Raw genomic sequence first — 57671 nt, 5'->3', positions numbered from 1 at the left:
GCTCTTCACCGCGGGGGGGATCGCCACCCCCGCCGACGCGGCGCTCATGATGCAGCTCGGCGCCGACGGGGTGTTCGTCGGCTCGGGCATCTTCAAGTCGGGCGACCCCGCCCGCCGAGCCCGCGCGATCGTCGAGGCGACGACGTACTTCACCGACCCCGACGTCGTCGCGAAGGTCAGCCGCGACCTCGGCGAGGCGATGGTCGGGCTCACCGACCCCGGCGTCGCGCTCGCCGAGCGAGGCTGGTAGGCGCCCACCGGCGGCTTCCCGGAAGCCAGCTCGGGCGAGCGGGTTGCCCACGGTGTGGACAACCGGCTCGCCGAGGGTGGCTGGTAGGCGGCTGCGGCGCGCCGCCTACCAGCATCCGGGGGGAGGCGCTCCCGCAGCTGCCCCGTCACCAGCGTCCGTGTGGGAAAGCGCCAGGCGCTCACCTGACCGCGATGGCCTCCCGGCTGCGGTCGGCGGCGAGGCCGACGCCGAGGGCCAGCGCGCCGGTGGCGAAGTGCAGCGCGTGGTCGGCGACGTTGAGCGCGAGCAGGTTCGCCTGGGAGCTCTCCGGCACGATGACGCCGAGGAAGGCCACCGCCACGTAGACCACGCCGATCGCGGTGTTCACGAGCCGGGCGGACCCGAGCCCGCCGACCGCGCCGAGGATGAAGCCGGCGCCGACGGCGAGGTGGACGATGTTGTGCAGCGGGTTCACCTCGAAGATGCCGAGCAGGAGCCCTCCTTCCGGCGACACGAACCCCACGCCACCGGTGACGGCGAAGCCGAGCAGTCCCACGGCGACGTAGACCGCTCCGAACGCGTAGCCGAAGATCTGGTTGATGCTCATGACCTGTGCCTCCTTCGTGGCGAGGTCGGACGATTGATTCACGGGGGGTTCGGCGCACGCGGGCGGGCGGATTGCGCCGATACGCTTGGCGTATGGCGGACAGACCCGCTCGCGTCCCGGGGGAGCCGCTCGCGCGCGGCCCGGTGGAGGGCGCGGACGCGGCGGAGGGACCGCGTGTCGGCGTCCTCGCCCTGCAGGGCGACGTCCTCGAGCACCTGCGGATGCTCGACCGGGTCGGGGCTCGCGGCGTGCTCGTGAAGCGGCCCGCCGACCTCGACGCCCTCGACGCCATCCTGGTACCCGGCGGGGAGTCGACCACCATCGGCAAGCTCGCCGGCATGTACGGGCTGCTCGAGCCGCTGCGCGAGCGGATCCGCGCCGGCCTGGCGGCGTTCGGGACGTGCGCGGGCGCCATCCTGCTCGGGCGGGGGGCGTTGCTCGCCGACGGGCGGGCCAGCGACCAGCCGCTGCTCGGCGTCCTCGACACCGTCGCCCGGCGCAACGCCTTCGGCCGGCAGGTGACGAGCTTCGAGGCCGACCTCGAGGTGGCCGGCGTCGACGGCGGGCCCCTGCGGGCGGTGTTCATCAGGGCGCCGTGGTTCGAGGAGGTCGGCCCGGGCGTCGAGGTCCTCGCGTCGGTGGCGACCCCCGCCGGGGAAAGGGCCGTCGTCGTCCGCCAGGGTCGGGTGCTCGCGTCGGCGTTCCACCCCGAGCTGTCCGGAGATCCCCGCCTCCACCGGCTGTTCGTCACGTCGCTGCCGCGGTCAAGCCCGGCGTCCGCGACCCCCCGATGCTAAGGTCCGCGTCATGTCCGGTCACAGCAAATGGTCGACGATCAAGCGCAAGAAGGGCGCCCAGGACGCGAAGCGGGGCAAGCTCTTCGGGCGGCTGATCCGCGGCATCGAGGCCGCGGCGAAGACGGGGGGCTCCGACCCGGACGCCAACCCCACCCTGGCCGACGCGGTCCAGAAGGCCAAGGACAGCTCGATGCCGAAGGAGAACATCGAGCGGGCCCTGAAGCGCGCCGCGGGCGAGGACGACAGCGTCAGCTACGAGACGGTCTACTACGAGGGCTACGCGCCCGGCGGGGTCGCCCTCTACGTCGAGTGCCTGACCGACAACCGCAACCGGGCGGCGAGCGAGGTCCGGGCGGCGTTCAACCGCAACGGCGGCAGCATGGCCGAGCCCGGGGCGGTCAACTACCTGTTCACGCGAACCGGCGTCATCCTCGTCCCGGCGGGGGAGGTCAGCGAGGACGACATCCTGCTCGCCGGTCTCGACGCGGGCATCACCGACGTCCGACACGACGGCGACACCTTCACCGTGACGACGGACCCGGGGGACCTCGCCGCGGTCCGCGCCGCGCTCGAGGAGGCGGGGGTGCGGGTCATCTCCTCGGAGTCGACGATGCTGCCGAGCGTGTCGGTGCCCGTGCGTGACGAGGCGCAGGCCAGGGCGGTCCTGCGCCTGCTCGAGGCGCTCGACGACTGCGACGACGTGCAGAACGTCTACGCGAACTTCGACATCCCCGACCAGCTGCTCGAGGCCGTCGCGTAGCCAGCCGCGGGGGCGATCACCGCGGCGGGAGCCGCACTTCCGGGGCATTTGGGTATTACGCACAGTAGTCTAGTCATAACTCGCAGTACAATTAGGCCCGCTGTGCTATGGAGTCGGGACGAGGCGGACGCCGACACTTCAGGCAGCAGCGGGACCCCCCTCCCGCGTGTCCGTAGAAGGGATTGTCCAATGCTCCTCGTTCACGTCCTCCGCCAGCTCGCCGCGCGCCTGTCCGTCGAGGACGACGGTGCCACCGCCGTCGAGTACGGCCTCATGGTCGCGCTCATCGCCGCGGTCATCGTCGGCGTCGTCGGCGTCCTCGGCGGGCAGATCAGCACGACGTTCTGCACGGTCGTCACCGAGCTCGGTGGTACCTGCCCGTAGGCAAGGTGCCGACGGGGGAAGGCCGATGCGGGGGAGCATGCACACCGACGAGCGCGGCGGGATCGCCGTGCTCGCCGGTGTGCTGCTTCCCGCGCTGCTCGCGTTCAGCGCCCTGGGCTTCGCCGGCCTCACCATGGCCGGCGGCGAGCGCGAGCTGCAGCGCGCCGCGGACGCCGGGGCGCTCGCGGCGGCCGCCCAGCTTCCGCTCGCCGATCTCGGCGGCATCACGAGCCCGGTGCTCAGCGACCTGTCGCCCTCGGGCGCGACCGTGCAGATGGGCGGCTGCGCCGTGGTGGAAATGAACCTCCAGGAGGCGGCGCTCACCTCGGGCTTCGCCGACACCGTCACGTGCTCCGCGTCGCCGGTTGCCTACACCGGCAACCTCGCCACCGCCCTCCAACAGGGGCTCGGAGTGCTGCCCCTGACCGGCTTGCACCCGCTGAACCGGGTAGTCGACGTGCCCGCCCTGCTGCCGTCCATCGCCAAGCCGCACGTGACGGTCACCGCCGGCAGCGACCTCGACCCGCCGCTGCGCGGCCTGCTCAGCCCCTCGGCCCCCGGCCGGCTCGAGGCCACCGCCATCGCCCGCCGCCGGTTCAAGAACGCGGTCCTGGCGCCGGTCATCGACGTCGACGACACGGTCATCTGCCAGGGGAACATCATCGGCCTGCTCGGCGTCACCGTGGGGACGTTCACCGAGCCGCTGCGCAACATCCTCGGGGACCTGTCCCTGCTGAACAACGTCACGGGCTGCCGGTTCGACGCCAACCCCGCGCTCGCCGTCCCCCGTGACCCCGCGCTCACCACGCTCGACACCGTCGCCGCGGCACTGCCGACGCAGCTGCGACCCGTCGCCGACGCCCTCCGCGAGCTGCGGATCGACCTCGCCGACCTCTACGACCCGCCGCCCGACGGCAGCGCGGCTCCCACGCAGTGGGAGATCATCGAGTCCGCCGCGGCGAACAACGAGGACGTCCTCGTCGTCATGGCCGGGCTGTCGTCGTCGAGCAGCCTCCTGTCGAGCCTCCTCGGCGCGACGCGCATCCCCGTCGTCGACGGGGTCGTCGTCCCGGCGACGACGCTGCTCGACGGGACGGTGACCGTCAGCGACGCGCTCCCGTCGGTCCTGGCGGCGCGGGGCCTCTTCCGCGCCACGCTGGTGCGGTGATGAGCCGCGAGCGGGGAGGGGCCGCGGTCGAGTTCGCCCTCGCGCTGCCCATCGTCCTCGGCATCGTGGGCATGGTCGTCACCGGCGCCCTCGCGTTCACGATGAACGCGCTGCTCCTGCGCGGCGCGGAGCACGCCACCCGGGTCGCCGCCGTCCCCACCGACCTCGCGACGCGCACCTACGCCACCGACGCACAGGTCGCCCAGGCCGCCGCCGACGGCGCGATCCTTTTCATCCCCACCGCGGTGCAGCGCGTCTGCTCGCCCTCGCCCTGCCGTGGCGGGGGGCGCGTCGGCGTGACGGTGTCCTACGTCTGGACCAACCCGGCCGCCGGCCTGCTCAGCGCGATGACGGGCGGCGGCTTCGGCGGCTCCTACACGTTCACCACGACGACCCGGCGGGTGGTCGAGTGAGACGCCTTCGCGCCGATTCCGGCGTTGCCATTCACGCCGATTCCGGCGTTGCCATAGTCGAGATGGCGGTCGTCCTCGGGCTCCTGCTCGTGCTCGCCGTGGGTGCGCTGCCGGTGTTCAGCCTGTTCGTCGGGCACACGACGCTCGGCCGCGCCACCGGTGAGGCCGTCCGCTTCGCCACGAAGGTGGAGACCAACCCCTGCGTCGCGGGGACGCCAGGGTGCGTGTTCGACCAGCCGGGCAGCGGTTGCCCGCTGGACGCCCGCCGGCGCCCGTCGGTCGCCGAGGTCGAGGCGTACCTCCGCGCCGCCGCCGGCAACCCGAGCCTCGAGGTGCGCGTCCACGACCCCGCCGACACGAACGTGCAGCGCCAGCCCTGCGCCACCGGGCCCGGCACCGTCGTGGCGGTCACGGCGGCCTACGACCACAACCTCGGCGTTCTCGCATCCCTGGCCAACACCGCCTCCAGGCTCGTCGGAAACGGGCCGATGTTCACCGGGACGACCGTCCGCGTCGTCGCCACCGCCGTGGGTGTCGAGGAATGACCGCGGCAATCCCGCACCGAGAGAGGGAATCCACGTGATGAGGAACAAGACGACGCTCGCCGGCGCCGTGCTCGGCGTGATCGGCGCGGGCCTGCTCGCCCTGTTCGTCGCGCAGGCGGCGGGGCCGGCGAAGGCCGAGGCCACGGTGACCGCCCTGGTGGTGAACGACGGCCTCGCCCCCGGCATGGGTGCGCCCGAGGTCGGTGCTCGCGTCCGCGAGGCCGAGGTCCCCGCCTCCCTCGCCCCCGCGGGGCGGATCGTGGACCTCGACGAGCTGGCCGGGCGCAAGGTGGTGCGGTCGGTCGGTGCGGGGGAGATCCTGACCGCGTCGCAGTTCGCCGCCGCGGGACCGGCCGCCGGAGGCCTCGTCGTCCCGTCCGGCTACGAGGCCATCACCCTGGAGGCGGAACCCGCCCCCGGGGTGCAGGGCTACGTCACCCCGGGCTCGCGGGTCAACGTGTACGCGACGGTCGCCGGCGACGGCGCCGCGGGGGACCCGGCGGCCGGGCAGCCCTACACCCAGCTCGTGCTCGGGCACGTCGACGTGCTCGCGGTGACCCCCGGCACCCTGACCGGCGAGTCCCAGGACCCCGCAGCGAAGGGGTCCGACGGTCGCATCGTCCTCCTCCTGCAGGTGCTGCCCGAGGACACGCCCGTGCTCGTCCACGCGCAGAAGCAGGGGTCGCTGTGGTTCACGCTCGTGAACCCCAACGACCCCCCGCCGGGTGCGCGCCGGGTGCAGGTCGGCGACCTCGACGCCGCGCAGCGCACCCACGCGATCGGCGCGGCCCGCGCCCGCCAGGACGCCGAGCGCGCCGCGCACGGCGGCGCCGGCCAGGCGCAGGTGACCCCGTGAGCGACATGCGCCGTCGCGTGCTCGTGGTGGACCGCCGCCCGGAGCTCGCCGACACCCTCCGCACCGCCCTGAGCGGCGGGGAGCGACCCGAGATCGTCCACCTCCGGCGCACGACGCAGGCGCTCGACGTCCTCGTCGACGAGGGCCCCTGGGACGTCCTCGTCGCCGGCCCGTCGGAGGAGAGCGGCGCGGGCCTGCGCCGGCTCGCCCAGATCCGGGAGGTCGACCCGACGCTCGGGCTGCTCGTCACGGTCAACGGCAAGGAGCCCTCCGACCTCGGCGCGCTCGTCAAGGCCCGGCCCGACGAGCTCGTGCGCGTGCCCGCCGCCCCGGCGGCCCTGCGCACGGCGCTGCTCGCCACGGCAGCCGCGGCCGAGGGGCGCCGATCGGGAGCCATCGAGGCAGCGCTGCGGACGGCGGAGCAGGCGACGCGCCTCGGGCGGATCTACACGGTGAGCGGCCCCACCGGCGGCTGCGGCAAGACCACCGTGGCGGTGAACCTCGCGGCGATGCTCGGCAAGCCCGGCACCCACAGGGTCGTGCTCGTCGACCTCGACGTGCAGTTCGGCGAGGTGACCGCGGCCCTGCAGCTGCGGCCGGCGCACAACCTCTACGACATGGTCTTCGACGCCAACGACCAGCGGGCCAGCGGCGCAGAGGTCGCCGAGGCGCTCGCGACCGGCCTGACCGAGACGCCCTACGGCTTCTCGGTCCTGCCGGCGCCGCGGGATCCCGTGCACGGCGACGCGATCACCGCCGACGACGTCACGCAGCTGCTCGCGGTGCTGCGCCAGCACGCCGACTACGTCGTCGTGGACACCCCCACGGGACTGCGCGAGGGCGTCCTCGCCGCGCTCGACCTCAGCGAGGACATCATCGTCGTTAGCCAGGTCGACGTGCCGGGCGTGGCGAACCTGCGGACCTTCCTCAGCATGCTCCAGCGTCTCGGGGTCGCGCCCGAGCACCAGCACGTCCTGCTGAACAAGGAGATGGTGGACTCCGGCGTCACCGCCCACGACGCCATGGAGATCCTCGGCCCGGTCGCCGGCAGCATGCCGTTCGACGCGGGGGTGCTGCGGGCGCTGAACGAGGGCAAGCCCCTGTGCGTCGTCGCGCCGCACCACCCCGTGGCCGCCAAGCTCTGGCGGGCGCTGGCCGCGGTGCTGCCGCCCGACGCCGTCCCGCCGTCCGAGCCGACCGACGAGGCGCCCCGCAAGCGGCGCTGGTGGCAGAGGGGGTCCGCGTGAAGCTGTCGGAACGCCTGAAGAACGAGGGCGAGGGCCCCGCGCCGGCGGGGACCCGCAACGGCAAGGCGGCCCCCAAGGCGGCCCCCAAGGCGGCCCCCAAGGCGACCCGCGCGCCCAAGACGCCCAGGCCGACGTCGAACGGTCGCGCGACCGAGTGGTCGGCGACGAAGCGGCGGGTCCACGACCTCGTCGTCGCCGACCTCGGCCCGCTGCTCGGCAAACGGGGAGCGTCGATCGACCTCGGTCAGGAGGTCCGCGACCGCCTCGACGACGCGCTCGCTCAGGCGGGCCTCGAGGTGACGCCCACCCAGCGGCGCCGCTTCATCGTCGAGGTCACCGCCGACATCCTCGGGTACGGCCCGCTGGAGCGCTTCCTCGCCGACCCGGAGGTCACCGAGGTCATGGTCAACGCCTACGACGACATCTTCGTCGAGCGCGAGGGCCGCATCGAGCACACCGACGCCTCCTTCGACGACGAACGCCAGCTGCGACAGGTCATCAACCGCATCGTCGCCGCCGTCGGCCGCCGCGTCGACGAGTCGAGCCCGCTGTGCGACGCGCGGCTGCCCGACGGCTCGCGGGTCAACGTCGTGCTGCCGCCGCTCGCGCTGCGCGGGCCGGCCATGACGATCCGCAAGTTCCCGGAGTACCCGATGCAGATGAGCGACCTCATCGAACGGGGGTCGCTCACCCCGCAGGTCGCCGCCTTCGTCGAGGCGTGCGTCACCGGAAAGCTCAACATCCTCGTGTCCGGCGGCACCGGCACCGGCAAGACCACCCTGCTCAACGCCGTCAGCCAGTTCATCCCGCCCGGCGAGCGGGTCGTCACCATCGAGGACTCCGCCGAGCTCCAGCTCCACCAGCCGCACGTCCTGCCGCTGGAGGCCCGGCCGGCGAACAGCGAGGGCCACGGCGAGATCACCATCCGCGACCTCGTCCGCAACGCGCTGCGGATGCGCCCCGACCGCATCGTCGTCGGCGAGGTCCGTGGCGGCGAGGCCCTCGACATGCTCCAGGCGATGAACACCGGCCACGAGGGGTCGCTCACGACCCTGCACGCCAACGCGCCGCGCGACGCGCTGTCGCGCCTGGAGACCATGGTGCTCATGGCGGGCATGGACCTGCCCCTGCGGGCCATCCGCGACCAGATCGCCTCCGCGCTCGACCTCGTCGTGCACCTCGACCGGCTCGCCGACGGCCGGCGCGTCGTCACGACCATCACCGAGGTCCAGGGCATGGAGGGCGACGTGATCGTCCTCCAGGACCTCTTCGCCTACCGCTTCACCTCCGGGGGTTCGGGGACCGCCTCCTCGGCCGGACGGACCGTGCCGACGGGCCTGCGCCCGAAGATGCTCGCCAAGCTCGAGAACGCCGGCTCGCCGCTCGCCCCGTCGCTGTTCGCCGCGCCGCCGCCCGGGGCGCCCCGCCCGGCGAAGGGCCGGCGGCCGTGAGCGCCGTGATCGGCATCCTCGGCGGGGCGCTGCTCGTCGCCGGCGGCGTCGGCCTGGCCGTGTTCGGGCTGCGCCAGCAGCAGCGCACGGGCGTCGACCGGCTGCGCGCCGCGATGGACGAGGTCACCGACCCCACGACCCGGGAGATCTCCGTCCTCGCGCAGGCGTGGACCGCGATGACCGCCGCGACGGAGCGGGCCGGCCGTGGGGGCTCCCTGCACGCCCGGGCCACACGGGCCCTCGAGGGTGCGGGATGGCCGCTGCGCCCCGCCGAGTTCGCCACCGGGGTGGCGGTCGCGTCCCTGCTGGCCGCGCTCGTCGCCACCGCGCTGGCCGGAAGCCTCGCCACGGGACTGCTTGTGGCCGTGGTCGCCGTGGTCGCACCCTGCCTCGTCCTCAAGCGCCAGGCTCGGGTGGTCGCGCAGAAGGCTGACCGCCAGCTGCCCGACGTGCTCGGGCAGATGGCCGCGAGCCTGCGCAGCGGGCACTCGCTCACCCAGGCGATCGAGGCGGCGGGGGAGCAGGCCGACGCGCCGCTCGGACCGCAGTTCGCCCGCGTCATCGCCGAGACGCGCGTCGGGCGCGACCTCGACGATGCGCTGTCCGCGACGGCTGAGCGCATCGGGTCCACCGACCTGCGGTGGTCGGTGCGGGCCATGGCGATCCAGGCACGCACGGGCGGCAAGCTCTCCGACGTCCTCGAGGTCCTCGCCGAGTTCATGCGCGACCGTGAGGAGGTCCGCCGCGAGGTGAGGGCGCTGACCGCCGACGGGCGCATCTCCGCGTGGGTCCTCGGCCTCCTGCCCTTCTTCGTCACCGGCGCCCTGCTCGTGATCAGCCCCGACTACCTCCAGCCGCTGTTCAGCGAGCGGCTCGGCCTGCTCATGCTGTTCGCGGCGGGGGTGCTCATGGGCATCGGCATGCTCGTCATCCGCAAGATCATCCGGGTGGAGGTCTAGCCCATGAGCCCGATCCTCGGCTACGTCGGGGCCCTGGCCGTCGGCGCCGGGCTCGCACTCGTCGTGGGCGGCCTCCGGCGGTCGACACCGGGGCGGGTGGCGCTCAGCACGGTGACCGGGGGCGACGACCCGATCCGCAGCTCGCGCGACCTGCGGGAGGAGTGGCTGCGCCAGGGGCTGCTCGAGCGCGTCGTGCGGCCGACCGTCGAGCGCTTCGCCCGCGCCGGGCGGCGCATCACGCCGTGGGCGCGCTCGGCGGCCCTGCGGGAGCGCCTCGACAACGCCGGTTACGCCGCGCCCGTCGAGTCCTTCCTCGCCGTGAAGATGGCGAGCGTCGGGGCCGGCCTGGTCCTGGCTGTTGCCTACGCGGCGCTGGGTGGCGCCCGCCCCCTCGTCGCTCTCGTGGTGGCAGCCGTCGCGGGCTACGCCCTCCCGGAGCTGGTCGTCCACTCCCAGGGGCAGAAGCGCCAGGAGGCTATCTCGCGGACGCTGCCCGAGGCGCTCGACCTCCTCGCCCTGACCGTGCAGGCCGGCCTCGGGTTCGAGCAGGGCGTGGCGGAGGTGACCGAGGAGGTCACCGGACCGCTCGCCACCGAGCTCGACCGCATGCTCAAGGAGCAGCAGCTCGGCCGCTCCCGTCGCGAGGCGCTCGTGGCGCTGCACGAGCGCAACCGGTCGGAGGAGCTCCGCGCCCTCGTCTCGGCGCTGCTCCACGCCGACCGTCTCGGCACGCCCATAGCCGACACGCTGCGGGTGCAGGCTCGCGAGCTGCGCCGCCGCCGCCGCGCGCTCGCCCGCGAGCGGGCCGGCAAGGCCCCGGTGAAGCTGCTCTTCCCGCTGCTGTTCGGCATCTTCCCGGCGATGTTCGTGGTGATCATCGGCCCGGGCGCCCTGCGGATCATCGAAGCGCTGATCCGTTGACCCCTCGCGGCGTGGCGGCTGCGCGGCGCGTGCGGGCCGTGCTGCTAGGCTCGACCGAACAGCCGTTCGGTGGAAGGGTCGAGGGGTGCGCGTCCTCGGGGTGGACCCCGGGTTGAGCCGCTGCGGGGCCGGCGTCGTCGACGGGCCGGCGAGCCGCCCGACGGCGGTCCGCGTCGGGGTGATCCGCACGCCCGCCGACGCCCCGGTGGCCCGGCGCCTGGCGACGCTGCACGCCGAGATCGGCGCGCTCATCGCGGCCTCGGCCCCCGACGCGGTCGCCGTCGAGCGGGTCTTCTTCAACGCCAACGTCCGCACCGCCATGGGCGTCGGGCAGGCCGCCGGTGTCGTGCTGCTCGCCGCCGAGCAGGCCGGGGTGGCGGTCTGCGAGTACACGCCCACCCAGGTCAAGGCCGCGGTCGCCGGCGACGGCGGCGCCGACAAGGGCCAGGTCGGCTACATGGTCCGGGCGCTGCTGCGGCTGGCGGCCACGCCGAGCCCCGCCGACGCCGCCGACGCCCTCGCGCTCGCGCTCTGCCACCTGCAGCGCGCCGGCGCCCCGGCCGGCGGGGCGATGCACCCGCGGCTGGCCGCCGCGGTCGAGGCGGCGCAGCCGGGCGCGCAGGTTCGCCCGCTCTCAGGCTGATCGCTTCAGATCCGGCGCGGACCTGCCGACTGTTTCTTCCATGCCCCCCGGTCGGGGGGGACAGCGATCCCCCGATAAGGGGTATGAGGAGACCCACACCATGAATGTCACTTCGCGCACCATCCGCGTTCCGGCCGCAACCGTCGCTGGACTCGTCGCCATCCTGTCCCTCCTCGCGATGCCGGTGGCTCACGCCGCCACCACGACGACGTTCACGGTCGCGTCGGGAGGGCTGGCCATCAGCGCTCCTGCGAGTGTCAACCTCGGCAGCGCCAGCGCTCCCGGTTCGATCTCCGCGGCGCTCGGTCAGGTCAAGGTCGACGACACCCGCGGGGCGCTGCTCGGCTCCTACTCCGCGAGCGTGTCGAGCAGCGACTTCACCACCGGCGGCGCCACCGCGGCCGAGACCATCGCCGCGTCCTCCGTCGCCTACACCGGCGGCGTCGTCACCCCGGCCGGCACCGTCGTGTGCGCGAGCCCGCTCGCGAACGCCGCCCTGTCGGCGACCCCGCAGGCGGCCATGAACGCCACCGGGGCGACCGGCACGAACAGCTGCACCTGGAACCCGGCGATGACCGTCACGCTGCCGGCGGCCGCCGTCGCCGGCACGTACACGGGCACCATCACCCACTCCGTGGCGTGAGCAGATCGCTGCGCGCAGCGCTGCTCGTCGTCTTCACGGTCGCGGCCGGGGCACTCGCTCCGGCCGCGGCCATGACGGCGCCGCGGGTGCCCGACGGCTCGGTCGGCATCCGGCTGCTCGACGCGCCCGCGGACCGCCGCGACGACGCACGCGCCCACGCCTACATCGTCGACCACGTCGCCCCCGGAACCCGCATCGAGCGGCGGATCGAGGTCGGCAACGGCACCGCCGGCCCCGCCCGCGTCGAGCTCTACACCGCCGGTGCCGCCGTCGAGGGCGGCGCGTTCACGTTCTCACCCGGCCGTGAGCGCAACGAGCTCGCGGAGTGGACGCGCGTCGACCCGCCCGCGGTCACGGTACCCGCACGGGGCACCGCCGAGGCCACCGTGCGCATCGACGTCCCCGCGAACGCCGCCGCCGGCGAGCGCTACGCGGTCGTGTGGGCCGAGCCGCCTGCAGCCACGGACGGGGACGTCGCCGTCGTCAACCGCGTCGGCATCCGCATCTACCTGTCGGTGGGGCCCGGAGGCGAACCGGCGTCGGACTTCGCCATCGGCACCCTCACCGCGCGGCGCACGGCGGCCGCGGTACCCGAGGTCCTCGCCGAGGTCGTGAACACCGGCGGCCGCGCGCTCGACCTCACCGGTGAGCTCACGCTGAGCGACGGCCCCGGCGGGCTGTCCGCCGGGCCGGTTCCCGCCGGCCTCGGCACGACGCTCGGCGTCGGGCAGTCCGCCGACGTGCGGTTCGTCCTCGACCCCGCGCTTCCCGACGGGCCCTGGCGTGCCGAGCTCACCCTGCGGTCGGGGTCGGTGGTCCGCACCGCGGCGGCGACCGTCGAGTTCCCGCCGCCCGGCGCGACCCTGCCCGCGACGCCTCTCAGCGGGGCGAGGGGCTGGCCGGCCGTCGTGGCGCTCGCCCTGCTCGTGGCCGTCGCCGCGCTCGCGCTCGTGTCCTGGCGGCTGCGGCGCTCGGCCACGCCCGCGGCCGGAGCGTAGGCAGCGCGAAGGTTCCCCGGGGATCACGACCGCGGGTGGTAGCCTCCGGCGCGAACGCACGTTCGGCTCCAGGAGGTCCGCCCGATGATCGCGCAGCTGCGGGGCACCGTCGTGGCCGCCGGCCCCGGCGAGGTGGTGCTCGACGTGGGCGGCGTCGGCTACCGGGTGTTCGTGGCCCCCGGCACCCGGGCCGGAGCCGTCGGTGACGCCCTCACGCTCCACACCAGCCTCGTCGTCCGCGACGACGCCCTCGACCTGTACGGGTTTGCCGACGTCACCGTGAAGACGCTGTTCACCACCCTGCTCGGCGTCGCCGGCGTCGGCCCGAAGCTCGCCCTCTCCGCCCTGGGTGCCCTCGGCGCGGACGGTCTGCACCGAGCGGTGGTGACCGAGGACGTCGGCGCGCTCACGGTCGTGCCGGGGATCGGCCGGAAGGGCGCGCAGCGCATGATCCTCGAGCTGCGCGAGAAGCTCGGCGGCCTCGCCGACGACGCCGGTGTGCCCGCGGCCGCCGGGCCCGCGGCGAACGGCCACGACGCCCGGGGGGAGGCCCGCCAGGCCCTCGCCGCCCTGGGGTACGCGCCGGCGGAGGCGGCCGCGGCCCTCGACGCGGTGCCGGCCGACGGGCCGCAGCGCCCCGAGGAGCTCCTGCGCGCGGCCCTCCGCGCGCTCGGGGCGGCGGCGAGGGCGTAGGTGGAGGAGATCCTCGCTCCCGCCGAGGTGCCCGGCGACGCCGAGCTCGACGCGTCGCTGCGCCCGCGCACCCTCCAGGAGTTCGTCGGCCAGCCGAGGGTCTCCGAGCAGCTCGCCCTCGTCCTTGCGGGCGCGAAGGGACGCGGGGAGCCCCCCGATCACCTGCTGTTCTCCGGGCCCCCCGGCCTCGGCAAGACGAGCCTCGCCAACATCGTCGCCGCGGAGATGGGCGCCGACCTGCGCACCACGTCGGGACCGGCGCTCGAGCGCCCCGGCGACCTCGCCGCCATCCTCACGAACCTCGAGCCCGGCGACGTGCTGTTCGTCGACGAGATCCACCGCCTCGGGCGCCAGGTCGAGGAGATCCTCTACCCGGCGATGGAGGACTTCTGCCTCGACATCGTCGTCGGCAAGGGGCCGGGCGCGCGGGCGATCCGCCTGCCGCTGCCGCCGTTCACGCTCGTCGGCGCGACGACGCGCACGGGGCTCATCACGAGCCCGCTGCGCGACCGGTTCGGCTTCGCGGCCCGCCTCGACTTCTACGGCGAGGCAGACCTCGCGGCGATCCTCGCCCGCAGCGCCGGGATCCTCGGCGTCAGCCTCGACGACGACGGAGCCGGGGAGGTCGCCCGGCGCAGCCGCGGCACCCCGCGTATCGCCAACCGCCTGCTGAAGCGCGTCCGCGACTACGCGGAGGTCCGCGCCGACGGCCGGGTCACCGGGCCGCTGGCCCGCCGGGCCCTCGAGCTGTTCGACGTCGACGAGCGCGGTCTCGACAAGCTCGACCGGTGGGTGCTCGAGGTGCTGTGCCGCAACTTCGGTGGCGGGCCGGTCGGCCGGTCGACGCTCGCGGTCGCCGTGGGGGAGGAGCCCGACACCGTCGAGGACGTCGTCGAGCCCTTCCTCATCCAGCTCGGGCTCCTCGCCCGCACCCCCCGCGGGCGGGTCGCGACGGAGGGTGCCTACGCCCACCTCGGGCTGGCCCCGCCGGCGCAGGACCCCACGCTGTTCCCCGGTTGAGGGCCTGCTAGGCTGGATCCGCCCGGCGCTGCGGCGCCGTCTCGCCAGCGCGCAGGACGCGCAGTCCGACTCGAGCGACCCGAAGGCCCCGAACCATGCAAGCTTCCGCGCTCGTGCCGGTCGTCGCCCAGGAAGGCGGCGCGATCGCCGGCTTCCTGCCGATCGTCCTCATCATCGCGGTCTTCTACTTCCTGCTCATCCGGCCCCAGCAGAAGCGGGCGCGCCAGCACCGCGAGCTCGTCGAGTCCGTCGGGGTCGGTGACCGGGTCGTGACGATCGGGGGCATGCACGGCACCGTGCGGTCGGTCGACGAGGAGACCATCCGGCTGGAGCTCGCGCCCAACATGGACGTGACGCTGGCGAAGCAGGCGGTGAGCCGGCGCCTCATCGACGCCGACGCCGGCGAGCTCGGCGACGCGGGCACCGTCTAGCACCCGAAGGCCTGCCGCACACACCATGGAGCGTGCCGTCGACGATTCCTCCCGCCAGACCGAGACCGGTGTCCCGGTCGGCGGGCGCACGCCCCGCGGGGAGGAGCAGGCGACCCCCGAGCGGTCCACCGGTCGCGCGCGCATCCCCCTGCTCGAGCGCATCCGGGCGCACGAGCGCACGAGCGCGTTCATCGCCGCCGCCGACGAGTTCCTCGCGGCGCAAGGCTTCACCGAGCACGGCTTCCGCCACGCCAACCTCGTGGGCCACATCGCGTTCAACGTCCTCACCCACCTCGGCCACGACCCGCACACCGCCGAGCTCGGCGCCGCCGCCGGCTACCTCCACGACATCGGCAACGTCGTCAGCCGCTCAGGCCACGGGCAGTCGTCGGCCTGGATCGCCTACGACCTGCTGAAGGAGCTCGAGTCCCCGGCCGGCGACATCGCGCAGATCCTGTCGGCGGTCGGCAACCACGAGGAGCAGTACGGCGAGGCGGTCGGCCCGGTGGCAGCCGCGGTGATCCTCGCGGACAAGTCCGACGTCCACCGCAGCCGGGTGCGCAAGAACGCCTCCATCGAGATGGACATCCACGACCGGGTCAACCATGCGGTCGAGGCGTCGTTCCTGCGTGTCGATCCCGACGCGCGCACGCTCACGCTCGAGCTCACGATCGACACGTCGATCAGCCACGTCCTCGAGTACTTCGAGATCTTCCTGGAGCGCATGATCATGTGCCGCCGAGCCGCCCGTACCCTCGGGTGCGACTTCAAGATCACCGTCAACGGGGTCCAGGTCCTGTGAAGGGTGGCGTGATGACCGCGACGACGCAGCAGCCGGCCCGTGCCGGAGCCGAATGGGGTGCAGCATGACGAAGGGCAAGCTCTGGGTGGTGCTCATCAGCTTCCTCGCGCTCGTCGGCGCGATGTGGGGCTCGATCCTCGCCATGGGGATGCGTCCGAACCTCGGCCTCGACCTCCAGGGCGGCGTGAGCATCACGCTCGCGCCCGAGCCCGGCCAGGAGGTCGACGAGGAGATCCTCGAGCAGACCGTCACGGTGATCCGCCAGCGCGTCGACGCGCTCGGCGTCGCCGAGCCCGACATCGCGCGCCAAGGCGAGAACATCCTCGTGCAGCTGCCCGGCGCGGCCGACCAGGCCGAGGCCGAGGAGGTCGTCGGGCGCACCGCGCAGCTGCAGTTCCGGCCGGTCCTCGACATCATCGCGCCCGACGACCCCCGGTACGCCGACACCCCCGACTGCGACGCGCTGCTTGCGGAGCTCACCGGTCCCGCCGACCCGTCCCGGCCGGTGGTCCTCTGCGAGAGCCCCCTCGGCGCGGGTGAGGAGGCGGAGCTCGAGGAGGAGACCGAGCAGGAGATCCCCGTCGCCGAGCGCGTCAAGTACCAGCTCGCCGAGGCCGTCGTCGTCGGTGCCGACGTCGAGGACGCCCGCGCGGCGCCCGACCAGGTGACGGGTCTGCAGTGGCAGGTGAACCTCACGCTGTCGCGCGAAGGCGGCGACCGGTTCCAGGAGACGACCGCCCAGCTCGCCTGCGAGCCTCCCGGAGCCCCGCAGCGGCGCTTCGCGATCATCCTCGACAACACCGTGGACTCCGCCCCCCAGGTGAGCGAGCAGGTGCCGTGCGGGCAGGGCATCGGCCGCGAGGCGCAGATCACCGTGGGCGGGGGCGAGGAGGAGGCCCGCGACCTCGCGCTGCTCCTGCGCGCCGGCGCGCTGCCCATCCAGCTCGAGGTGGCCACCTCCCAGAACGTGTCGCCCACGCTCGGGGTGGCGTCCCTGCGGGCCGGTCTGCTGGCCGGCCTGATCGGGCTGCTGCTCGTGGCCGTCTACCTCATCGTGCTCTACCGCGGCATCGGCGTGGCCGCCGTCGCCGAGCTCGCGATGTTCGGCCTCGTCGTCTACGGCGCGATCGTCCTGCTCGGCGAGTTCGTGGGCTTCACGCTCACCCTGGCGGGCATCGCCGGCATCATCGTGTCGATCGGCATCGCCGCCGACTCCTCGATCATCTACCGCGAGCGCTACCGCGACGAGATCCGCGCGGGCCGAACCGTGCGCACCGCGGCAGAGCACGCGTTCTCGAAGGCCTGGCGGACCAACCTTACCGGCAACACGGTGAGCTTCCTCGCCGCGGTGGTGCTCTACTACCTCGCGATCGGCCCCGTCCGGGGCTTCGCGTTCACCCTCGGGCTGTCCACGCTCATCGACACGATCCTGTTCGGCACGTTCACCCGCTCGCTGTTCGGGCTCGTCGCCCGCAACCCGAAGCTCGCGAAGTCCCCGTGGGTGGGACTGCGGGCGCAGGAGGTCGCGCCCGACGCCGTGGGCGCGACGAAGCGGGACCCACGGCGCAAGGCGAAGGTGTAGGTATCACCATGACGGAGACGCTCGAGAAATCCCCACCCCCGTCCCAGCCAAGCAGCGGCGGTCCCTGGAAGCGCTTCTTCACCAACCAGACGCGCTTCGACTTCATCGGTCGCTCGCGGCTGTGGCTGATCGTGTCGCTCGTGGTCGTGACCGTCTGCCTGGCGGGCGTGGCGATCCGCGGCTTCAACTTCGGCATCGACTTCACCGGTGGGGCGGCCTACACGGTCGCCGACGCCCCGCGGCAGATCGACCCCGACGTGCTGCGTTCCGAGATCGGCGCGATCGTCGAGGAGGACCTCACCGTCCAGGTCGTCGAGGGCGGCACGGGCGCCATCGTGTCGACGCAGGCGCTCGCCGACGACCGCGAGTCCCGGGCCCGGATCGTGGAGACCCTCGCCGAGGTGACGGGCGCGGCGCCCCGCGAGATCGACGTGAGCGTCGTGGGTCCGCGGTGGGGCGCGCAGATCAGCGAGCAGATGCTCCGCGCCCTCCTCGTCTTCCTCGTGCTCGTCGTCGGCTACATCACCCTGCGCTTCGAGTGGCGGATGGCCCTCGCCGCGCTCGTCACGCTCATCCACGACGTCATCGTCACCGTGGGGGTGTACGCGATCGTCGGCTTCCACGTCTCGCCGGCGTCGGTCATCGCCCTGCTCACGATCCTCGGTTACTCGCTGTACGACACGGTCGTGGTCTTCGACCGGGTGACCGACGAGTCGAAATCGGTCAACGCCACCTCGACCGAGACCTACGGCGAGATGGCGAACCGCGCGGTGAACGAGGTGCTCCTGCGGTCGCTCTCGACGTCGATCACCTCGCTGCTGCCGGTGGGCTCCCTGCTGTTCATCGGCGCGAACCTGCTCGGCGCCGACACGCTGAGCGACCTCGCGCTCGCGCTGTTCGTCGGCATGGCCGTCGGTACCTACTCGTCGGTGTTCGTCGCCACGCCGATGCTCGTCTTCCTGAAGGAGCGCGAACCCCGCTACGCCGAGCTGAAGGAGAAGATCCTGGCCCGCCGCGGTGGTGAGCAGGCCGCGGCCATCGCGGGCGGCGGCGGCGCCGCCGCGCGGAGCCCGAAGAAGGCACACCGGGGCAAGAAGCCGCGCAGCCGGCGTAGCGGCTGACGCGAGGCGAGGCGGCGGGATGAGGGGTCGGCGGGTCGTAGCGACGCCCTTCGCCGAGGCGCTGCTGGCCCGCGCCGTGCGCGACATCCCCGACTTCCCGGAGCCCGGTGTGGTGTTCAAGGACATCACCCCGCTGCTCGCCGATCCGGCCGCGTTCTCCAGCGCGGTCGACGCCATCGTCGTGAGCTTCGGGCGCGGCACGATCGACAAGGTCGTCGGCATCGAGGCCCGCGGGTTCATCATCGCCGCCCCCGTCGCCTACCACTTCGGGGCGGGCTTCGTGCCGCTGCGCAAGGCGGGCAAGCTGCCCTACGACACGATCAGCGAGACCTACGAGCTGGAGTACGGCACGGAGGTGCTCGAGATCCACGCCGACGCGTTCGCCCCCGGCGACCGGGTGCTCATCGTCGACGACGTCCTCGCCACCGGGGGGACCGCCCGGGCCGCCTGCGACCTCGTCGCCCGCGCCGGCGCGCAGGTGTCGGGCCTCGGCTTCGTCATCGAGCTGACGTTCCTGAAGGGCGCCGACCAGATCGCCGGCTTCGACTTCGTGAGCCTGCTCCAGTACTGAGCGGTGGGGGCCATCTGGTCGCCGCGGGCGGGCAGGCACCCACGTCGCTGTGCCCCGGGGCCGGGGGAGTGCTGCGCTCATGGGAGGACGAAAGAAAGGGAGGGGCCCGCGAGCGGGCCCCTCCCCAGGTGATGGGGGATGACGCTATCCGCTGAGCAGACCTGTGGCGGTCGCCGCAGCGCTGTCGACCACTCCCGTGTCGACGACCCCCGTGTCGACCGCGCCCGTGTTGGGCAGGAGCACGACGCAGGCGTAGACGAGCGGGCTCACGTCGAGCTCGACGGGCACAGTTCCGCTGGGACAGTCAACGAGTCCGGCGTTGAAGTCGTCTCCGGGCAGGAGGACGACGCAGATGTAGGCCAGGCCGCCAAGGTCGAGCTCCAGCCCGTCCGGGCACGGCTCAGTGACCGGAGGCTGCCCCGGCCCAGGAGGCCCAGGAGGTCCGGGCGGCCCAGGGGGTCCGGGAGGTCCGGGCTGTCCGGGCTTGCCGGGCGGACGGTTCTCCGGCGGCCGGTTGTCCGGCGGCCGGTTCTCCGGCGGCCGGTTGGCGGGTGGCCCGCCGGGCTTCGCGTCCCTGTCCTTGCCCTTGTCCTTGCCCTTGTCCTTGCCCTTGTCTTTGTCTTTGTCGCGGTCATCGCAGTTCGGGTTGTTCTGGCCGGCCTTGCCCTGTTCACAAGGCGTGGGGTTTGGCGGGCCCTGATCGTGGCCCTCCTGGTGGTGCGCCACCGCGGTGCCGATGCTCGCGAAGACCAGCATCAGTGCGGCGACGATCGCCAGGCTGAGTCGCTTCATGCGATCCCCCTTCGTCGCGCGATCCCCCCGTTCTCGGGGATAGAGTAAACGACGAAGGAACCAGTCCGTCACGGCGTTGTCGAAGAAAAATCGAAATGGCGTCGGAGAGATAATATGCAAAACCTGGGTATCATTCCACTGGTGCAGTGGAGTCAAACGCGGTAGTGCGAATGCTCCCCGTAGACGAAGGTATGTCCGTCGTTGACCCCGTCTGGCCATATTCATGTCAGTGCGCGGATCATGCATCGTCTTGGCGGGGGCAGTACCGTAGTCTGCCGAGGCGCCAGCAGGGAGGCTTGCCACGAGCGAGGGCGATCGGACGAAGGCGGCGCAGGCGCTGGAGCGGCGCCGGCCTGACGCCACCGGCGGTGGCGCGCCTCCCCGTGCGCTCGAGGCGGGCCCGGGCATCGGCGCCCCGAGGGGCGATGACCGGCCCCTTGCCGCCGAGCAACGCACGGTGCGCTCCCCGGGCGCGCCCCCTCGCCCGCGGCAGTCGGGGGTGAAGGCGGTCCTCGCCCGCCTCCCGATGTTCGACCTCGGTGTCCAGGTCCCCGACCGGCTGCAGCCCCTCGTGGCCGTGCTGAAGCAGCACTCGCCCAAGGTCGACGTCAAGGAGGTCGTCCGGGCCTACCAGTACGCGGAGGCGGCGCACGCGGGCCAGCAGCGACGCTCCGGAGAGCCCTACATCGTCCATCCCGTCGGTGTCGCGGAGGTGCTCGCCGAGCTCGGTATGGACACCGCCACGATAGTTGCGGCGCTCCTGCACGACGTCGTGGAGGACACCGACCTCACGGTCGCCCACATCGGCAGCGAGTTCGGGGACGAGGCGGCAGCGCTCGTCGACGGGGTCACGAAGCTCGACCGCATCCAGACCGCGAGCCGGGAGGAGCAGCAGGCCGAGAGCCTTCGCAAGATGCTCATCGCGATGGCGAGCGACTTCCGGGTGCTGCTCATCAAGCTCGCCGACCGCCTCCACAACCTGCGAACCATCCACCACCTGCCACGTGAGAAGCAGAAGCGCATCGCCGAGGAGACGCTGTCGATCTACGCGCCGCTTGCGCACCGGCTCGGCGTCCAGAACTTCAAATGGCAGCTCGAGGATCTCGCCTTTGCGACATTGCACCCGAAGCGATTCGACGAGATCAAGGCGATGGTCGCCGAACGCCAGCCGGAGCGCGACCGCTTCCTCGACGCGGTCGTCGCCGAGGTCGAGGAGCGGCTGCGGAGCGTGAAGATTCGCGCCGAGATCCAGGGCCGGCCGAAGCACTACTACTCCATCTACGACAAGATGATCGTGCGCGGCAAGGAGTTCGGCGAGATCTACGACCTCGTTGGCATCCGCGTCATCGTCGACTCGGTGAAGGACTGCTACGCCGCGCTCGGCACCCTGCACGCGATGTGGCGCCCGATCCCCGGGCGCTTCAAGGACTACATCGCGATGCCGAAGTTCAACCTCTACCAGTCGCTGCACACCACGGTCGTCGGCCCGGACGGCAAGGCCATCGAGGTGCAGATCCGCACCCGGGCGATGCACCGCACCGCCGAGTACGGCGTCGCCGCCCACTGGAAGTACAAGGAGAGCCGGGTGAAGTCGACGGCGCAGACGCGCGAGTCGGAGACCCAGTGGCTCGCCCAGATGCTCGACATGCAGTCCGACACCGCCGACCCGGGCGAGTTCCTGCGCAACATGCGCCTCGACCTCTACGCCGACGAGGTCTTCGTCTTCACCCCCCAGGGAGACGTGAAGGCGCTGCCGCGCGGGTCGACACCCGTGGACTTCGCCTACGCCGTGCACACCGATGTCGGCCACCGCACGGTTGGCGCGCGGGTGAACGGGCGGCTCGTCGCCCTCGAGTACGAGCTGCGCAACGGCGAGACCGTGGAGATCCTCACCTCCAAGGCGCCCGACGCCGGGCCGAGCCGGGACTGGCTCGAGTTCGTCGGCTCCTCACGCGCGCGCAGCAAGATCCGCCAGTGGTTCTCGCGGGAGCGCCGCGTCGACGCCATCGAGAAGGGGCGCGACGAGCTGCGCCGCGTCCTCGCGAAGCAGGGAATGGGCTGGAAGCGGCTCATGGGCTCGCAGGAGCTCAAGGCCGCGGCGGAGCAGATGAACCACCACGACCTCGACGCGCTCTACCGGGCCATCGGCGACGGGCACATCTCCGCCCAGTCGGTGGTCACGCACCTTTCGAGCCGGGTGGCCGAGAAGGCGGAGACCGACGAGGTCACAACGCCCACGGTCCTCGACGTCCCGCCACGCCCGTCCGAGGCGATCGTCGTCGAGGACACCGAGGACGTGTGGGCGAACCTCGCGCGCTGCTGCACCCCCGTGCCCGGCGACGAGATCCTCGGCTTCGTCACGCGTGGACGCGGCGTGTCGGTGCATCGGGCCGACTGCCCGAACGCCGACGACCTGCGTCGCGACCCCGAGCGGCTCATCTCCGTGCGGTGGGACCCGTCGACCACAGCAAGCTTCCGCGTGACCATGCAGGTCGAAGCCCTCGACCGCAAGCACCTGCTGCGCGACATCACGACCGTGCTCGGCGACCTGCACGTGAACATCCTGTCGGCGCAGGTGCACACCCAGCGCGACCGGGTCGCCTACCTCCGGTTCACCTTCGAGCTGGCCGACATCGGCTTCCTCGACCACATCATCGCGCAGACCAAGCGCGTCGAGGGCGCCTACGACGCCTATCGCGTCGTCCCCCGCTCGGCGAAGTCGACCACGAGCTGATGCTCGGCAAGGACAGCCGCTTCATCGAGGGCTTCGCCCTGGGCATGTGGCAGGCCAACTGCTACATCATCGGCGACGTCGAGGAGGGCGGCGCCGTCGTCGTGGACCCCGGTCAGGACGGCGCCCCGGTCGTGCGCGAACGGCTCGCGGCCCGGCAGGTGCGCTGCGAGGCGATCCTCCTCACCCACGGGCACATCGACCACATCTGGGCGGTGCCCGAGCTGGCGCGCGAGCTCCATGTGCCCGTGCTGCTGCACACCGCGGACCGCTACCTGTGGGAGGACCCGGCCAAGGCCTTCGGCGACCTGCCCGCGCGTGCGCTGCAGGCGCAGCTCGGCCTGGACTGGCAGCCCCCCGAGGGTGCGCTCGAGGGCTTGCGCGACGAGCAGACGCTGACGTTCGCCGGCATCCGCTTCCTCGTGCGCCACACCCCCGGGCACACCCCGGGATCGAGCGTCTTCCTCGTCAGCGACACCGGTGAGGACGATCCTCTGCTCGTGTCCGGGGACCTCGTCTTCGCCGGCTCCGTCGGGCGCACCGACTTCCCGCGGGGGTCGTGGCAGGAGGAGATGGACTCGATCGCCCGGGTGGTGCTGCGGCTTGCCGACCGCACGGTGATCGTCCCGGGTCACGGCCGGGAGACGACCGTCGGCGCCGAGCGGGCGGGCAACCCCTTCCTGCGCGAGCTCGTCTGATGGGGGTCCCCGAGGGTGTGAAGGGCGCGCCCGACCGCCTGCCTCCCGAGGCGGCGGCGTTCGACCACGTCGAGGCGTGCTTTCTCGCCACCGTACGCCGCGCCGGCTACGAGCGGGTGCGCCTGCCGGTCATCGAGCACACCGAGGTCTTCGCCCGGGGCGTCGGCGCCTCGACCGACGTCGTGCAGAAGGAGATGTACACCTTCACCGACAAGGGCGGGCGGTCGCTCACCCTGCGCCCGGAGGGGACCGCGGGCGCCGTGCGCGCCGCCCTGCAGGCGGGGATCCCGCGCGCGGGGGGGCTGCCGGCGAAGTGGAGCTACGCCGGGGAGTTCTTCCGCCAGGAGCGGCCCCAGGCGGGGCGTCAGCGCCAGTTCATCCAGGTGGGCATCGAGGCGCTCGGGGTGTGCGACCCCGAGCTCGACGCGGAGGTCGTGCTGCTCGGCTGGGAGGCGTTGCGGCGCGCGGGACTGAGCGACCTCACACTGCGCCTCACCACGCTCGGCGACCGGGCGGACCGTGGTGCGTACCTCGAGCTCCTCGACGCCTACCTCGACCGCTTCGACCTGCCCCCCGAGGTCGAGGCGCGCCGGCATCTCAACCCGCTGCGGGCGTTCGACGCGAAGGCGCCCGGCATGGAGGAGATCATGGCCGGCGCGCCGGTCCTCGCCGACCATGTCTCCGACGCGGCGAAGGCCCACCACGAGGAGGTGGTCGCGCTCCTGGAGGCGCAACGCGTGCCGCTGACCCACGACCCCCGCCTCGTGCGCGGCCTCGACTACTACACCCGCACGACCTTCGAGTACCAGGCGGGCGGGCTCGGCGCGCAGAACGCCGTCGGTGGCGGCGGCGCCTACGATGGTCTCGCGGCGGACCTCGGCTGGGGCGAGCCCTTCCCCGGCATCGGATGGGCGCTCGGCGTCGACCGCACCGTCCTCGCCCTCGCGCAGGCAGTCTGCCTGCCCGACCCGCCGGCACGGGTCGAGGTGTTCGTGGCCGTGGCGGACCCCGCCCTCGGCGCGGACGCGTTCGCCCTCCTCGCCGAGCTCCGCCGCGGTGGGGTGGCGGCGGACCAGACCTTCGGGGGCCGCTCGCTCAAGGCGCAGCTGAAGGCCGCAGACCGCTCCGGGGCGCGCACGGCGGTCGTGCTCGGGCCGGCCGATGCCGAACGCGGCACGGTGACGGTGCGCGACCTCTCCTCGGGCGAGCAGTCCGAGGTCCCCCGCGCCGAGGTGGTCGCCCGGCTCGCCGGCCGCTAGCGGTCCTGGTTGCAGCAAAGGTCACATGACCCTGCGACCGATGCTGCGATCGTCACGGGCGGGGCGGTCAGGGCACTCGGGCGAGGAAGGCGACGAGCACGGCGCCGGCCGCCGCGATCGTGAGGTGGAGGGCGAGGTGGGTGCGCCCGCGCAGGCCTGCGGCGAGCAGCCCGGCAACGAGCGCGAGGCTCGCGGCGACCGCGGCGGCGGGCACGGCACCGAGCGGCGCCCGGCCGGCGGCGATCACCGCAGCCCCCGCGCCGAGCAGCCCCGCGGTCGCGAGCACCGAGCCGCGCGGGCCCAGCCGCTGTGGCAGACCCCGCACGCCGGTGCGCGCGTCGGCGTCGAGGTCGGCGAGCGCCTGGGTGAAGTGCCCGGCCGATCCGAGCAGGCTCGCGGCCACGACCGCCCACCACGGGGGGAGCCGCGCACCGCCGAGGCCGAGCCAGACGAAGACCGGCAGGAGCGCGAAGGCCAGCGCGTAGGGCACGACGCTGGCCGCGGTGCGCTTCAGGCCCAGGTTGTACGCCCAACCCGCGCCGACGGCGAGCAGGTGCACCGCGGCCGCGCGCACCCCGCTCGCGAGCGACAGCAGGGCGCAGGCGCCCAGCGCCATGAGCGCCGCGTCCCGCAGCTTCGTGGCGGCCAGCGCCCCGGTCGCCGCCGGTTTGTCGGTGCGCCCCGCCGCGCGGTCACGCTCGTGGTCGAGCCAGTCGTTGGCCCAGGCGACGGAGAGCTGACCCGCGAGGACCGCTGCGGCGACCCACGCAACGCCCCCCGCCGACCGCCCCGCACCGAAGGCGAGCAGGCAGGTCACCGCCGTCACCGCGAGGGTCGGCTCGAGGTGGCCGGCCCGCAGGTAGTGGTACATCGCGGCGAGTCTCCCACGCCACCCCGCCCGCGCAGGAGAGGTGGGTGTCGGGACTGCGTCAACTCACAGATGACGCAGTCCCGACACCGGCGGGGTGGCCGGCCGCGCGAAGCGCGTGGCGCAGTTGCGCCGCGACCGCTGCCGGGTCGCTGACGACGTCGGTGTAGGTGAACCGCTGCGGGATGCGCCCGCTGACCGCGTAGCGGTTGCTCTTGTGGCTGTCGCGACGGCGGTCGGCCGTCAAGCGATGGAAGCGCAGCCCGTCGAGCTCGACGACGACGTCGCGGGGCCCCGCCCAGCAGGCGTCGGCGATCCCGATGCGCCCGCGCTCGTCGTGGAGCGCCACGTTGTACGCGGGTCGCGGGAGCCCGTACGCGCGCACGACGTCACGGTCGAAGCGGCGCTCGAGCCAGGACCAGAACTCGTCCTCGGCGCCGGGGCGGGTGATGCGCGCGATCACCCCCACGCCGGCGCGTCCCGCCGCGAGCGCGCACGCTCGCCGGTGCTGCCAGGCCCGCGTCGTGGCTTTCCGGCAGATCAGGTCGTCGGTCAGGGCCATGATCTCCGTGTCGCGCAACCGGTCGTCGGCGAGGTCCACGGACGTGCGCGCGCCGCTCGTCACCGGGATGCCCCGGACCGTGGTGATGTCGCAGCGCTCGAGCAGGCGGGTGCTGTGGGCCGTCACCCCCGGCAGCTCGGGGGCGAGACGGCCAGGAAGGGTCACCTCCGGCTCCCGCGTGAGCGGCACCCGGTCGACGCCGTGCAGCCAGGCGGCCCAGGAGAACGACAGGACGGCCTTCGGACCGGCGGAGAGGACGGCCGCCATCGCCCGGCCCTCGCGGGTCACGGGGACGAACGCCACCCGGTACACGCGGGGGTGCGCCCGCACGAGCAGCCCCCGGCGCGTCAACCGGTGGAGGTCCTGGCGCGTGACGCCTGCTGTGGCGGCCTGGCGGACGGTCACGTGACCGTACTGCCCGGCGGTGAACCGGGCGAGCAGGGCGAGGGGGTCGCGGGCCATGACGGCAGTGAACCGGTTTCCCGGAGGTCGCGGGCCGCGTGCATCCCAAGCTGTGGACGGAACGGGCGGGTGTCGGGACTGCGTCACCCCGGAGATGACGCAGTCCCGACACCCCGTGGCGGCTCGGAACCAGCCGGCCCCGATGCGACAACCTGGCGACGAACCCACTAGCCTTCGCCGACGTGAGGCCCTACGGATCCCTGCGCACCCACGGTGCCGGCACCCTGCGCCCCGGCGACGAGGGCGCCCAGGTGACGCTCGCGGGCTGGGCCGCCCGCCGCCGCGACCACGGGGGCGTGGCGTTCATCGACCTGCGCGACCGCTCGGGCGTCGTGCAGGTCGTCGCCGACCCGACCGCGTCGGAGGCGCTCGAGGCGGCGCACGGCGTCCGCAGCGAGTACGTCATCCGCGTGACGGGCACCGTCCGCGCCCGCCCCGGGGGCATGGTCAACCCCAACCTCGACACCGGGGAGATCGAGGTGGCCGCCTCGAGCCTCGACGTCCTCGCCGAGTCCGAGACCCCCCCGTTCCCCCTCGAGGAGCGCACCGACCGGGCAACCGCAGGCGGGCGGGACCAGGTCGACGAGAACCTCCGGCTGCGCTACCGCTACCTCGACCTGCGCCGGCCGGGGGTGGCGCGCGCGATCCGCCTGCGCAGCGACATCACCCGGATCATCCGCCGGGTCATGGAGGCTCACGGGTTCGTCGACGTGGAGACCCCGATACTCACCCGCTCGACACCAGAGGGTGCCCGCGACTTCCTCGTGCCGTCCCGGCTTCAGCCCGGGAAGGTCTACGCGCTGCCCCAGTCACCGCAGCTGTTCAAGCAGCTGCTCATGGTCGCGGGCCTCGAGCGCTACTACCAGATCGCCCGCTGCTTCCGGGACGAGGACCTGCGCGCGGACCGCCAGCCGGAGTTCACCCAGCTCGACGTCGAGGCGAGCTTCGTCGACGAGCAGGACCTGTTCACCCTCGTCGAGGAGCTCATGACGACGCTGTGGTCCGAGCTCCTCGACGTCGACCTCGTGACCCCCTTCCCGCGGCTGTCGTTCACCGAGGCGATGGCGCGCTACGGCACCGACGCGCCCGACACGCGCTTCGACCTCGAGCTCGTCGACCTCGGCGAGGTCTTCGCCGCCACCGAGGTGGGCATCTTCAAGGGCGCCCTGGGCGCCGGCGGGTCGGTCATCGCGGTGCGCCTGCCCGGCGGCGGTGCCCTCACGCGCCGCGAGTTCGACGAGTGGGTGGAGTTCGCGAAGGGCAGGGGTGCCGCCGGGCTCGCCTGGGGTGTCGTCGAGGACAGCGGTGGGCTGCGCAGCCCGCTCGCGAAATTCATGAGCGACGACGAGGTTGCCGGGCTCCTCGCCGCGACGAAGTCCGACCCGGGCGACGCGGTCTTCTTCGGCGCCGGGGCGACTCGGTTCACGCAGGAGCTCATGGGGGCCCTGCGGGTCGCCCTCGCGCGCGCCCGCGGCCTCGTCCCCGAAGGCCATTGGGAGTTCGTGTGGGTGACCGGCTGGCCGCTGTTCGAGTGGAGCGCGGACGAGGGGCGTTGGGACTCCACCCACCACCCTTTCACAGCCCCCGACGACGCGTCCCTCGATCGCCTCGAGGACGCCCCCGGCGAGGCGAGGAGCCGCGCCTACGACCTCGCGCTGAACGGCTCGGAGCTCGGCGGCGGTTCGATCCGCATCCACCGCCGTGACGTCCAGCAACGGGTGTTCCGGCTGCTCGGCATCGACGAGGACGAGGCGGAGGAGAAGTTCGGGTTCCTCCTCGACGCGCTGTCCTACGGGGCGCCGCCGCACGGCGGCATCGCGTTCGGCCTCGACCGCATCGCGATGCTCATGGCCGGCGCGGGGAGCCTTCGTGACGTGATCGCGTTCCCGAAGACCCAGTCGGGCAGCGATCCCATGACCGAGGCGCCGAGCGTTGCCGACCCCGACCTCCTCGCCGACCTGGGGCTGCGTTTGCTGCCCGCGCGCAGGCGGTAGGCCCTTTGGCGATGGACCTCCCTCTTTCCCACCCGTCGTGAGCCGGGCCCGCCCCGGCGCCCTTGCGGGCGGGTTCGTCGCCGTCGTGCTCGCCGTGTCCGTGCCCGCCACCGACCGCGCGACGACCGGTGGCCACACGCTCGGGGACCTGACGTCCGGGACGACGTCCGCCGACGCGGCGGCGGCGCGGGAGCCGGCTCCGCGGCCGCGCCTGGACCGCGCCCGTCCCGATCGCACGGCGGTGCTCCCGTCAACCCACACCGTCGCGCCGGGCGACACGCTGCACCGCGTCGCCGAGCGCTACGCGGTGAGCGCCGGCTCGCTCGCCCGGGCGAACGCGGTGACGATGGTCGACCCCCTGCGACCGGGACAGCGGCTGGTCATCCCGGGCGACGACCCGCTCGAGCTCACCACCCCCGAGGACGTCGCCGCGGCCCGCCTCGCCGTCGAGCACCTGCTCACCGACGCCGCCATGACGTTCGGGCTCGACGTCGCCCTCGTGCAGGGCCTCGCGTGGGTCGAGTCGCGCTGGATGCAACGCGTCGTGTCCTCCCAGGGGGCGATCGGGATCATGCAGGTGCGCCCCCGCACCGGCGAGACGATGGCGCACCAGCTCGGCCGCCCTCTCGACCTCCACGACGTCGGCGACAACGTCACCGCGGGCGCGGCGTACCTCGCGGTGCTGCTCGACCGCCACCACGGTGACCTGCGGGCGGCCCTCGCGGCCTATCACCAGGGACCGGCGTCCGTCCGCCGGCGCGGCTGGCTGCCCGTGACCCGGCGCTACGTCGCCGACGTCCTCGCCGCACAGGAGCGCTTCACGCAGGCCCGCGCCGAGCGGTGAGCCGCCGGCCCACCGCTACGCTCAGCCGGTGACACGGGTCCTGGTTGCCGCCTGGGTGGGCTCCACGAACCTCGGCGACGAGCTGGTGTTCGCAGGCCTTCGTCGCAAGCTCGTCGCCCGGGGCGTGGCGGTCGCCGCGCTCTCCGTCGACCCACGGGGAACCGCCGCCACCCATGGGGTGCAGGCGCTCGACCATCGTGACCTCGGCGGCCTCGTCCACGCGGTCGGCGAGGCCGACGCCGTGGTCTTCGGTGGTGGGGGGCTGCTGCAGGACGAGACGAGCCTGCTGAACCTGCCCTACCACCTGTCCCGGCTCCAGGTCGCGCGGCGGCGGCACACGCCCTTCGCGGTCGTCGGTGTCGGGGCGGGTCGCCTCGACACCCGTCTCGGGCGTGCGCTCGTGCGGCGAGGGCTGCGTAGCGCAGTGGCGGTCAGCGCCCGCGACACCGCCTCGGCACGGCTGCTCGGCGAGGTCGGCGTCGAGGGGGTGCGGGTGAGCGCCGACCTCGCGCTCGCGCTGGACCCTCCGCCGGTGCAGCCGGCCGATCGGCTCGTGGCGTGCCTGCGCCCCTGGTCTGCCGGGCGCAAGCGGGTGCCGGCGGGGCTGCGCGCGGACACCACGCCGCCCGCGGTCGTCCACGCCGCCGCGCGCGGCCTCGACGAGGCTGCGAGCGCGACCGGCCTGCCCGTGCACCTCGTCGCCCTCCAGGCCGACCGCGACGACGCCTTCCACCGCCGCGTCGCCGAGCGCATGCGCACGCCGGCGACCACCGCGTCCCCTTCGCTCGCCGGCGTGCTCGTGGAGGTCGCCCGCTCCCGGGCGGTCGTCGCCATGCGCTACCACGGCGGTATCGGGGCGGTGCTCGGCGGGCGGCCCTGCGTGCTCGTCGGCTACGCGCCGAAGGTCGACGCGCTCGCCGGCGAGCTCGGTCCCGGGGGTGCATTGCTCCCATGGAGTGCGGAGGGCATGACGGGCGTCGCCGGCGCGCTCGGTGGCGTCATGCGGCACGCCGACGCCGTCGTCGAGGCCCGGGAGCGGCTGCGGGCACGTGAGCGCGGCAACGACGCGGTCCTCGACGAGCTCCTCGCTACGGGCGGCGGCGGGCGGGTGCCCTCGTGAGCCGCCGGGTGCTCGGCCTGGCCCGGGGCCTCTACGTGGTCGCGCTCGTCGCGGTCGTCGTATGGCTCGTGTGGTCGCGGCGCGACGACCTCGCCCGCCTCGCCTCCGGTGCGCGTCCCGGCATGCTCGTCGTCGCGCTACTGCTCGGCATCGGTCAGCTCGGCGTGAACGCGGCGTTCTGGGCGAGCGCGCTCGCGGCGCTCGGGGAACGCCAGCGCTGGTCGACGGTGGTCGACGCGACCGCCCGCTCCGTCCCGGCGCGCTACCTGCCGGGCAGCGTGTGGTACGCCCTCGGGCGGGCCGGGCTGCTGCACCGCGCCGGCGCGACGAAGCGCGCGGTGGGAGCCGTTGCGGTGCTCGAGTCGGCGCTGTCCATCGTCGTCGTCATCGCCCTGGGTTCGGCGTTGCTCCTCGCGAGTGGCCGGGTGCCCGCGGCCGGATGGCAGGTCGCCGCCGCATGCGTGACGCTCGCACTGCTCGCGTCCCCCCCGGTCGTGAACGCCCTGCTGCGGCGCGTGGCCCGCTGGCGGGGCGGCAGCGCGCCGTGGCTGTCGTGGCGGCGTCACCTCCGACTGCTGGCCTGGATGGCGGTCTTCTGGTCGTACTCGGCGATGACGTTCAGCGTCTACCTCGCCGCATTCCCCGGCGTGGCGGTCGGCTCGCCCCTCGAGGTCGCCGGCTCCTTCATGCTCGCGTGGGGGGTCGGGTTCCTCGCGCCGTTCGCGCCCCAAGGCGCCGGCGTCTTCGAGGTCACGGTCGCCGCGCTGCTCACCCGCGACGCCGTGGCGGGGGTGGCGGTCATCGTCGCCGGCTACCGGGCGCTCATGGCCGTCCGCGACGCCCTCGCCTTCGCCGCGGCGCACCTGCGCAACGCGACGACGCGCCGGGCAGCCGGCGCTCCGGCGAAGGCGGCCGACCACGGCCACTGACCGCTTCCGGGCCGATGTTTTCACCCCCCGGGAGACCGGTAAGGCTTTCGTCGAGCCCGGTTCGCGCCTCCGCGCGACCGTGCAGGCGCCGCGTTGCGGCGCGGGTCGGGTCTACCGCTGCAATCAACATGAAGGAAAGGGTGCGTCCCTACATGGAAACAACCATCTCCTCTCAACGGGTCCTGGTCGGGAGGGCATTGGCGCTGTTCGGCGCCCTCGCACTGGCATTCGCGTTGCTCGCCGTACCGGCCGCCGCTCAGCAAGGAGACGGGGACGACGTCACGCCGGCCCGCGTCGATGGGCAGAACCGCGTCGAGACCGCCGTGAACATCGCGACGCTGACCTTCGACCGGGCCGACGTGGCCCATCTCGTCTTCGGTGGCGACTACCCCGACGCCCTGGCCGCCTCCTATGCCGCCGGCGTGGTCGACGGCCCGATCCTCATGCCCGCGTCGCGCGACGACGTCGGCGCGATCACGTGGGACGCCCTCGAGGAGCTCGGCGTCGAGCGCGTCCGCCTCGTGGGAGGTGAGGCGGTGCTGTCACCTGCCATCCAGGAGCAGCTTGACGCGCGCGGCTACGAGAATCGCCGGATCGCCGGCACCGACCGCTACGCGACCTCCGCCGAGGTGGCGAAGTTCTATGGCCTCGGCATGGGCGACAACCTCGGCACCGTGGACGGTCACCGCACCGCGGTGATGGCGAGCGGCGCCAACTTCCCCGACGCGCTCGCTGTCGGACCCATCGCCGCCGCGGCCCAACTGCCGCTCGTGCTGACCCCACCGCACCGCGCCGACGCGGAGGTGGACCACGCCCTCGACCTGCTCCACATCGATCGCATCGTGCTCGTCGGAGGAACGGCGGCCGTGTCACCAGCCGTCGAGCGGCACTACCGCGACCTCGGCTTTGCCGTTGAGCGCGTCGCTGGGGCGCACCGGATGGGCACGGCGGCGCTCCTGGCCGACCGGGCCGTGCTGCAGTTCGGCTTCTCGCCCGCCCTTGTCCTGCTCGCCCGCGGTGACGACTTCCCCGACGCGCTGGCCGCGAGCATCCACGGCGCAACCGCCGGCGCCCCCATCCTGCTCACGCAGAGCCCGGCGGTCCTCGGCCAGCCCACCTCGACGTGGCTCGCCCGCAGCTGCCCCGACATCGACGTGGTCCGCGCCCTCGGTGGGGACGCAGCGATCCGCCCCGCTACGCTGCGGGCCGCGGTCGAGGCGGCGCGAAGCTGCCGCCAGCCGGTCGGCTCATCGGGTCTCGCCGAGCGCCAGGCCGTCGGCGACTTCACCGATCTCGTCGACGTCCACGCGTCCGCCCACACCGGCTTCGACCGCATCGTGCTCGAGTTCGCCGGTGCGGAGCACCCCGCGTGGCCGGTGAGGTGGACGGACGAGCCGCGCTACCAGCCGGCCGATCAGCCCGCCGAGGGGTCGAGGGCAATGCCTTCTCGAGGTGAGCGTGAGCGCGAGTGACGCGCCGGCTACCAGCCGAAGCCGAGCGCGCGGGCGAGGAAGCTCGCCATCTGGTCGCGGGTGACCGCGAGACGGGGGCAGTAGCGGTCGGGGGAGCAGCCGGCGGTGACGCCGCGGGCTGCCACGGCGTTGATGCGGGTGCGGTGCACCGACCCGCGGGTGTCGGCGAAGCGGTCCTGGTTGCTCTCGCCGAGGTCGAACGCGCGCGCGATGAACGTGGCCATCTGGTCGCGGGTGACGGTCGCGCCCGGCGCATAGCGCCGCGGGGCGACGCCCTGGGCGATCCCCGCCGCGGCGACGGCATTGACGGCGTCGCGGTGCGCCGAGCCGCGAGGCACGTCGTCGAAGCGGTCGGGCGCCTGCGGGTCGAGCGGCAGGTTCAGCGCACGGGCGATGAACGTCGCCATCTGGTCGCGACGGACTCCGGCGCGGGGGTCGTAGGTGCCGTCGGCGCGGCCGGTCGTGACGCGCCGCTCGGCGATGGCGGCCACGTTGTAGGCGTGCGGCGAGCTTGACGCCACGTCGGGGAACGCGGTGAAGCCGATGACCCCCACCTGCTGGGACGGCGGCGGCGCGCCGGCGTTGCGCAGGGCCAGGAAGACCTCTGCTCCCGCGACCCGCACGGTGCTGCCCTGGAAGCGCCGGTCGACCACCCGCCGGCCGTCGGCCGCCCAGCCGGACACCGAAAGCGCCAGGGGTGTCCCGCCGATGGTGCGCGCGGCGACGTCGACCTCGGTGACCGTCACCAGCCCCACGAGGTCGGCGAGCACGGCGTGGGGAAGCTCGTGGCTCCACGCCGCCTGGGGGTTCGTTCCCGCGAGCCGGGGGTCGCTGACCCACGGGTCCGTGACGCTCCGCAGGTGCGGCAGCGACCGGCCGCCGAAGGCCCACGACTCCTCCATGTTCTCGCTGCGGCCGCCGTGGGAGCGCGCATAGACGGCATCGACGAGCTGCCCGCCGGCCGTCACCGCCTGCCCCGTCGTGGAGGTGACCGCCTCCCTCCAGGCGCCGGCCTGCGGGTCGGCCTCCCGCGCGTAGCCGGCGTAGCTCTGGTCGGGTGGCGTGAGCCCCACGTGGCAGCCGCACTCCCCGCGAGGCCCCGCCGCCAGGCGCTGGGCCGCGACGGTGCGGGAAACGACCGCCTGGGCCCGTAACGCCTCGAGGCCCCACCCGGCGGGCATCTCGTCGACGCCGAGGAGGTACTCCTCCAGCGGCAGGGCGAGCAGCGGATCCAGCCGCCCGCTGGCCTCGTCACGGGTGACCGTCACGACCCCGCGGTTGACGGCGCCGTCCGCCGGGGTGTCGCTCCCGGCGATCTGCGGCAGCCGCAGCGCGGGGGCGCCGCCGGTGGGGTAGCGCACCGTCACCGGGCCCGGGCCACGAGCGACGGTCCTGCCGCCCGCGTCCTGCAACGCGAAGCCCGGCGGTCGCAGGATGGCCACACCGGGGTCGTGGACGAGCGTCCAGGTCTGGCCGGCCGCCACCCGCGCCGGGCCAGCCTCGGCGGCGAGCGCGACGTCGACCCCGCCGTCGGAGCCCCCGAGCGCGGTCAGCCGCAGCACCGTCGGGTCACTGACCCGGGCGTTGGCGTGGAAGAGCCCGACGCGCAGGGGCTCGGTCGTCGCGGTGGCGGTCTGCGGGGCGATCTGGACGTCGGTGTAGAAGTGCTGGAGGATTCCCACGTGGTTGCGACCCGCGAGGGCGAGCGCCCGTGCGCCCCACTGGCTCAGCCCGACGCTGTGCCCCTCGCCGCTGCCGTGCAGCGTGAAAGGGGGTGCCGGACGGGCGGCGTCCTGCCCGCCGGCCGGTCCGGCGAGCAACGCCACGGCCAGCGCGGCCGCGAGCAGCCCACCACACAAGCCGCGCACCGCGACCATGAACGCAGCCACGAGAGACCCTTCCGCCCGGCGAGGGCGAGCCGTCGCCCGCCGTCGGTGAGACAGCGATCGCGCCCCGTTCAGGCTAGCGGGCGGCCCGTCGGCCGCAAGGCGCCGCCCTTCAGCCGTCGACCGCGGCGAGGAGCGTGTCGAGGATCTCCTTCGACGGGGTGAGGTCCGGCGTGAAGGCGTCGCGGCGGTAGCGCCCCGGGTCGGCGAGGAACGCGTCGACGACGGCGGGCTCGTAGTGGGACAGCACGACGTTGCCGCCGAGGCCGTCGGGGCGTTCCGAGCGCAGCCGCCAGAGAAGGGTCGGCACGCCGAGCAGCGCGCACTCCTCCTGGATCGACCCGCCGTCGGTGATGACGAACGGCGCGGTGTGGAGCAGGCGGGTGAACACGAAGTGGGGGAGCAGGGGGCTGAGCTCCACACCGGCTTCCCGCAGCAGCTGGTCCCCGCCGGTCCGTGCGAGGGTCTGGACGGTGGGGCCGTGCAGGACGAACCGTACCGGGTGGCTCTCGGCGATCCGCAGGACGAGGCGGATCATCCCGTCGACACGCCGCCGGTTGCGGAGGTTCTCGACGCGGTGCATCGTCACGACGACCGGTCCCGACCCGGGCGGGCTGACCGCGCGCAGCCCGTGGCGCAGCGCCTCGATGACGGTGTTGCCGCCGAGGGGGATCACCCGGCCGCGCAGCCGCATCGACCGCAGGTTGGCGAGCGCGGCCCGGTCGGGCGCGAACAACAGCTGCGACAGGCGCATCACCCACAGCCGGATGAGCTCCTCCGGGAACGGGTTGAGCAGGCTGTGGCTGCGCAGCCCCGCCTCGAGATGGGCCACCTGCAACCCGGCCCGGCGCGCCATGAGGGCGGCGAGCAGCGTCGACGGTGTGTCGCCGTGGACAACGCACACCCCGCCGGCGCCGCCGAACACCTCTGCGCGCAGCCGTGCGGGGGAACGCAGCCGCGTCGTGAGCCGCCCCGACCAGAGGAGTGCGTGACCGATGGTGTCGACGTCCTCCTTGCCCCCGAGGACGTAGTCGGGGTGGCGCACGCCGAGGTCGGCGCGCATCGTCACCGACAGGCGCGCGTGCTGGCCCGAGTCGATCAGCCGGTAGTCCACGCCCTGGTCGTCCATCAGCCGCAGCAAGGGTGCGGTCTTGATGTATTGGGCCTTCGTGCCAAGGAAGACGTGGATGCGCTTCACGGTGCGACAAGCCTAACCGCAGGCACCCGCTGATCGGGCGAGGCCTACCAGCCCTCGCCGAGACCGCGGGCGAGGAAGGAGGCCATCTGCCCCCGGGTGACGACGTTGCGGGGGCAGAAGCGGTTCGCCGCGCAGCCGGCGGTGATGCCCCGGGCGGCCACGCGGTTGATGGCGTCGCGGTGCGGGGAGCTCGCGGGCACGTCGGTGAACCCCTGGTCGCCGGCGCCGGGCAGGTTGAACCCGCGGGACAGGAACGAGGCCATCTGGTCACGGGTGACGCCGTTGCGGGCGCAGAACAGCGTGCCGTCGGCGTTGCAGCCGCCGCTGATGCCCTCACGGGCGATCGCGTTGATCGCCGCGCGGTGGGGGTTGCCGGCGATGTCGCGGAACCGGTCGGGCTCGTTGGCGTCCACGCGCAGGCCCAGCGCGCGGGCCAGGAACGTGGCCATCTGCGCGCGGGTGACGTGGGCGGTGGGGCAGTAGCGCGGGGGATCGGCGGCGTCACAGCCCTGCGTGACCCCGCGTTCGGCGATGACCCAGATGTTGAACTCGTGGGGTGAGCCGTCGTCGTCCGCGAAGGGCGAGACGCTGAGCGACCGGATCTGCTGGCTGCGGACGAACGGCTGGCCGTCGCGGGAGGGCCAGCGCATCCGCAGCGTCGCTCCGGCGTTCTTCTCGCCGGTGAACGTGCGCACGACGCGCTCGCCGGAGGCGGTCCAGCCGTGGACCGCCAGCGTCCGGGGGGTGCCGCCCTCGGTGCGGTCGCGCACGGCGACGCTCGCGATGTGCTCCACGCCGGTCTCGTCGCGGACGACCCGCACGAGCTCGCTGTTGCTCACCGTGGCCGTCCAGGCCGCGTAGGGGTTGCCGCCGCCGAGCGACCACGGGTCGTCGACGCTGCGCAGGTACGGGAACGTGCTCGTCGACTGGTTGAAGGCCCAGGAGTCCTGGACGTTCTCGGTGCGGCCGCCGTGCGACGAGGAGTAGGAGGTCTCCGCGAGGCTGCCCCCGTAGGTGACGACCTGGCGCGCGGTCGAGTCGACGGCCTGGACCCAGCGGCTGCCGTCCGGGCCGCCCTCCTTCGCCCAGCCCGCGTAAGCCTGTGTGCGCGGTGTCGCGTCGAGGTGCCAGGCGCCGCCCCTGCGGACCCGGCGGCTCGCGTAGGTGCGCCCGGCGATCGCCTGTGCCTGCAAGGCGGCCATCTCCCAGCTGGAGGGCATCTCGGCGAGGCCGCGCAGGTAGAGCTCCAGCGGCAGGTGCAGGATCGGCCGCATGCGCTGGGCGGCGCCGTCCCAGGTGACGGCCACGTAGCCCCACTGGTAGGCGCCCAGCGGGGAGCCGGAGCTGCACCCCAGCTGCGGCAGGCAGAGCAGCCCCGGGTTCGGGCCGCCGGGCGGCGCGACGGCGAGCTGGACCGGTCCCGGCCCCCGCTCGATCGGGGCGCCCGCCGCGTCGTGGAGGACGTACGCGGCGCCGTCGTGGGTCAGGGTCCAGGCCTGCTCCGGCGGCGGCAGGGCGCGCACCCCACGGTCGTCCCCGAGACGCACCGTCGCCGCCGTCGAGGGGCCGGCGGCCCCGTTGCGGCCCCGGGCGGCCAGGCGCACGTGCCGGGCGCCCTCGCCGTCGACGCGGCTCTCGAACAGCTCGACCCGCGTCTCGCTGGAGGGGTCGAGCGAGCCCCCTGTACCGACGGTGACGCCGGGATAGTAGTGGGTCAGGATCTGCCCGACGCTGCGGCCGGCCTGCGCCTGCGCGCGCGCGCCGTACTGGCTCATGCCCACGCTGTGGCCCCAGCCGGAACCCCGCATGGTCACGTTCGGGGTGCGGCCCGGCACCCTCGCCGGCGCGACCGCGTCGGCGTCGGCGGGCAGGAGGCCCTCGACGACGTCGCGCACCAGGTCGGGCTGCGCCGTCGCCGGCGGGACGGCGACGAGCGCGAGAAGGACGGTCAGTGCGGTCAGCGCACGCCGGCTGGCGAAAGGTGTCACGCAGGGGATCCTTGAGCGGGAGCCTTCTGATCCGGCGCAGTGTACGTCCCGTCCGCGATCGGGAGGCCTCCCCACGGGCCGGTGGCCGCGGGGGATGCCCTGGTCCCCCGAGACCCCTTGTCCAGATGTCCGGCTGCGCCCCGTAGGGGATACTTGGCGTAGAGCCACGATCCGGGTTAGGGTGCCCCCTGCCCGATCCATGGTGTCGGGTCCCACGTGAGCGAACGACGTCGGTAGTACGCGTCCGTACCGCGGTGGGTCGAGCGCACGTCGCGCCTGACCATTGGACCGACATGCCGGAGGTTTTTCCTCCGGAACCCGCACGCACGACGCTGGTTGGAACGTCCTAGCAACGACGCGCCCCGTGTGCGTCGCGCCGCCGACTGGCGTTGAAGTCGGGCACAGCAGCACACCTTTGGCTTAGGAGGCCCTTTCATGACAGTGACGGACCGCTTCAGCGGGTCTGCTCTGCGCTTCCTGGCCGTACTGGGAGCAATGGCGGTTGCGTTCGCCTTGCTGCCCCAGACGGCCGGCGCGCAAGAGCCGCCTGCGGACCCACTCAACGCTTGCCCGGAGAACGCGCCGGCGGCGGGATTCACCGACCGCGGCAACATCCCCCAGGTACACCGCGCGAACGTCGACTGCGCGGCGCACTTCGGCATCGTCCGCGGGTTCGCCGACAACACCTACCGGCCCCGTCTGCAGGTCCGTCGTGACCAGATGGCCTCGTTCATCGCCCTGACGCTCGACGCGGCCGGCGTCGACCTTCCGGCGGGCAACCCCAACACCTTCACCGACGTGCCTGCCACCAACGTGCACGCGGACAACATCAACCGCCTCGCGGCAGCCGGCATCGTCGAGGGCGGCCCCGTCGGCCGCTCGACCAACCAGTACGGGCCCGAGCTCCGCACGCGGCGTGACCAGATGGCCTCCTTCCTCATGCGCGCGGCTGGCTTCGCCCTTCAGAACAACGTCAACGCGTTCGACTCGACCACCCAGCAGTTCACCGACGTGCCCGCGGGCAACGTCCACTTCCGCAAGGTCAATGCCGCCGCCGAGAACCGCATCGCGCTCGGCACCGGCGGCGGCCTCTACCAGCCGCGCCTGGAGACCCGACGTGACCAGATGGCCTCCTTCGTGGTGCGCCTGCTGAACTTCATCCTCACGGACGGTCCCCGCCCGCCCGGCGCCCCCACCATGGCGGTGACGATCGGCCAGTGCGTGGTCGGCCAGCCGACGACGGTGACGGCGACCATCACCCAGGCCGGTCAGGGAGTCCAGAACAGGACCGTGAACTTCACGGTCACGGGCCCGGCGACACCGCAGACGGCGACCGCTCTGACGAGCCCTGCCGGCCAGGCGCAGTTCCAGCTCACCGCGACGGCGCCCGAGACGGTCACGGTGACCGCGACGAGCCCGGCGCCCCCGGACGGCCAGCAGCTCCAGGCGACGGCGTCGGTCCGCTGCACGCCGCCGGCAGTCACCGGCCCGATCACCCTCGACCAGGCGACCGCGCCGCAGGGCGGCGTCATCACCGGCCGGGTAGACAACCCGGGTGCGATCCAGTCGATCGTCGTGACCGGATGCGGCTTCCAGAACGAGCAGGTCAACCTTGATGCGGAGGGGCGGTTCACCTTGAACATCCCCGCCGGGCAGGCAGCCGGTGCGTGCCCGCTGGTGTTCACCATCCGGTACACCGACGGGACGGTCCAGACGCAGACGGTCAACTTCACCGTCACCGAGGCCGCACGTCAGCGCACGAACGGCCCTGACCTCATCAGCGCCACGGCGAACCCCACGGCGAACACGGTGATCTACCAGTTCGACGCGAACATCACCGGTGCCGCACCGGACCCGGCGTTGTTCCAGGTCTACAACGCCGCCGGGCAGGTCTTCCGGCCGACGGCCGTGCAGATCCGGCCCGACAACCAGTCGGTGATCGCCCAGTTCGGCACGGGCATCGTCGGGACGGCGGTGCGTGCCACCGTCCGCGCTGGTGCGGTCCAGGACCCGCAGGGTCGCTTCGCCTACCCGCAGGACGCGCCGCTGCGCGCGCCTGAGCAGCTCGCGGGGCGCACGGCCGCGCCGGACCTCGAGACCGTCGGCAACATCCGTGTGGTCGGCGGCCTCGTCGTGGCCGACTTCCGCTTCGACCAGCCGGTGCTCAACGTCGCCGGCGGCTTCGGCGACATCGATGAGCAGCGCTTCTACCTCATCGACTCCGACGGCGTGGAATGGCAGGGCGGTGCCGTGACGGCGATCTCCGCAGACGCGCGGACGGTCACGGTCGCGTTCGCCCCGCCGGTCTTCCTGCCGACCGACGCCGTGCGGCGCGGAGCGGTCGACCCGGGTGCGGTGACGAGCAACCAGACCGCCGTTGCCGAGCGCCGGACGAACGTCCTGCAGGCGCATGACGTGACGGCGGGCGGCACCCGCACGCCCGACCTCGTCAACGCGACGGTGACCGGCCCGAACCAGGTGTCCTACCGGTTCGACACGGCTGTCGAGCAGTTCACCGTGGTCGCGAACCGGTTCCGGGTCTACACCTCGGCCGGCAACGCGAACCTCGTCGCCGTCGCAGGGCAGCCGAGCACGCCGACGGCCAACCCGATCGGTGCACCAGGTACACCGGGCCTTGCGCCGGAAGGTGACGGCGAGGTCAGCGCGACGACGTGCACCCGCTCAATTGCGGACACCGCGGTCGTCGACTGCACCTTCGCCGTTGGCACTGTGGCCCAGGCCGTCGGTGCGAGCGTCGAGCCGGGTGCGGTGACGCAGGTCGGCGCTGGTGCGCCGGGTGCAATCAACGTGCGTGACGAGGTGGCGCTGCAGAACATCGTGGCGGTCGCCGGGCGCACCGCGATTCCCGACCTCGTCGGGGTGACCGCGACGATCGACGAGCTCGGCAACAACCGCGTGGAGTACCAGTTCGACCAGGACGCCACGGCTGTGCCCACCGCCTCGCTGTTCCTCGTCAACCAGGAGGGCGTCATCTTCGTCCCGGTCGCCGAGGGTGCTCTCGCGCCGGGCGCGCCCGCCGGGGCGGTCTGCACGCGTACGATGCAGGACGCCAACCGGACCATCCGGTTGCAGAACTGCTTCACGAACGCGCAGGTGCAGACGTCGGTGCTCGGCTCCACCCAGCCGGGCATCGTCGCAGCCGGTACGGCGCCCACGCACACGGAGGGTGCGGCCACGGCAGTTCGCAGCTAACCGCGAGCAGCGCCGCTCTCCACTGAGGAGAGCCGAGGCCCCGGTCCCCACGGACCGGGGCCTCGCTGCTTTCCGGCGCTTGTGAACGATGGGGGTGGTCGGTGGCCCACCGAGGGGGCCAGCGCCTCGTCGTCCGGCCGAGCCCTTGGCCCCCGCACCAGCACCACGGATACGTGCGACGAGCCTGTGTCGCAAGGGTCCCTGCGGTCAGCGCAAATCGCTTCACGCGTCTTCAGGCTGAGCGCTCTCGCGCCGACACCTTCAGCGTCCGCCGCCACCCCACGCTGAAGGACCTCCGCACATGCCCGTCAACCGCTCGGCGCCCTTGCGTGCTGCCTCTGTTCTCGCGCTGCTCCTCGCCACCGCGCTCGCCGCCGTGCTCCTGCCACTGCCCCCGGCGCAGGCCGCCGCGGGGCCGGCCATAGGCGGCGTCGTCCCGGGGCGCTACCTCGTGACCGTCCGTCCTGACGCGGCGATCCACGCGGTCGTCCACGCGCTCGCGTCCAAGGGCGGCCGTGTGGAGCGGGTCCACGACGAGGCCCTGCACGGGCTGACGGTCCGCATGGACGCCGCCACCGCCCGCGGTGTCGCCGCGGACCCGCGCGTCGACAGCGTGGAGGCTGACCGCTGGGTGCGTGTGGCTTCGGCGACGCAGTTCTTCGCGCCCTGGGGGCTTGACCGCGTCGACCAGCGGGCGCTGCCGCTGTCGGCCACCTACACGTGGGCGAACAACGGAGCGGGGGTGCGCGTCTACGTCGTGGACACCGGCGTCCGAGCCACGCACACCGACTTCGGAGGCCGCGTCGTCGCGGGCTTCGATGCGCTCGGGGCCGGGACGACCGAGGACTGCAACGGGCACGGCACGCACGTCGCGGGCACGGTCGCGGGCGCCCATCACGGGGTCGCGAAGGGTGCGACCATCGTCCCCGTGCGTGTGCTGGGCTGCGACGGTTGGGGCACCCTCTCGTCGGTCGTCGCCGGAGTCGAGTGGATCACCGCCAACCGTCCCCCCGGGCAGCCGGCGGTAGCGAACCTCAGCATCGGCGGCGGCGCCAGCGCCGCCCTCGACACCGCCGTCACGAACTCCATCGCGAGCGGCGTGACCTTTGTCGTTGCGGCCGGCAACAGCAACACCGACGCCTGCACCACCTCGCCGGCCCGGGTTGGTGCAGCCCTCACGGTGGGGGCGACGACGCGGAGCGACGCGCGCGCTGCCTACTCGAACTGGGGCAGCTGCGTGAAACTGTTCGCTCCCGGCTCCGGCGTCGTCTCGGCGTACCACACGAGCACAAGTGCCACGGCGACCATGAGCGGCACGTCCATGGCTGCGCCGCACGTTGCGGGCGCCGCCGCGCTGCTCCTCGCGAGCTCTCCTCAGGCAACCCCCGCCCAGGTTCATGACCGACTGCTCGCCGCCGCCACGGCCGGCGTGGTCTCGGGTGCGGGTCTCCTCTCGCCGAACCGGTTGCTGTTCACCGGCGCGACGGCGACGGCTCCTGTCGCGGACCCTGTCCCGTCCACGGAACCGGCCCCGGCGCCCGCTCCTGCTCCGGCGCCGCCTCCCCCGCCCCCGGAGGTCGTGACCGTTCCGGGCGCCCCGACCGGCGTGACCGCCGTCGCCCGGAGTGGTGCTGCCGACGTCGCCTGGACCGCGCCCTCCAACGGCGGTGCCCCGATCAGCCGCTACACGGTTCGTGCCCACATGGCGGCCTTCGGTGGAAGGGTCACCACGACGGTAACCGTCTCCGGCAACGCGACCAGTGTCCGCGTGCCCGGCTTGTGGGGGGGTACCGCCTACTACTTCACCGTGGCTGCGGAGAACAGCGCCGGCGTCGGGGCGTTCTCCGCCCCGAGCAACACCGTCACCGCCGCCTGGTAGTTCCCTTCAGGTGGGGCGCGTTCGCGCCGACACCTTCAGTATCTCAACGCTGAAGGAGCCCTTGGATGCCCCTGACCTCGTCGGCCGGGTCCCGCCCCGCCGCCCTCGCCGCCGCTCTTGTCGCCGCCGCCGTTGCGGTGGCGCTTTTGCCCGGGGCGCCCGCCTGGGCCGTAGACGGCCGCCCGCCGGTAGCCGGTGAGGTCCTGCCCGGCCGCTACATCGTCACCGTGCGTCCCGACGTGGCGCTGCGTGCCGTCGTGGACAGCGTGGGCGCCCGTGGCGGGCGGGCGGAGCGGTTCCACACGCGCGCCCTGCACGGGTTCACCGCCCGCATCGACGCCGCCACCGCCCGCGACCTCGCCGCCAACCCCCGGGTCGTGCGCGTCGAGGCCGACCGGTGGGTGCGCCTCGAGTCATCCACGCAGACTTCCCCGCCGTGGGGCCTCGACCGTGTCGACCAGCGGGCGCTGCCCCTTTCGGCCACCTACAGCTGGGTGAAGGACGGGGCGGGAGTGCGCGTCTACGTCGTGGACACCGGCGTCCGCTCGACGCACAGCGACTTCGGCGGCCGCGTGGCCGCGGGCTTCGACGCGCTCGGCGGCGCCACGACCGAGGACTGCAACGGACATGGCACCCACGTGGCCGGGACCGTCGCCGGCGCCCGCCACGGCGTGGCGAAGGAGGCGACCATCGTCCCCGTGCGGGTGCTTGGCTGCGACGGCTCCGGTCTGTTGTCGTCGGTCATCGCCGGCGTCGACTGGATCACCGCCAACCGCCCCGCCGGCCAGCCCGCGGTCGCGAACCTCAGCCTCGGCGGGGGCGCCAGCGCGACCCTCGACAGCGCGGTCGCCAACTCCATCGCGAGCGGGATCACCTACGTGGTCGCCGCGGGCAACAGCAACACCGACGCCTGCAACGCCTCGCCCGCGCGTGTGGGTCCGGCGCTCACCGTCGCCGCGACGACGTCCACCGACGCCCGGGCGACCTACTCGAGCTGGGGTTCCTGCCTCGACCTGTTCGCGCCCGGCTCCGGGATCGCCTCGGCCTACCACACGAGCGACACCGCGACGGCGACGATGAGCGGCACCTCCATGGCCGCACCCCACGTCGCCGGCGCCGCCGCCCTTCTGCTCGCCGCCTCGCCACAGGCCAGTCCCGCCCAGGTCGGCGAGACGCTGCTCGCCGCGACGACGACCGGGGTGGTGACGGATGGCGGCACCGGCTCGCCCAACCGCCTGCTGTTCACCGGCCCCACGACGACCGTCACCCGACCCGACGCCCCCAGCGGCGTGCGGGCCGTCGCCCAGCGCAGCGCCGCCGACGTCAGCTGGACCGCGCCCGCCGACGGCGGCGCGCCGATCACCCGCTACACGGTGCGCGCCCACCAGGCCCGCAACGGCGCGGTCGCCCGGACCGTCACGGTCGCCGGCACCGCGACGAGCGTGCGGGTGACAAGCCTGAAGGCCGGCACCGCCTACTACTTCACCGTCGCCGCCGAGAACAGCGCCGGCCTCGGCGCCTTCTCCGCCCCGAGCAACACCGTCACCCCGATGCGGTAGCCGCGAGGGCCCCGCGGTCCTGGGGACAGCGAGCCCGAGCTGTCGCAGCCTCCTGCGATCCTGACGGCATTGAACCGTCCGGCGTCAGGAGCCATCATGGACCACGATCGCAACCACGACGACGAGATCCGCGAGCTGCACGATGGCCTCGCCCGCCACCTGGGGGAGCGCACCGCGGCACTGCTGATGAAACGGGTGATGGCGATGGAGGGACGCGACTGGGTCACCTCCCGCGAGCTGTCCGAGCTCGGCGCCGCCGTCATGGCCCGCTTCGAGCAGGTCGACGCCCGCTTCGAGCAGGTCGACGCCCGCTTCGAGCGGGTCGAGGCCCGCATGGAGGAGGGCTTCGCCCGGATCGACGAGCGCATCGACGCGCGCCGGGAGTTCGACGACGCGCGCTTTGCGATGCTCGCCGGCCGTGTCGACAACGGCTTCGACCGCGTCCAGAGCGACCTGCGCGGCCAGCTGCTCGCCGCGGTCACCACGCAGACCCGGACGCTGCTGTTCGCACTCCTTGGCTCCTTCGCCGTCTACAGCGGCCTGACGCTGTCGCTGCTGCGCTGAGGCCGGGGCCATCCGCTAGCCCGCGTTGGCGCCTCCTTCGCGCAGTCCGCCCGGTTCGGCAAGCGCGCGCAGCCGGTCATCCCAGGCGATGGTCCGAACGGATTTCTTGCGTTTCGGCGTTTCGCCTGATCGACTTCGGGCAGGTAGGTGGCAGCCTTGCTACGGCCAGTGACGAGCCGGCGCGATCCCCCAGGACCAGCTGACGGGGCTTTCGCGTTGCCGTCAGCCGGCCTGGAACGGAGAAGCTCTTGATGATGGCAACTGCCCAGGACCGCATGGCGCTGCTGCGCTACCTCGCCGTCTTCGCCGCTGCAGCGATGATGCTCACCTTGCTGCCGCGGGTGGGCCCCGCGCATGGGCAGGACGCGCCGGAGGATCCCACCGACGCCTGCCCGATCAACGCACCTGCTGCGGCCTTCACCGACCGAGCGCGCATCCCTGACGCGCATCGGGCGAACGTCGACTGCGCCGCGCACTTCGAGATCGTCCGGGGCTTCCCCGACAACACCTATCGGCCCCGTCTGCAGGTACGTCGTGACCAGATGGCGACGTTCATCGCGGAGACGCTCGACGCGGCCGGTGTCGCCCTGCCGGCGGGCACCGCCAACACGTTCACCGACGTGCCCGCCACGAACGTGCACGCCAACAACATCAACCGTCTCGCGGCAGCCGGCATCGTCGAGGGCGGCCCGCTGGGTCTTCCGGGCAACCGGTACGGGGTGGAGCTGCGCACGAGGCGTGACCAGATGGCGACCTTCCTCATGCGCGCCGCCGGCTACGCGTTCGCCGACGACCCCGACGCGTTCGACTCGACCGTGCAGCAGTTCACCGACGTGCCGGTGGGCAACGTGCACTTCCAGAAGGTGAACGGCGCCGCGGTCGCCGGGCTCGCCGAGGGCATCGGTGGCGGGCTGTTCGCGCCCCGCCGGGAGACCCGACGCGACCAGATGGCCACTTTCGTCGTCCGCCTGCTGAACTTCCTCGTCGTGCCGGCCATCGTCGCGCTCGACGCGCCGCCGACCAGGGCCATAGCCCAGACGGCCACGGCGACCGCGACGGTGCTCAGCCAGCTCGGCCCGGCGGTCCAGGGGGTGGTGGTGACGTTCGTGGCCACCGGCACGGTGACGGTCATCCCGCCGGTGCCGCAGACGGCCACGACGAACGCCAACGGCCAGGCCTTCTTCGACTACACGAGCGTGGAGACCGGCACGGTGACGGTCACGGCCTCCGTCGGCGACCCCGGCGTCAACTTCGCCTTCGAAATCGCGCCGGAGAGCGTGCAGACGCAGTTCGTCGCGCCCGACATCGGCCTCCTCGGTGGCGTGGTCAGCCGCATAGCGGCCGTATTCAGCTAGCGCGAGCCACTGACGCTGCGATGAAGCCCCGGCACTTCGCCGGGGCTTCATCCTGCTGACGGCGGACACACGGGTAGAATCCATCCCCATGCAGTTCGTCGCCCGGACGCTGCGCTGGCAGCGTTGGCTCCTCGCAGGCCTGCTCGTCGCCGGGGCGCTGATCTTCAGCCGCGCCACCTACGACGTCTTCAACACGACGAAGGCGACGGTCATCACCCTCGGTGCCTTCGCCACCTTGGCTGTGGGCGTCGTGCGCGTCGCGCGCACGCGCCGTGCCGTCCTGCCCGTCACCCGTGTGTGGCTGGCGGTCGGCGCGTTCCTGCTCGCCGCACTCGTCGCGACGCTCGTGTCGCCCACCCCCCTGTGGTCCATGGTCGGGCACCCCGGTCGTCACACCGGCCTGGCCATGTACACGGTCTACGCCGTGCTCTTCGGCGTCGCGCTGCGCCTCTACCGCGACCACTCCCCGGCGCACCTCGCCAAGGCCCTGCTCGCCGCGGCGGTGCCCGTGAGCGTGTACGGCCTCGCCCAGGCGGCGGGGATCGAACCCTACGGCTGGAACCCCGTGGAGGGCGGCCCTCAGGTCTTCGCCACGTTCGGCAACGCGAACTTCTTCTCCGCCTGGCTGGGCATCGTCACCCCCCTGGCGGTGTGGGGAGCGCTCACCCACACCTGGGCCCCCGGGTGGCGGGCCGGCAGCGGACTGCTCGCGCTTCTGTCCGTCGGGGCCTGCTTTGCGTCGAACTCCCTGCAGGGCGTCGGGGCGGCGGTGCTCGGCAGCACGCTCGTCGCGACGGTGTGGCTGCTCACCACCGGCGGGAGGGTCGGCCGCCTTCGCGTGGCCGGCGGCGGGCTCGCCGCGGTCGGGCTGCTCGCCGTCGGCGTGGGCACCGGCGGCGGCCCGTTCGCCGCGGTGCGCCGGGGCGCGGCCGCGAGCCTCGCAAGCCGGGTGCCGAAGTGGGAGGTCGCCCTCGCGATGTTCCGCGACCGCCCGCTCACGGGGTTCGGCCTCGGGGACTACGCCGGCTGGTACCACACCTACCGGCCTGAGGCGGTCGCCGCCCGGGACGGACTCGCACGCGCCGTCGACGCCCCCCACAGCGTCCCGCTCGACATGCTCGCCAGCGGTGGCCTGCTCCTGTTCGTCACGTACCTCGCGTTCGTCGTGCTCACCGGCGTGGCGCTCGTGCGCGGACTGCGCCGCACGGGCGGGGAGGAGCGCCTGCTCTTCGCCGCGTTCGGCGGGGCCTGGGTGGCCTACCAGGCGCAGGCGCTCGTCTCCATCGACGTGCCGCCGCTCGCATCGCTGCACTGGGTCATCGCCGGGATCATCGTCGCGGTCGGGACCCGGCCGCCCTTGCGGGAATGGGTGCTGCCGGGCGCCCCGGCTCTGCCGGCGGCCCGGCCGGGCCGCAAGCGCAAGGCGCAGCCGAAGACCGTACCGCTCGCACCCGCCCCCCCGGCGGTGATCGGGGGGCTCGTCGTCGCGCTCCTCGCCGGAGCATGGGTGACGACGCTCCCCCTGCGCGCCGACGCGGCGGCGATGGACGGCGTGCGCCACAGCGCCACGGGCAGCACCCGCGGCGCCACGGACAGCTACCGCCGCGCCGCCGACCTCGCCCCCTGGGAGCCGCGGTACCCCTCCATGCTCGGGGGTGCCCTGAACGAGCTCGGCCTCGAGGAGCGGGCATACGAGGCCTACCAGGAGGCGGTCGACCGCGACCCGCGCGGCCTCACGAACGTGATGAACCTCGCCCGCGTCGCGGTGAGCATCGATCGCCACGAGGAGGCGGCCCACTGGTACGCCCGCGCCCTCGAGCTCGACCCCTCCACGCCCATCATCCTCGTCGAGGTGGGCCGGTACTGGTTGGCGCAGGGCGACGTCACCGACGCGAACGCGCTGCTCGAGCGGGCGGTGCACCTGCGCGGCGACCAGGCCGACTGGTGGGTCGCGCTCGGTGAGGCGCGCTCGGCCGACGGCGACGACGAGGGGGCGAAAGAGGCCTTCGAGCGTGCGCTCGAGCTCAACCCCGCTCACGAGGGGGCCGTGCAGGCGCTCGAACGCCTCGCCTGACGGCGCGGGGACCGGTCGACTTGTGGGAACGCCTGTGGGAGACTGCGGCCATCCATGAAGCGAGACGCCGGCTCCCGCACCGGCCGTCGGCCCGCGCCACCCGGCCAGCCCCGGCTGCTCACCCGCCTGCGCGCGGGCGGCTTCCGGCTGCTCATGGCCGCGGACGCTGCGGCGCTGCTCGTCGTGATGGTCGGCGTCAACCTCGTGCGCTTCGGCACGAGCTGGCCGACCTACCCGCTCAGCACCTACGCGTTGGGGTTCGTCGGCGCGACCGCCATCCATCTCGTCGTCTACTACTTCGGCGGGCTGTACGAGCCCGAGCAGCGCCTCGGCGTGCGGCCCGCCCTGCCGCGCGTGGCGATGCTCACCGCCCTCGCGGTCCTGCTCGTCGCCGCGGTGTGGCTCGCGGTCGGCCGCTACCCGGGCGGACGGGCCAACCTCGTCGCCCTGCTCGTGCTCGGCTCCCTCGCCCTGACGGGCAACCGCCACCTCGCGCGGAGCCTGCGCGTGCAGCGGGAGGGGCCACCACGGGTGCTGCTCGTCGGCCCGCCCGACGACGTGAACCTCGCGCGGAGCCACCTGCGCGACTACGACCGCACCACGATCGTCGTCGGCTACACCGGGAGCCGCGGTTCCCTGCTCGAGGCCGTCGAGGACACCGACGCGACCGACGTGCTGCTGCTCACCGGCCGCATGCTCGACGAGGTCTACCCCGAGCCGCTCACCACCCTCGCGCGCCGCGGCGTCGGGGTGCAGCAGCGGGTCGGTGCCCACGACACCCTGCTCGGCCTGCGGGGTGTGCGCGAGATCGCCGGCATGCCGTTCGTCGCCCTCGGCACCCACACCCTGCCGGTTTCCCGGGCCCGCTTCAAGCGGGTGCTGGAGCTCGTCGGGGTGGTGGCCGCCCTGCCCGTCACGCTGCCCGCGCTCGCCGCGCTCGCCGCGTACGTGCGGATCGTGGCGGGCCCCCCCGTGCTCTTCCGCCAGAACCGCGTCGGGCGCGAGGGGCGGGTGTTCGCGCTCGTGAAGCTGCGCACCATGTACCCCCACGCCGAGGACGGCCTCGGACCGGTGCTCGCCGGCGACCGCGACGTCCGCGTCGTGCCGGCCTGCCGGTGGCTGCGCGCCACCCGCCTCGACGAGCTGCCGCAGCTGTGGAACGTCCTGCGCGGCGAGATGTCGGTCGTCGGACCCCGCCCGGAGCGTCCCGAGCTCACCGCCCAGTACGAGCAGCTCATCCCCGGCTACTCGCGTCGCCATGAGATCCCTCCCGGCATCACCGGACTCGCCCAGATCCACGGTCGCTACCACACGGACCCGGAGTTCAAGCTCGGCCACGATCTGCAGTACCTCGTGAACTGGTCACCGGTGCTCGACCTGGAGATCCTCGCCCGCACCGTCTGGGTCGTGCTCACGCGCCGCGTGTGACGCCAGTGGGGCAGCCGTCGTTCTCCGTCGTCGTGCCGGCCTACCGCCGCCCCGGCGCGCTGGTCGCCTGCATGCGCGCCCTCGCGCTGCAGGACCACCGCGACCTCGAGGTGATCGTCGTCGACGACGGCAGTCCCGAGCCTCTCGCACCCGCCGCGCGTGCCGCTGCGGCGGGGCTCGCCCTCACCGTGCACCGCCAGGGCAACGCCGGTCCGGCCGCCGCCCGCAACGCCGGCGGGGCCCTCGCGTCCGGCGACTACCTCGCGTTCACCGACGACGACTGCCGGCCGCGGCCGGGGTGGGTGACGGCGCTCGCCGAGCGGGCGCGCGCCCACCCGGGTGCGCTGCTCGGCGGCGCGACGGTCAACGCCCTGCCGGTCAACCCCTACGCGACCGCGAGCCAGGCGCTCGTCAGCTACCTCTACCGGGCACCGACGGGCGCGGGCCGGTTCTTCGCGACCAACAACATCGCGGTCCCCCGCGACGCCTTCCGGGAGGCCGGCGGCTTCGACGCCTCCTACCCCGACGCCGCCGGCGAGGACCGGGAGTTCTGCCTGCGGTGGTCCGGGCAGGGCCGCGAGATGGTCTTTGTCGCCGACGCGGTCGTCGACCACGCGCACCACCTGGACCTGCGCGGGTTCGTCCGCCAGCACACCGCGTACGGCCGCGGGGCGGCGCGGTTCCACGGGCAGCGAGCCCCCGGACGCGGGCCGTTCACCCAGCTCGAGCCGGTCGGCTTCTACCTCGGCGTGCTCCGCGCGCCCTTCGCCGACCCCGACGTGCGGCACCCGGCGCCGGTGGCGGCCCTCCTCGCGTTGTCGCAGGCCGCCACCGCCGTCGGCTTCCTCGCTGAGCGGGCGCGCAGGCGGCGGGTCACGCCCGAGCGGTCCCGGCCAGCTGCCCGTTGACCACCCGCCGGATCCCGTCCGGCAGCGACGTGGGGTTCAGCGCGGCGAGATCCCGGCAGGCGCTGCGAAAGGCGAGTATCCGGGGCTGGCGCGCGGCCAGCGCGGAGTAGCCGACGATGAGCGCGACCCGGCGCTGCAGAACGTGGCTCAGCGTCGCCGTCACCGCCGCGATGGTGTGGGACTGGCCGCTGGCCACGAGGTCGACCCCGACGGACCCCGCTCGCCGGTCGAACGAGCACCACGCGTCCGCCAGCATCATGCCTGCCGCGTGGTCGACGTGGATGTAGTCGCGTTGGGTGTCGAGGGGCACGTAGATGGGCGTCGGGACCCGCTTCAGCGCGTTGCCTACGAGGTGGCCGACGAGACCCTTCGGTGCGTGCTGCCATGGCTGCGCACCGTAGAGGTTGGAGATGCGCGCCAGACGGGCGCGGAGGTGAGGGGACCCTCGGACCTCCTCGGCGACGGCCCGCTCCTGAGCGAGCTTCGCGCGGCCGTAGTCGTGCCAGGGGGCCGGGGGAGAGCCCTCACTGAGGGTGGCGACCCGCGAGCCCGACCAGACGGCGCCGGCCGAGCTCGCGAAGGAGAACACCGTCGGGATCGCGTGCCCGTCGGCGAGCGCGCGCACCGCGTGCACCGTGCGCCGCAACAGGTCGGTTTCGACGTCGAGACCGTGCTCGTCGGCGCCGACGCCACCGATGCCCGCACACCAGACGACGGTCCACCTCGGGGGTGGGCCGGCGCTGAGGGCCCCACGACTTCCCTCGGCGATGGCGGCCGCGGCCAAGCGGGGAGCACGCCAGTCGAGCCCGGTGAAGCGCACGAGACCGGCCCCCCGCCGGGCCGCGGCTTCGGAGAGGGCACGGCCGAGGAGCCCTCCTGCCCCCACCACCGAGACCAGCGTCATCGCGGCGGCGAGCTGCGCGCGCTCCTCGGCGGTTGGCCGACGATGAGGTAGGGGGGACGTCCGCTCACCATCCCGAGCGCCGCGCTGAGGTACTCCGCCATGACCCCCAGCACGAACAGCACGAGGCCGAAGAAGCCGATCATCACCACCATGACGGAAGCCCAGCCGGGGACGACGAGGGCACCCGACAGGCGAGCGACCGCGACGTAGAGGGCGCCGGCGAACCCGAGCAGGGTCGCGACGAGGCCAAGGCCGGCGGCGATCCGCAGCGGCCGGGCGCCGGCGGTGACGGTGAGGCGGCGGAAGTGGGTCAGGAGGCTGTGCAGGCGGTAGCCCGAGGTGTCCTCCCGCAGCTCCGCGCGGAAAGCGTGCTCGACGGTGCCGCTCGACGAGAAGACCCACAGGGCCGCGACGTCGAAGAACACGCCGTGCCCGCAATAGGCGGCGAGGGCGCGGGCGATGCGCCCGTCCATCATCCGGAAGCTCGAGAACCGCGATGCCCCCGGCACGCCGAGCAGGCGCTCGGCGACCCGCTTCGCCGCCGCGCTCGTGGCTGCGCGCCACCGGCTGTGCGGCGTCGAGGGCGACAGCGCGTAGACGAGGTCGCGGCCCTCCACGCGTGCGGTCTCCACCATGGCGGTCATCGCCGCTGGGTCGTGCATCCCGTCCTCGTCCATGGTGGCGACCCAGTCCGCGGTCGTGCTCGCGCAGCCCGCGAACGTCGCCGCATGCTGACCGAAGTTGCGCGACAGCCACACGGGGCGTACGAGCGCCGAGGCCTGCTCCAGCTCGAGGATCACCCGCGCGGACTCGTCGACGGCTCCGTCGTGCACGAGCACGATCTCGGTCAGCTCGAGCTGGCGGTCTCCGAGCGTGGCGGACAGTGCGATGATCTCCTCCACCACCGCCGGGAGGGAGGACGCGCCCTTGTACACCGGAATGACGACGGCCAGGGTCTCGCAGTCTTGCATCACACGTCGCCTTGGTTTCGTGCGTCGCGACGTCTCGGTCGCCATGACGATCACGGCAGCGGGAGCCGGCGCAACGTCGCCTCGCGGAGTGCTGCGTTCGAGCAGGCGTCACTCTAGCCAACGTCCGACATCGGAACGATGCGTCAGGACGTGACCACAGACCGTCCCCGCGTCGTCGTCGTGGTGCCGTGCCGCAACGAGCGCGCCACCGTCGCGCGCTGCGTCGCGTCGCTGCTAGCCCAGGAGCCGGCACCCGACCAGGTGATCGTGGTGGACGGCGGTTCGACCGACGGCAGCGCCGAGCTCGCGCGCGCCGCGGGCGCCGAGGTGGTCCACCATGCCGGCGGGACGATCGCCGCCCGCCGCAATGCCGGCGTCCGCGCCGCCGGCGACGCCGAGGTGGTCGGGTTCCTCGACGCCGACTGCGAGGCCCACCCCGGCTGGCTCGCGGCCGGTCTCGCGGCGCTGCGCGACGCCGACGCGGTCGGCAACCGCCTGCGCGCGCCCGACGGCGCGCCATGGGTGGCGCGCCGCTGGTCGGCGCTCGAGTCGCGGCTGGCGAGGACCGATTCGCCCCTGTGGTCGGCAAACCTCATGGTCCTCCGTGAGCCGTTCGACACCGTCGGCGGCTTCACGGAGAGCCGGCGCACCGCCGAGGACGTCGACCTCAGCCACAAGCTGCGGGCGGCGGGCGCGCGGCTGGCGCGGGCGCCCGGCATGGGCGCCACCCACCACGGCTTCCCCGGCACCCTTGCGGCCTTCGTGCGCCGCGAGCGCTGGCACGCCTCCACGCCGGGCTGGTGGGCGGCGACGTCGCCGCGTGGCCGGGCGCTCGTCGCGACCGCAGGCGCCTGGCTCGTCGTCGGTGCCGCCGCCGGGGGGTCCGCCGCGCGCCGGTGCTCCCTGCGACCGGCCGCCGCCTGGCTGGCCGCCAGCGGGGCCGGCGTCGTCGCTCTCGGCGCCGCCGCCAAGGGTGGGCGTCACGCCCCGGCCGACGGCGCGGTGCTGTCGGCGTGGGCGCTGGCCCGGCTGACCCGCCTGGCAACGGGGCTGCACCGTCCGTGACCGCCTTCGGCGACGTCCTGCGCCAGGCCACGAAGCTGGCCCTCGGCAGGGGCCTCGCCGCTGCCCTCGCCATCCCGCGACTCGTGCTCGTCGCGCAGCTGTTCGGCGCGGCGGCCTTCGGTCGCTACAGCCTGCTCTCCGCCTACGGCATGGTCGGTGTGGTCCTCGTCGAGGTCGGCTTGAAGACCGCCGCTCCCCGTCGCGCAGCCCGGGACCCCGCGCAGGCCGACGCGCTTACGGCCCAGCTCGTGGTCGTGCAGGGGGTCATAGCCCTCGTGCTCGCCGGCCTGCCCGCCGCGGTGGGCGTCGCCCGGCCGGCGGAGGCGGCGTTCCTCCTCGCATTCTTTCTCGGGCCCGCCGCGACGTCGGCTGGCGTCGTCCGCCGCGGCCTGGGGGACTCGGGCCTGGAGTCGCGCGTCGAGGGCATGCTCGCCGTCGCCCGCCTCGCCCCGGTGCTCCTCGCCCTCGTCGCGCCCCTCGACTTCGACGCGGTGCTCTGGGGCACGCTCGCCGCCGTCTGCGCGGTCCTGCCGTTCGCCCGGCTGCGGGTCCGGGCGCGGGGCGCCCACACGGCGTGGCGAGGTCTGCTCGGGGAGGGGCTGACGCTGCTCCTGGCCGCAGCGGCGAGCCAGCTGTTCGCCCGCGTCGACGTCATCATCCTCGGTTGGTTCACCGGGGACCTCGAGGTCGCGCACTACAGCGCGGCCGCCCTCGCGTTGCAGGCCCTCGGCCTTGGCACGGCCGCCCTGGCCGCCGCGGCGATCCCGTGGCTGGCCGCCGTTCGCGAGGAGTCCGGTGACGCGGCCATGTTCGCGGTCGCCGCACGGCGTTGCGTCGTGGTGGTCGGGGCCACCGCCGCCGCTGCCGCCGTAGCCGCCGTTGCGGGGCTCGCCCTCCTGCCGGGGCTGGTCGGTGTCGACGTCGCCGCCGGCGTGATGTGGCCCGTCGCGCTCTCGGCGGCTCCGGCGGCCGGCTCCTACTGGCTGTTCACCGCGCTGGCCACCGCCGAACGCAGCCGGGCGTTCACCTCGGCGGTCGCGGTGACCCTCGGGGCGAACGTCCTGCTCGACGTCCTCGTCATCCCCCGGTACGCCTCGGCCGGCGCGGCGACAGCCACGCTCGTGTCCGAGGCGGCGCTGTTCGCCCTCACCCTGCGGGCCGTGCGGGCGCGGCAGGCCATCGACCAACCACGGGGCACCCCGTGAACGCCCGGGTGTCAGCCGTCGTCGTGACCTACCGCTCGGAGGCGCGCCTGCCGGCGCTGCTGCCGCCCCTGCGCGAGGCGGTCGACGAGGTCGTCGTCGTCGACAACGCCTCCGACGACGACTCGGTCGCGGTCGCGTGGCGGCTCGTCCCCGACGCCATCGTCATCCGCCGCGACCGCAACGACGGATTCGCCGCCGGTGTCAACGCCGGGGCGGCGGCCTCCACGGGCGACCTCGTCCTGCTCGTCAACCCCGACGTCGTGCTCACCCCGCCCGCCGTCGACGCGTTGGTCGCCGCCGCGGCGCGCCATCCCGGCGACATCGTCGGACCGATCGTGCGCTACCCCGACGGCCGCCTGCAACCGAGCCGCCACGGGCTGCCGACGGTGTGGAACCTGCTCGGTGAGCAGGCCCTCGTGCCGGAGTCCACCCCCGTCGGTCGCTGGCCGGCACGGCTGTGGCCCCGCTGGCGGTCCTACGACCGGGAGGAGCACGGCCCGATCCTCAGCGGCTGCTCCCTCCTCGTTCCCCGGGCCACCCTCCAGTCGGTGGGACCCTTCGACGAGGGCTACTTCCTGTACTGGGAGGAGGTCGACTGGCAGCTGCGTGCCCGTCTGGCCGGGCACCGCTCGTGGCTCGTGCCCGCCGCCGAGGTCACCCACGACCGCGGGCGCTCCGCCGGCCCTTCCGACCCGCGCCTCGTCGAGGTGTTCCACCGCTCCACGCGCCGCTTCCTCCGGCGCTGGCTGCCCGTGCCCGCGCGCTCGGCCGTGCTGGCGATCCTCGGCGGGGGGCAGCTCGCGCGACTCGTCGCCTGGTCCCTGCCGCCGTTCAGTGACAGGGAGGGCGCTCGGCTGCGGCGGGACCAGCACCGCCGGGCGCTGCGGGTGCTGTGGGCCTTGCCGCGGCGGCCGGCGGGACGGCTATAGTCACCCGATGCCCGCTCGCGCCGATGCGGCCGGCACCGCGTCCCGCGCCGCACCCCGCGAGCGCCCCGAGCGCCGGATCTCCGGGGGCCTGGCCGTGGCCGGCGTCGTCCTCGCCGCCGTGGGCGTGCCGCTGGCCCTCACGCTCGCCACCGGCGCCGACGCCGTGCCCCGCAACGACGCCTGGGCGTTCGCCCGGGCGGCGCTCACCCTGGCCCGCACCGGCGAGCTGGAGCTGACCGGCTGGGGTCCGATGACGCTCGTCGGCCACCTGCTCTACGCGCAGCCGTGGCTGGCGCTGCTCGGTCCCAGCCTGCGCACGCTGACGTTCGCCCAGGCGGCTGCCGGCGCGGCCGGGCTGGTCGGTGTCCACCTGCTGGCCCGCCGGCTGCTCGCCCCGCCCTCAGCGCTCGTGGTGACCGCCCTCGTCGCCGTGCTTCCCGGCTACGCCCTGTACGCGACGGGCTTCATGACCGACACGACCGCCTTCGCCGCCCAGGTGGCCTGCCTGCTGTGGGGGGTGACGGCGCTGGAGCGCCCCCCGCGGACCCGCGGGGTGTGGCTCGTCGCCGCGCTGACCGTGGGGGTGTACGGGTTCAGCATCCGCGAGTTCGCGCTCGCGGCCCCCCTGGCGGTGCTCCTCGCCCACGGGGTGCATGCCGCCCGGGCGGCCGAACGCCGGCGGCTGCGGGGGCTGGCGGCCCTCGGTGCGCTCGTCGTGGCGGCGGCGGTCGCGATCCTGTGGTGGCGCGCGGGCCTCGGCGGCCGGCCCGACGTGCCCGTCGGGCTTTCCCCGCTGCGGGTCGCCGCCTTCGGCGTCGCCGGCTACTTCACGCTCGCGTTCACGCTCATCCCGGCGCTGTGCCTGGCGGACTGGCGCGAGGTGCGGGACAGGCTCCGGGGTGGACGCCGCGTCGTGGCGGGTGCGGCCGTCGCCGCCGTGCTCGTCGCCGGCCTCGCAGCTGTGCTCGTCGACCTGGCACGCGCGTCGCCCACCGTGCTGCTCGCCGGCAACGCGCTCACCCCGTTCGGGTCCATGGAGCACGGCGTCCTGCTCGGCAACCGGGGTGTGCTGTTCCCGCCGCCGGTGTGGGCCGCTGTCGTGATCGCCGCCATGCTGGCCGGTGCGGCGCTCACCCTGTGGCTCGCCGCCGGGGTGGCCGGGGCCGCCTCGAGGCCGCTGTCCCCTCCCGCACCGGCGGCCGTCGCGCTCGCGGGCTTCGCGCTGCTGTCGGTGGGGGCCCTCGGGGCGTACGCGCTGATTGGCGGGTTCCCCTTCGACCGCTACCTGTGGGGTCCGGCCCTGGCGCTCGCCGTGCTCCTCGTGGCGCGCGGTCCGGGAAGGCGGACGCGTCGGCGCGCCGCCGCGTCGGCGCTCGTCGCGCTCGGCGTCCTCGCCTTTGCCACGGTGGTGGAGGAGCTCACCTTCGACGTGGCGCGCTGGCGGGCGGGAGAGGCGGCGGTTCGGCACGGCATCCCCGCGGAGCAGGTGGACGCGGGGTTCGAATGGGTCGGCTGGCACTATCCCGGCAGGGTTCTCGAGCCCGGCGTGCCGCCCGCGTGGCTGCCCCCGGCCGGGCCCTACATGCCCGCCTTCCCCCGGGCCGGCAGCTGTGGCGTCGTGTCGGCGTCCGCCCGCGCCGAGCCCTGGCTGCAGCAGCTGGAGCGGCGTCCGCACCGCGCCTTCATCGTCGCCGGTGACCGTGAGCTGTGGGTGTACCGCAACCCGCGGGCCTGCGGGGCACGTTCGCCTTGACCGGGGGCGCCGCGACGGCGCGGCTCCACCATCCATGACGAACGGCGGCCTTTGCCGCAGCCGAGGAAGGCCACTACCATTCGCCGGGCAGCGCGTCGGCGCGCCGGGCCTCGACACTGGCCGTGCCGCGCGCCTGCTTCGGGTGATCGCAGCCCGCTGTCGAGGGGTCGCTTGTCCATGACGTCCGCTCCCACCGCGTCCGGCGACATGGCCGAGGGGT

At 73.8% G+C, this 57671-nt stretch carries 51 protein-coding genes (1 of these 51 only partly in view); 42 read left to right on the top strand and 9 right to left on the bottom strand.

The genetic code is table 11. From position 1 onward, the window contains the following. Window positions 1-250, top strand: partial view of a pyridoxal 5'-phosphate synthase lyase subunit PdxS gene (gene pdxS, locus VM324_04325; protein ID HVL98500.1) — the end only. 644 nt of this gene lie to the left of the window's left edge; 250 of the gene's 894 nt are visible here — the last part of the coding sequence; its start codon lies off the left edge, out of view; the stop codon is at window positions 248-250. 178 nt (window positions 251-428) lie between these two features. Here the strand turns inward: pdxS and VM324_04320 are convergent, their stop codons facing one another. Next, window positions 429-836 (bottom strand): DUF4383 domain-containing protein, encoded by a 408-nt coding sequence (locus VM324_04320; protein ID HVL98499.1) that lies wholly within the window; start codon window positions 834-836, stop codon window positions 429-431. Window positions 837-928: 92 nt separating this feature from the next. Between VM324_04320 and pdxT the strand changes: the two genes are divergently transcribed. The 21 genes from pdxT to VM324_04215 all read left to right on the top strand — a co-directional run bounded on the left by pdxT (window position 929) and on the right by VM324_04215 (window position 18841). Next, a complete protein-coding gene (gene pdxT, locus VM324_04315) occupies window positions 929-1633 on the top strand; it encodes a pyridoxal 5'-phosphate synthase glutaminase subunit PdxT (GenBank protein HVL98498.1) in 705 nt (234 codons plus the stop codon). 10 nt (window positions 1634-1643) lie between these two features. Continuing rightward, window positions 1644-2393 (top strand): YebC/PmpR family DNA-binding transcriptional regulator, encoded by a 750-nt coding sequence (locus tag VM324_04310; protein ID HVL98497.1) that lies wholly within the window; start codon window positions 1644-1646, stop codon window positions 2391-2393. A 189-nt stretch (window positions 2394-2582) separates the two neighbouring features. After that, entirely contained in the window at window positions 2583-2777 is a 195-nt protein-coding gene (locus VM324_04305; protein ID HVL98496.1) for a Flp family type IVb pilin, read from the top strand. 37 nt (window positions 2778-2814) lie between these two features. Continuing rightward, window positions 2815-3945, top strand: coding sequence for a pilus assembly protein TadG-related protein (locus tag VM324_04300; protein HVL98495.1), 1131 nt, complete (start codon window positions 2815-2817; stop codon window positions 3943-3945). Continuing rightward, the gene (locus tag VM324_04295; protein ID HVL98494.1) at window positions 3945-4358 is read left to right on the top strand and encodes a hypothetical protein; all 414 of its coding nucleotides are present in this window, start codon (window positions 3945-3947) and stop codon (window positions 4356-4358) included. The genes VM324_04300 and VM324_04295 overlap by 1 nt, the downstream gene beginning before the upstream one ends. Window positions 4359-4420: 62 nt before the next feature. Then, window positions 4421-4903 (top strand): hypothetical protein, encoded by a 483-nt coding sequence (locus tag VM324_04290; protein ID HVL98493.1) that lies wholly within the window; start codon window positions 4421-4423, stop codon window positions 4901-4903. A gap of 37 nt (window positions 4904-4940) precedes the next feature. Then, window positions 4941-5759, top strand: a complete 819-nt coding sequence (gene cpaB, locus VM324_04285) for a Flp pilus assembly protein CpaB (protein ID HVL98492.1) — start codon at window positions 4941-4943, stop codon at window positions 5757-5759. Between the two features lie 5 nt (window positions 5760-5764). Next, complete coding sequence (locus VM324_04280) at window positions 5765-7006, top strand: AAA family ATPase (GenBank protein HVL98491.1); 1242 nt, start codon at window positions 5765-5767, stop codon at window positions 7004-7006. Next, window positions 7003-8457: a CpaF family protein gene (locus tag VM324_04275; GenBank protein HVL98490.1), complete on the top strand. Its 1455-nt coding sequence runs from the start codon at window positions 7003-7005 to the stop codon at window positions 8455-8457. Before VM324_04280 ends, VM324_04275 begins: the two co-directional genes overlap by 4 nt. Then, complete coding sequence (locus tag VM324_04270) at window positions 8454-9416, top strand: type II secretion system F family protein (GenBank protein ID HVL98489.1); 963 nt, start codon at window positions 8454-8456, stop codon at window positions 9414-9416. Before VM324_04275 ends, VM324_04270 begins: the two co-directional genes overlap by 4 nt. A gap of 3 nt (window positions 9417-9419) precedes the next feature. Further along, window positions 9420-10337: a type II secretion system F family protein gene (locus tag VM324_04265; GenBank protein ID HVL98488.1), complete on the top strand. Its 918-nt coding sequence runs from the start codon at window positions 9420-9422 to the stop codon at window positions 10335-10337. An 85-nt stretch (window positions 10338-10422) separates the two neighbouring features. Further along, window positions 10423-10980 carry a crossover junction endodeoxyribonuclease RuvC gene (gene ruvC / locus VM324_04260; GenBank protein HVL98487.1) on the top strand — a complete coding sequence of 186 codons (558 nt, stop codon included), beginning with the start codon at window positions 10423-10425 and terminating at the stop codon, window positions 10978-10980. A 100-nt stretch (window positions 10981-11080) separates the two neighbouring features. Beyond that, complete coding sequence (locus VM324_04255; GenBank protein ID HVL98486.1) at window positions 11081-11623, top strand: hypothetical protein; 543 nt, start codon at window positions 11081-11083, stop codon at window positions 11621-11623. Beyond that, entirely contained in the window at window positions 11620-12621 is a 1002-nt protein-coding gene (locus VM324_04250; protein HVL98485.1) for a hypothetical protein, read from the top strand. Before VM324_04255 ends, VM324_04250 begins: the two co-directional genes overlap by 4 nt. 84 nt (window positions 12622-12705) lie before the next feature. Continuing rightward, window positions 12706-13314 (top strand): Holliday junction branch migration protein RuvA, encoded by a 609-nt coding sequence (ruvA, locus tag VM324_04245; protein HVL98484.1) that lies wholly within the window; start codon window positions 12706-12708, stop codon window positions 13312-13314. Next, window positions 13315-14334, top strand: a complete 1020-nt coding sequence (gene ruvB / locus VM324_04240; protein HVL98483.1) for a Holliday junction branch migration DNA helicase RuvB — start codon at window positions 13315-13317, stop codon at window positions 14332-14334. 95 nt (window positions 14335-14429) lie between these two features. Continuing rightward, window positions 14430-14765 (top strand): preprotein translocase subunit YajC, encoded by a 336-nt coding sequence (gene yajC, locus VM324_04235; GenBank protein HVL98482.1) that lies wholly within the window; start codon window positions 14430-14432, stop codon window positions 14763-14765. A gap of 25 nt (window positions 14766-14790) precedes the next feature. After that, window positions 14791-15567 (top strand): HD domain-containing protein, encoded by a 777-nt coding sequence (locus VM324_04230; GenBank protein ID HVL98481.1) that lies wholly within the window; start codon window positions 14791-14793, stop codon window positions 15565-15567. Between the two features lie 64 nt (window positions 15568-15631). Beyond that, window positions 15632-17149 (top strand): protein translocase subunit SecD, encoded by a 1518-nt coding sequence (secD, locus tag VM324_04225; GenBank protein ID HVL98480.1) that lies wholly within the window; start codon window positions 15632-15634, stop codon window positions 17147-17149. 8 nt (window positions 17150-17157) lie between these two features. After that, on the top strand, window positions 17158-18270 hold the full coding sequence (gene secF / locus VM324_04220; GenBank protein HVL98479.1) for a protein translocase subunit SecF: 1113 nt from the start codon (window positions 17158-17160) through the stop codon (window positions 18268-18270). Between the two features lie 19 nt (window positions 18271-18289). Continuing rightward, entirely contained in the window at window positions 18290-18841 is a 552-nt protein-coding gene (locus tag VM324_04215) for an adenine phosphoribosyltransferase (GenBank protein ID HVL98478.1), read from the top strand. Window positions 18842-18985: 144 nt separating this feature from the next. On the opposite strand, the gene VM324_04210 is transcribed toward VM324_04215, so the two are convergent. Next, window positions 18986-19633, bottom strand: coding sequence for a hypothetical protein (locus VM324_04210; protein ID HVL98477.1), 648 nt, complete (start codon window positions 19631-19633; stop codon window positions 18986-18988). Between the two features lie 457 nt (window positions 19634-20090). Between VM324_04210 and VM324_04205 the strand changes: the two genes are divergently transcribed. The 3 genes from VM324_04205 to hisS are packed head-to-tail and all read left to right on the top strand — an operon-like array spanning window position 20091 to window position 24321. After that, window positions 20091-22367 (top strand): bifunctional (p)ppGpp synthetase/guanosine-3',5'-bis(diphosphate) 3'-pyrophosphohydrolase, encoded by a 2277-nt coding sequence (locus tag VM324_04205; GenBank protein ID HVL98476.1) that lies wholly within the window; start codon window positions 20091-20093, stop codon window positions 22365-22367. After that, window positions 22367-23062: an MBL fold metallo-hydrolase gene (locus VM324_04200; GenBank protein ID HVL98475.1), complete on the top strand. Its 696-nt coding sequence runs from the start codon at window positions 22367-22369 to the stop codon at window positions 23060-23062. The genes VM324_04205 and VM324_04200 overlap by 1 nt, the downstream gene beginning before the upstream one ends. After that, window positions 23062-24321: a histidine--tRNA ligase gene (gene hisS / locus VM324_04195; protein ID HVL98474.1), complete on the top strand. Its 1260-nt coding sequence runs from the start codon at window positions 23062-23064 to the stop codon at window positions 24319-24321. Before VM324_04200 ends, hisS begins: the two co-directional genes overlap by 1 nt. A gap of 67 nt (window positions 24322-24388) precedes the next feature. On the opposite strand, the gene VM324_04190 is transcribed toward hisS, so the two are convergent. Together VM324_04190 and VM324_04185 are read right to left on the bottom strand one after the other, a co-directional pair. Then, window positions 24389-25192 carry a UbiA family prenyltransferase gene (locus VM324_04190; GenBank protein ID HVL98473.1) on the bottom strand — a complete coding sequence of 268 codons (804 nt, stop codon included), beginning with the start codon at window positions 25190-25192 and terminating at the stop codon, window positions 24389-24391. 58 nt (window positions 25193-25250) lie between these two features. After that, window positions 25251-26213 (bottom strand): type IV toxin-antitoxin system AbiEi family antitoxin domain-containing protein, encoded by a 963-nt coding sequence (locus tag VM324_04185; protein HVL98472.1) that lies wholly within the window; start codon window positions 26211-26213, stop codon window positions 25251-25253. Window positions 26214-26395: 182 nt separating this feature from the next. Here VM324_04185 and aspS point away from each other — a divergent pair, with 182 nt between their 5' ends. The 5 genes from aspS (at window position 26396) to VM324_04160 (ending at window position 32572) form a co-directional block, all read left to right on the top strand. Next, window positions 26396-28207 carry an aspartate--tRNA ligase gene (gene aspS, locus VM324_04180; GenBank protein HVL98471.1) on the top strand — a complete coding sequence of 604 codons (1812 nt, stop codon included), beginning with the start codon at window positions 26396-26398 and terminating at the stop codon, window positions 28205-28207. A 37-nt stretch (window positions 28208-28244) separates the two neighbouring features. After that, a complete protein-coding gene (locus VM324_04175) occupies window positions 28245-29051 on the top strand; it encodes a transglycosylase SLT domain-containing protein (GenBank protein HVL98470.1) in 807 nt (268 codons plus the stop codon). Window positions 29052-29079: 28 nt separating this feature from the next. Beyond that, a complete protein-coding gene (locus VM324_04170) occupies window positions 29080-30171 on the top strand; it encodes a polysaccharide pyruvyl transferase family protein (protein HVL98469.1) in 1092 nt (363 codons plus the stop codon). Beyond that, window positions 30168-31100 carry a lysylphosphatidylglycerol synthase domain-containing protein gene (locus tag VM324_04165; protein ID HVL98468.1) on the top strand — a complete coding sequence of 311 codons (933 nt, stop codon included), beginning with the start codon at window positions 30168-30170 and terminating at the stop codon, window positions 31098-31100. Before VM324_04170 ends, VM324_04165 begins: the two co-directional genes overlap by 4 nt. A gap of 152 nt (window positions 31101-31252) precedes the next feature. Further along, window positions 31253-32572, top strand: coding sequence for a cell wall-binding repeat-containing protein (locus VM324_04160; protein ID HVL98467.1), 1320 nt, complete (start codon window positions 31253-31255; stop codon window positions 32570-32572). An 8-nt stretch (window positions 32573-32580) separates the two neighbouring features. Here VM324_04160 and VM324_04155 read toward each other — a convergent pair whose 3' ends face one another. From VM324_04155 to VM324_04145, 3 genes are all read right to left on the bottom strand, one after another. Beyond that, complete coding sequence (locus tag VM324_04155; protein HVL98466.1) at window positions 32581-34461, bottom strand: SpoIID/LytB domain-containing protein; 1881 nt, start codon at window positions 34459-34461, stop codon at window positions 32581-32583. Between the two features lie 109 nt (window positions 34462-34570). Beyond that, on the bottom strand, window positions 34571-35656 hold the full coding sequence (locus VM324_04150) for a UDP-N-acetylglucosamine 2-epimerase (GenBank protein HVL98465.1): 1086 nt from the start codon (window positions 35654-35656) through the stop codon (window positions 34571-34573). A 44-nt stretch (window positions 35657-35700) separates the two neighbouring features. Further along, the gene (locus tag VM324_04145; protein HVL98464.1) at window positions 35701-37644 is read right to left on the bottom strand and encodes a SpoIID/LytB domain-containing protein; all 1944 of its coding nucleotides are present in this window, start codon (window positions 37642-37644) and stop codon (window positions 35701-35703) included. Between the two features lie 435 nt (window positions 37645-38079). Here VM324_04145 and VM324_04140 point away from each other — a divergent pair, with 435 nt between their 5' ends. The 8 genes from VM324_04140 (at window position 38080) to VM324_04105 (ending at window position 50624) form a co-directional block, all read left to right on the top strand. Then, on the top strand, window positions 38080-40857 hold the full coding sequence (locus VM324_04140) for an Ig-like domain-containing protein (protein HVL98463.1): 2778 nt from the start codon (window positions 38080-38082) through the stop codon (window positions 40855-40857). Between the two features lie 301 nt (window positions 40858-41158). Next, window positions 41159-42736 carry a S8 family serine peptidase gene (locus VM324_04135; protein HVL98462.1) on the top strand — a complete coding sequence of 526 codons (1578 nt, stop codon included), beginning with the start codon at window positions 41159-41161 and terminating at the stop codon, window positions 42734-42736. Window positions 42737-42801: 65 nt separating this feature from the next. Beyond that, on the top strand, window positions 42802-44295 hold the full coding sequence (locus VM324_04130) for a S8 family serine peptidase (GenBank protein HVL98461.1): 1494 nt from the start codon (window positions 42802-42804) through the stop codon (window positions 44293-44295). Window positions 44296-44391: 96 nt separating this feature from the next. Further along, the gene (locus tag VM324_04125; protein HVL98460.1) at window positions 44392-44859 is read left to right on the top strand and encodes a hypothetical protein; all 468 of its coding nucleotides are present in this window, start codon (window positions 44392-44394) and stop codon (window positions 44857-44859) included. Between the two features lie 251 nt (window positions 44860-45110). Then, complete coding sequence (locus VM324_04120; GenBank protein HVL98459.1) at window positions 45111-46214, top strand: S-layer homology domain-containing protein; 1104 nt, start codon at window positions 45111-45113, stop codon at window positions 46212-46214. 88 nt (window positions 46215-46302) lie between these two features. Then, the gene (locus VM324_04115) at window positions 46303-48288 is read left to right on the top strand and encodes an O-antigen ligase family protein (GenBank protein HVL98458.1); all 1986 of its coding nucleotides are present in this window, start codon (window positions 46303-46305) and stop codon (window positions 48286-48288) included. A 54-nt stretch (window positions 48289-48342) separates the two neighbouring features. Next, complete coding sequence (locus VM324_04110) at window positions 48343-49716, top strand: exopolysaccharide biosynthesis polyprenyl glycosylphosphotransferase (GenBank protein ID HVL98457.1); 1374 nt, start codon at window positions 48343-48345, stop codon at window positions 49714-49716. Next, window positions 49713-50624: a glycosyltransferase gene (locus tag VM324_04105; protein HVL98456.1), complete on the top strand. Its 912-nt coding sequence runs from the start codon at window positions 49713-49715 to the stop codon at window positions 50622-50624. The genes VM324_04110 and VM324_04105 overlap by 4 nt, the downstream gene beginning before the upstream one ends. On the opposite strand, the gene VM324_04100 is transcribed toward VM324_04105, so the two are convergent. Both VM324_04100 and VM324_04095 read right to left on the bottom strand, forming a co-directional pair. Then, window positions 50590-51528 carry an NAD(P)-dependent oxidoreductase gene (locus tag VM324_04100; protein HVL98455.1) on the bottom strand — a complete coding sequence of 313 codons (939 nt, stop codon included), beginning with the start codon at window positions 51526-51528 and terminating at the stop codon, window positions 50590-50592. The two genes, VM324_04105 and VM324_04100, sit on opposite strands and share 35 nt — an antisense overlap. After that, window positions 51525-52499, bottom strand: coding sequence for a glycosyltransferase (locus VM324_04095; protein HVL98454.1), 975 nt, complete (start codon window positions 52497-52499; stop codon window positions 51525-51527). The genes VM324_04100 and VM324_04095 overlap by 4 nt, the downstream gene beginning before the upstream one ends. 150 nt (window positions 52500-52649) lie before the next feature. On the opposite strand from VM324_04095, the gene VM324_04090 reads away from it, so the two are divergent. The 4 genes from VM324_04090 to VM324_04075 are packed head-to-tail and all read left to right on the top strand — an operon-like array spanning window position 52650 to window position 57451. Then, window positions 52650-53564: a glycosyltransferase family A protein gene (locus VM324_04090; protein ID HVL98453.1), complete on the top strand. Its 915-nt coding sequence runs from the start codon at window positions 52650-52652 to the stop codon at window positions 53562-53564. Beyond that, entirely contained in the window at window positions 53561-54769 is a 1209-nt protein-coding gene (locus VM324_04085) for an oligosaccharide flippase family protein (protein HVL98452.1), read from the top strand. The genes VM324_04090 and VM324_04085 overlap by 4 nt, the downstream gene beginning before the upstream one ends. Continuing rightward, a complete protein-coding gene (locus VM324_04080) occupies window positions 54766-55698 on the top strand; it encodes a glycosyltransferase family 2 protein (GenBank protein HVL98451.1) in 933 nt (310 codons plus the stop codon). Before VM324_04085 ends, VM324_04080 begins: the two co-directional genes overlap by 4 nt. Window positions 55699-55705: 7 nt before the next feature. After that, window positions 55706-57451: a glycosyltransferase family 39 protein gene (locus VM324_04075; GenBank protein HVL98450.1), complete on the top strand. Its 1746-nt coding sequence runs from the start codon at window positions 55706-55708 to the stop codon at window positions 57449-57451. Window positions 57452-57671 lie beyond the last annotated feature (220 nt).

It is taken from the genome of Egibacteraceae bacterium (assembly GCA_035540635.1).
Taxonomy (GTDB): Bacteria; Actinomycetota; Nitriliruptoria; order Euzebyales; family Egibacteraceae; genus DATLGH01.
Note: the sequence above shows the minus strand (reverse complement) of the source record. Positions and strands in the feature narration are given on the sequence as shown.

Bases quoted from the DNA above. Each gene is read 5' to 3' on its own strand.
- VM324_04120 (HVL98459.1), top strand. From the start codon at position 45,111: ATGATGGCAACTGCCCAGGACCGCATGGCGCTGCTGCGCTACCTCGCC.
- VM324_04265 (HVL98488.1), top strand. From the start codon at position 9,420: ATGAGCCCGATCCTCGGCTACGTCGGGGCCCTGGCCGTCGGCGCCGGG.
- secD (HVL98480.1), top strand. From the start codon at position 15,632: ATGACGAAGGGCAAGCTCTGGGTGGTGCTCATCAGCTTCCTCGCGCTC.
- VM324_04190 (HVL98473.1), bottom strand. From the start codon at position 25,192: ATGTACCACTACCTGCGGGCCGGCCACCTCGAGCCGACCCTCGCGGTG.
- VM324_04100 (HVL98455.1), bottom strand. From the start codon at position 51,528: ATGACGCTGGTCTCGGTGGTGGGGGCAGGAGGGCTCCTCGGCCGTGCC.
- VM324_04200 (HVL98475.1), top strand. From the start codon at position 22,367: ATGCTCGGCAAGGACAGCCGCTTCATCGAGGGCTTCGCCCTGGGCATG.
- VM324_04125 (HVL98460.1), top strand. From the start codon at position 44,392: ATGGACCACGATCGCAACCACGACGACGAGATCCGCGAGCTGCACGAT.
- cpaB (HVL98492.1), top strand. From the start codon at position 4,941: ATGAGGAACAAGACGACGCTCGCCGGCGCCGTGCTCGGCGTGATCGGC.
- VM324_04140 (HVL98463.1), top strand. From the start codon at position 38,080: ATGACAGTGACGGACCGCTTCAGCGGGTCTGCTCTGCGCTTCCTGGCC.
- yajC (HVL98482.1), top strand. From the start codon at position 14,430: ATGCAAGCTTCCGCGCTCGTGCCGGTCGTCGCCCAGGAAGGCGGCGCG.
- VM324_04075 (HVL98450.1), top strand. From the start codon at position 55,706: ATGCCCGCTCGCGCCGATGCGGCCGGCACCGCGTCCCGCGCCGCACCC.
- VM324_04110 (HVL98457.1), top strand. From the start codon at position 48,343: ATGAAGCGAGACGCCGGCTCCCGCACCGGCCGTCGGCCCGCGCCACCC.
- VM324_04115 (HVL98458.1), top strand. From the start codon at position 46,303: ATGCAGTTCGTCGCCCGGACGCTGCGCTGGCAGCGTTGGCTCCTCGCA.
- pdxT (HVL98498.1), top strand. From the start codon at position 929: ATGGCGGACAGACCCGCTCGCGTCCCGGGGGAGCCGCTCGCGCGCGGC.
- VM324_04295 (HVL98494.1), top strand. From the start codon at position 3,945: ATGAGCCGCGAGCGGGGAGGGGCCGCGGTCGAGTTCGCCCTCGCGCTG.
- VM324_04255 (HVL98486.1), top strand. From the start codon at position 11,081: ATGAATGTCACTTCGCGCACCATCCGCGTTCCGGCCGCAACCGTCGCT.
- VM324_04215 (HVL98478.1), top strand. From the start codon at position 18,290: ATGAGGGGTCGGCGGGTCGTAGCGACGCCCTTCGCCGAGGCGCTGCTG.
- VM324_04160 (HVL98467.1), top strand. From the start codon at position 31,253: ATGGAAACAACCATCTCCTCTCAACGGGTCCTGGTCGGGAGGGCATTG.
- VM324_04135 (HVL98462.1), top strand. From the start codon at position 41,159: ATGCCCGTCAACCGCTCGGCGCCCTTGCGTGCTGCCTCTGTTCTCGCG.
- hisS (HVL98474.1), top strand. From the start codon at position 23,062: ATGGGGGTCCCCGAGGGTGTGAAGGGCGCGCCCGACCGCCTGCCTCCC.
- VM324_04320 (HVL98499.1), bottom strand. From the start codon at position 836: ATGAGCATCAACCAGATCTTCGGCTACGCGTTCGGAGCGGTCTACGTC.
- VM324_04300 (HVL98495.1), top strand. From the start codon at position 2,815: ATGCACACCGACGAGCGCGGCGGGATCGCCGTGCTCGCCGGTGTGCTG.
- VM324_04290 (HVL98493.1), top strand. From the start codon at position 4,421: ATGGCGGTCGTCCTCGGGCTCCTGCTCGTGCTCGCCGTGGGTGCGCTG.
- VM324_04095 (HVL98454.1), bottom strand. From the start codon at position 52,499: ATGCAAGACTGCGAGACCCTGGCCGTCGTCATTCCGGTGTACAAGGGC.
- VM324_04310 (HVL98497.1), top strand. From the start codon at position 1,644: ATGTCCGGTCACAGCAAATGGTCGACGATCAAGCGCAAGAAGGGCGCC.
- VM324_04210 (HVL98477.1), bottom strand. From the start codon at position 19,633: ATGAAGCGACTCAGCCTGGCGATCGTCGCCGCACTGATGCTGGTCTTC.
- secF (HVL98479.1), top strand. From the start codon at position 17,158: ATGACGGAGACGCTCGAGAAATCCCCACCCCCGTCCCAGCCAAGCAGC.
- VM324_04280 (HVL98491.1), top strand. From the start codon at position 5,765: ATGCGCCGTCGCGTGCTCGTGGTGGACCGCCGCCCGGAGCTCGCCGAC.
- VM324_04305 (HVL98496.1), top strand. From the start codon at position 2,583: ATGCTCCTCGTTCACGTCCTCCGCCAGCTCGCCGCGCGCCTGTCCGTC.
- VM324_04185 (HVL98472.1), bottom strand. From the start codon at position 26,213: ATGGCCCGCGACCCCCTCGCCCTGCTCGCCCGGTTCACCGCCGGGCAG.
- VM324_04230 (HVL98481.1), top strand. From the start codon at position 14,791: ATGGAGCGTGCCGTCGACGATTCCTCCCGCCAGACCGAGACCGGTGTC.
- VM324_04130 (HVL98461.1), top strand. From the start codon at position 42,802: ATGCCCCTGACCTCGTCGGCCGGGTCCCGCCCCGCCGCCCTCGCCGCC.
- ruvA (HVL98484.1), top strand. From the start codon at position 12,706: ATGATCGCGCAGCTGCGGGGCACCGTCGTGGCCGCCGGCCCCGGCGAG.